Origin of the sequence: Stappia sp. P2PMeth1, from assembly GCF_900185735.1 — a bacterium.
GTDB lineage: Bacteria > Pseudomonadota > Alphaproteobacteria > Rhizobiales > Stappiaceae > Stappia.
Map to the genome: position 1 here is coordinate 56400 of NZ_FYAW01000022.1, position 55741 is coordinate 112140.

The 55741-nt window shown below is 68.4% G+C and carries 55 protein-coding genes (2 of these 55 only partly in view); 30 read left to right on the forward strand and 25 right to left on the reverse strand.

The genetic code is table 11. The features are described 5' to 3' along the window. The 7 genes from rph to P2PM1_RS15895 form a co-directional block, all read left to right on the forward strand. On the forward strand, positions 1–318 hold the final stretch of the coding sequence (gene rph / locus P2PM1_RS15865; protein WP_186387888.1) for a ribonuclease PH. It extends 396 nt beyond the left edge of the window; the window shows 318 of its 714 coding nt (coding positions 397–714); its start codon lies off the left edge, out of view; the stop codon is at positions 316–318. A gap of 7 nt (positions 319–325) precedes the next feature. Further along, the gene (gene rdgB, locus P2PM1_RS15870) at positions 326–976 is read left to right on the forward strand and encodes an RdgB/HAM1 family non-canonical purine NTP pyrophosphatase (RefSeq protein ID WP_186399727.1); all 651 of its coding nucleotides are present in this window, start codon (positions 326–328) and stop codon (positions 974–976) included. Beyond that, positions 973–2130: a radical SAM family heme chaperone HemW gene (hemW, locus tag P2PM1_RS15875; RefSeq protein WP_208985305.1), complete on the forward strand. Its 1158-nt coding sequence runs from the start codon at positions 973–975 to the stop codon at positions 2128–2130. Before rdgB ends, hemW begins: the two co-directional genes overlap by 4 nt. Before the next feature lie 277 nt (positions 2131–2407). After that, positions 2408–3952: a polyhydroxyalkanoate depolymerase gene (gene phaZ / locus P2PM1_RS15880; RefSeq protein WP_208985306.1), complete on the forward strand. Its 1545-nt coding sequence runs from the start codon at positions 2408–2410 to the stop codon at positions 3950–3952. A gap of 21 nt (positions 3953–3973) precedes the next feature. Then, on the forward strand, positions 3974–4843 hold the full coding sequence (locus P2PM1_RS15885) for a BadF/BadG/BcrA/BcrD ATPase family protein (RefSeq protein WP_186399730.1): 870 nt from the start codon (positions 3974–3976) through the stop codon (positions 4841–4843). Positions 4844–5078: 235 nt separating this feature from the next. Beyond that, complete coding sequence (locus tag P2PM1_RS15890) at positions 5079–5660, forward strand: TRAP transporter small permease (RefSeq protein WP_186399731.1); 582 nt, start codon at positions 5079–5081, stop codon at positions 5658–5660. A 6-nt stretch (positions 5661–5666) separates the two neighbouring features. After that, positions 5667–6989: a TRAP transporter large permease gene (locus tag P2PM1_RS15895; protein ID WP_186399732.1), complete on the forward strand. Its 1323-nt coding sequence runs from the start codon at positions 5667–5669 to the stop codon at positions 6987–6989. A gap of 24 nt (positions 6990–7013) precedes the next feature. Here the strand turns inward: P2PM1_RS15895 and P2PM1_RS15900 are convergent, their stop codons facing one another. The 5 genes from P2PM1_RS15900 to pobA all read right to left on the reverse strand — a co-directional run bounded on the left by P2PM1_RS15900 (position 7014) and on the right by pobA (position 13656). Beyond that, complete coding sequence (locus tag P2PM1_RS15900) at positions 7014–8003, reverse strand: lysophospholipid acyltransferase family protein (protein ID WP_186399733.1); 990 nt, start codon at positions 8001–8003, stop codon at positions 7014–7016. A gap of 13 nt (positions 8004–8016) precedes the next feature. Further along, entirely contained in the window at positions 8017–9537 is a 1521-nt protein-coding gene (locus tag P2PM1_RS15905; protein ID WP_208985307.1) for a cytochrome P450, read from the reverse strand. 211 nt (positions 9538–9748) lie between these two features. Beyond that, positions 9749–11038, reverse strand: a complete 1290-nt coding sequence (locus P2PM1_RS15910; protein WP_186399734.1) for an amidohydrolase family protein — start codon at positions 11036–11038, stop codon at positions 9749–9751. 101 nt (positions 11039–11139) lie between these two features. Continuing rightward, complete coding sequence (ppk2, locus tag P2PM1_RS15915; RefSeq protein ID WP_244293074.1) at positions 11140–12144, reverse strand: polyphosphate kinase 2; 1005 nt, start codon at positions 12142–12144, stop codon at positions 11140–11142. A gap of 297 nt (positions 12145–12441) precedes the next feature. Continuing rightward, positions 12442–13656 carry a 4-hydroxybenzoate 3-monooxygenase gene (gene pobA / locus P2PM1_RS15920; protein ID WP_186399736.1) on the reverse strand — a complete coding sequence of 405 codons (1215 nt, stop codon included), beginning with the start codon at positions 13654–13656 and terminating at the stop codon, positions 12442–12444. A gap of 178 nt (positions 13657–13834) precedes the next feature. Here pobA and P2PM1_RS15925 point away from each other — a divergent pair, with 178 nt between their 5' ends. Then, on the forward strand, positions 13835–14641 hold the full coding sequence (locus P2PM1_RS15925; protein ID WP_186399737.1) for an AraC family transcriptional regulator: 807 nt from the start codon (positions 13835–13837) through the stop codon (positions 14639–14641). A gap of 12 nt (positions 14642–14653) precedes the next feature. On the opposite strand, the gene pap is transcribed toward P2PM1_RS15925, so the two are convergent. After that, entirely contained in the window at positions 14654–16120 is a 1467-nt protein-coding gene (gene pap, locus P2PM1_RS15930; protein WP_186387876.1) for a polyphosphate:AMP phosphotransferase, read from the reverse strand. A gap of 253 nt (positions 16121–16373) precedes the next feature. Here pap and P2PM1_RS15935 point away from each other — a divergent pair, with 253 nt between their 5' ends. Next, positions 16374–18467 (forward strand): bifunctional DedA family/phosphatase PAP2 family protein, encoded by a 2094-nt coding sequence (locus tag P2PM1_RS15935; protein WP_186399738.1) that lies wholly within the window; start codon positions 16374–16376, stop codon positions 18465–18467. Here the strand turns inward: P2PM1_RS15935 and P2PM1_RS15940 are convergent. Beyond that, positions 18422–18733, reverse strand: a complete 312-nt coding sequence (locus P2PM1_RS15940) for a helix-turn-helix transcriptional regulator (RefSeq protein WP_244293066.1) — start codon at positions 18731–18733, stop codon at positions 18422–18424. The genes P2PM1_RS15935 and P2PM1_RS15940 overlap by 46 nt on opposite strands. Before the next feature lie 163 nt (positions 18734–18896). On the opposite strand from P2PM1_RS15940, the gene P2PM1_RS15950 reads away from it, so the two are divergent. The 6 genes from P2PM1_RS15950 to P2PM1_RS15975 all read left to right on the forward strand — a co-directional run bounded on the left by P2PM1_RS15950 (position 18897) and on the right by P2PM1_RS15975 (position 24185). Beyond that, positions 18897–19340 (forward strand): YeeE/YedE family protein, encoded by a 444-nt coding sequence (locus P2PM1_RS15950; protein WP_186387872.1) that lies wholly within the window; start codon positions 18897–18899, stop codon positions 19338–19340. A gap of 3 nt (positions 19341–19343) precedes the next feature. Further along, on the forward strand, positions 19344–19781 hold the full coding sequence (locus P2PM1_RS15955; RefSeq protein WP_186395892.1) for a DUF6691 family protein: 438 nt from the start codon (positions 19344–19346) through the stop codon (positions 19779–19781). A gap of 56 nt (positions 19782–19837) precedes the next feature. Then, on the forward strand, positions 19838–20731 hold the full coding sequence (locus tag P2PM1_RS15960; protein WP_186387870.1) for an MBL fold metallo-hydrolase: 894 nt from the start codon (positions 19838–19840) through the stop codon (positions 20729–20731). Positions 20732–20742: 11 nt separating this feature from the next. Next, positions 20743–21183, forward strand: a complete 441-nt coding sequence (locus P2PM1_RS15965; protein WP_186387869.1) for a TIGR01244 family sulfur transferase — start codon at positions 20743–20745, stop codon at positions 21181–21183. A 131-nt stretch (positions 21184–21314) separates the two neighbouring features. Next, positions 21315–23099, forward strand: coding sequence for a SulP family inorganic anion transporter (locus P2PM1_RS15970; protein WP_186399739.1), 1785 nt, complete (start codon positions 21315–21317; stop codon positions 23097–23099). 9 nt (positions 23100–23108) lie between these two features. Continuing rightward, on the forward strand, positions 23109–24185 hold the full coding sequence (locus P2PM1_RS15975) for a hypothetical protein (RefSeq protein WP_186399740.1): 1077 nt from the start codon (positions 23109–23111) through the stop codon (positions 24183–24185). 46 nt (positions 24186–24231) lie between these two features. On the opposite strand, the gene P2PM1_RS15980 is transcribed toward P2PM1_RS15975, so the two are convergent. Further along, a complete protein-coding gene (locus P2PM1_RS15980) occupies positions 24232–26301 on the reverse strand; it encodes a GGDEF and EAL domain-containing protein (RefSeq protein WP_186399741.1) in 2070 nt (689 codons plus the stop codon). 177 nt (positions 26302–26478) lie between these two features. Between P2PM1_RS15980 and P2PM1_RS15985 the strand changes: the two genes are divergently transcribed. Continuing rightward, a complete protein-coding gene (locus tag P2PM1_RS15985; protein ID WP_186387865.1) occupies positions 26479–26850 on the forward strand; it encodes a septal ring lytic transglycosylase RlpA family protein in 372 nt (123 codons plus the stop codon). Between the two features lie 232 nt (positions 26851–27082). On the opposite strand, the gene P2PM1_RS15990 is transcribed toward P2PM1_RS15985, so the two are convergent. Further along, positions 27083–28003 (reverse strand): LysR substrate-binding domain-containing protein, encoded by a 921-nt coding sequence (locus tag P2PM1_RS15990; RefSeq protein ID WP_186399742.1) that lies wholly within the window; start codon positions 28001–28003, stop codon positions 27083–27085. 187 nt (positions 28004–28190) lie between these two features. On the opposite strand from P2PM1_RS15990, the gene P2PM1_RS15995 reads away from it, so the two are divergent. Both P2PM1_RS15995 and P2PM1_RS16000 read left to right on the forward strand, forming a co-directional pair. Further along, a complete protein-coding gene (locus tag P2PM1_RS15995) occupies positions 28191–29411 on the forward strand; it encodes an acyl-CoA dehydrogenase (protein ID WP_186387863.1) in 1221 nt (406 codons plus the stop codon). A gap of 257 nt (positions 29412–29668) precedes the next feature. Then, positions 29669–30859: an alanine--glyoxylate aminotransferase family protein gene (locus P2PM1_RS16000; protein ID WP_186399743.1), complete on the forward strand. Its 1191-nt coding sequence runs from the start codon at positions 29669–29671 to the stop codon at positions 30857–30859. Positions 30860–30877: 18 nt separating this feature from the next. Here the strand turns inward: P2PM1_RS16000 and pyrF are convergent, their stop codons facing one another. Then, positions 30878–31627, reverse strand: a complete 750-nt coding sequence (gene pyrF, locus P2PM1_RS16005; RefSeq protein WP_186399744.1) for an orotidine-5'-phosphate decarboxylase — start codon at positions 31625–31627, stop codon at positions 30878–30880. A gap of 166 nt (positions 31628–31793) precedes the next feature. Here pyrF and hisB point away from each other — a divergent pair, with 166 nt between their 5' ends. The 7 genes from hisB (at position 31794) to coaA (ending at position 36737) form a co-directional block, all read left to right on the forward strand. Continuing rightward, positions 31794–32387, forward strand: coding sequence for an imidazoleglycerol-phosphate dehydratase HisB (gene hisB, locus P2PM1_RS16010; RefSeq protein ID WP_186387860.1), 594 nt, complete (start codon positions 31794–31796; stop codon positions 32385–32387). A 21-nt stretch (positions 32388–32408) separates the two neighbouring features. Beyond that, on the forward strand, positions 32409–32924 hold the full coding sequence (locus tag P2PM1_RS16015; protein WP_186387859.1) for a DUF2628 domain-containing protein: 516 nt from the start codon (positions 32409–32411) through the stop codon (positions 32922–32924). Between the two features lie 57 nt (positions 32925–32981). Continuing rightward, positions 32982–33632, forward strand: coding sequence for an imidazole glycerol phosphate synthase subunit HisH (hisH, locus tag P2PM1_RS16020; RefSeq protein WP_186399745.1), 651 nt, complete (start codon positions 32982–32984; stop codon positions 33630–33632). Positions 33633–33663: 31 nt separating this feature from the next. After that, positions 33664–34395 (forward strand): 1-(5-phosphoribosyl)-5-[(5-phosphoribosylamino)methylideneamino]imidazole-4-carboxamide isomerase, encoded by a 732-nt coding sequence (gene hisA, locus P2PM1_RS16025; protein ID WP_186399746.1) that lies wholly within the window; start codon positions 33664–33666, stop codon positions 34393–34395. A 99-nt stretch (positions 34396–34494) separates the two neighbouring features. Further along, complete coding sequence (gene hisF / locus P2PM1_RS16030; protein WP_186399747.1) at positions 34495–35274, forward strand: imidazole glycerol phosphate synthase subunit HisF; 780 nt, start codon at positions 34495–34497, stop codon at positions 35272–35274. 68 nt (positions 35275–35342) lie between these two features. Continuing rightward, the gene (locus tag P2PM1_RS16035) at positions 35343–35666 is read left to right on the forward strand and encodes a phosphoribosyl-ATP diphosphatase (protein ID WP_186387855.1); all 324 of its coding nucleotides are present in this window, start codon (positions 35343–35345) and stop codon (positions 35664–35666) included. 96 nt (positions 35667–35762) lie between these two features. Then, positions 35763–36737: a type I pantothenate kinase gene (gene coaA, locus P2PM1_RS16040; protein WP_244293065.1), complete on the forward strand. Its 975-nt coding sequence runs from the start codon at positions 35763–35765 to the stop codon at positions 36735–36737. Between the two features lie 10 nt (positions 36738–36747). Here the strand turns inward: coaA and P2PM1_RS16045 are convergent, their stop codons facing one another. The 12 genes from P2PM1_RS16045 to P2PM1_RS16100 form a co-directional block, all read right to left on the reverse strand. Continuing rightward, entirely contained in the window at positions 36748–38058 is a 1311-nt protein-coding gene (locus tag P2PM1_RS16045) for a folylpolyglutamate synthase/dihydrofolate synthase family protein (RefSeq protein ID WP_186399748.1), read from the reverse strand. Positions 38059–38180: 122 nt separating this feature from the next. After that, on the reverse strand, positions 38181–39179 hold the full coding sequence (gene accD, locus P2PM1_RS16050) for an acetyl-CoA carboxylase, carboxyltransferase subunit beta (protein WP_186387853.1): 999 nt from the start codon (positions 39177–39179) through the stop codon (positions 38181–38183). A 72-nt stretch (positions 39180–39251) separates the two neighbouring features. After that, on the reverse strand, positions 39252–40082 hold the full coding sequence (gene trpA / locus P2PM1_RS16055) for a tryptophan synthase subunit alpha (RefSeq protein WP_186399749.1): 831 nt from the start codon (positions 40080–40082) through the stop codon (positions 39252–39254). A 171-nt stretch (positions 40083–40253) separates the two neighbouring features. Next, positions 40254–41417 (reverse strand): iron-containing alcohol dehydrogenase, encoded by a 1164-nt coding sequence (locus tag P2PM1_RS16060; RefSeq protein WP_186399750.1) that lies wholly within the window; start codon positions 41415–41417, stop codon positions 40254–40256. Positions 41418–41467: 50 nt separating this feature from the next. After that, positions 41468–42856, reverse strand: a complete 1389-nt coding sequence (locus P2PM1_RS16065; RefSeq protein WP_186387850.1) for an aldehyde dehydrogenase family protein — start codon at positions 42854–42856, stop codon at positions 41468–41470. Between the two features lie 15 nt (positions 42857–42871). Then, positions 42872–43276, reverse strand: a complete 405-nt coding sequence (locus P2PM1_RS16070) for a type II toxin-antitoxin system VapC family toxin (RefSeq protein WP_186395909.1) — start codon at positions 43274–43276, stop codon at positions 42872–42874. Further along, positions 43269–43658, reverse strand: coding sequence for a hypothetical protein (locus tag P2PM1_RS16075; RefSeq protein ID WP_186387848.1), 390 nt, complete (start codon positions 43656–43658; stop codon positions 43269–43271). The genes P2PM1_RS16070 and P2PM1_RS16075 overlap by 8 nt, the downstream gene beginning before the upstream one ends. Positions 43659–43748: 90 nt before the next feature. After that, positions 43749–45113 (reverse strand): glutamine synthetase family protein, encoded by a 1365-nt coding sequence (locus tag P2PM1_RS16080; RefSeq protein WP_186387847.1) that lies wholly within the window; start codon positions 45111–45113, stop codon positions 43749–43751. Between the two features lie 90 nt (positions 45114–45203). Beyond that, positions 45204–46253, reverse strand: coding sequence for a TRAP transporter substrate-binding protein (locus tag P2PM1_RS16085; protein WP_186387846.1), 1050 nt, complete (start codon positions 46251–46253; stop codon positions 45204–45206). A 135-nt stretch (positions 46254–46388) separates the two neighbouring features. Then, on the reverse strand, positions 46389–47711 hold the full coding sequence (locus P2PM1_RS16090; RefSeq protein ID WP_186387845.1) for a TRAP transporter large permease subunit: 1323 nt from the start codon (positions 47709–47711) through the stop codon (positions 46389–46391). Beyond that, positions 47711–48307 (reverse strand): TRAP transporter small permease subunit, encoded by a 597-nt coding sequence (locus P2PM1_RS16095; RefSeq protein ID WP_186387921.1) that lies wholly within the window; start codon positions 48305–48307, stop codon positions 47711–47713. Before P2PM1_RS16095 ends, P2PM1_RS16090 begins: the two co-directional genes overlap by 1 nt. A gap of 2 nt (positions 48308–48309) precedes the next feature. Then, positions 48310–49119: an N-formylglutamate amidohydrolase gene (locus P2PM1_RS16100; protein WP_186387844.1), complete on the reverse strand. Its 810-nt coding sequence runs from the start codon at positions 49117–49119 to the stop codon at positions 48310–48312. A gap of 182 nt (positions 49120–49301) precedes the next feature. On the opposite strand from P2PM1_RS16100, the gene P2PM1_RS16105 reads away from it, so the two are divergent. Then, on the forward strand, positions 49302–50189 hold the full coding sequence (locus P2PM1_RS16105) for a MurR/RpiR family transcriptional regulator (RefSeq protein WP_186395913.1): 888 nt from the start codon (positions 49302–49304) through the stop codon (positions 50187–50189). Positions 50190–50207: 18 nt separating this feature from the next. Here the strand turns inward: P2PM1_RS16105 and pcaQ are convergent, their stop codons facing one another. Continuing rightward, positions 50208–51125, reverse strand: coding sequence for a pca operon transcription factor PcaQ (gene pcaQ, locus P2PM1_RS16110; protein WP_186399751.1), 918 nt, complete (start codon positions 51123–51125; stop codon positions 50208–50210). 98 nt (positions 51126–51223) lie between these two features. Here pcaQ and pcaC point away from each other — a divergent pair, with 98 nt between their 5' ends. Genes pcaC through P2PM1_RS16130 form a run of 4 tightly spaced genes read left to right on the forward strand, consistent with a single transcriptional unit; the run spans position 51224 to position 54294 of the window. Continuing rightward, a complete protein-coding gene (gene pcaC / locus P2PM1_RS16115) occupies positions 51224–51634 on the forward strand; it encodes a 4-carboxymuconolactone decarboxylase (RefSeq protein WP_186395914.1) in 411 nt (136 codons plus the stop codon). Further along, on the forward strand, positions 51631–52353 hold the full coding sequence (gene pcaH, locus P2PM1_RS16120; protein WP_186399752.1) for a protocatechuate 3,4-dioxygenase subunit beta: 723 nt from the start codon (positions 51631–51633) through the stop codon (positions 52351–52353). Before pcaC ends, pcaH begins: the two co-directional genes overlap by 4 nt. Beyond that, positions 52353–52919: a protocatechuate 3,4-dioxygenase subunit alpha gene (gene pcaG / locus P2PM1_RS16125; RefSeq protein ID WP_186387839.1), complete on the forward strand. Its 567-nt coding sequence runs from the start codon at positions 52353–52355 to the stop codon at positions 52917–52919. The genes pcaH and pcaG overlap by 1 nt, the downstream gene beginning before the upstream one ends. A gap of 31 nt (positions 52920–52950) precedes the next feature. Beyond that, on the forward strand, positions 52951–54294 hold the full coding sequence (locus P2PM1_RS16130) for a lyase family protein (protein WP_186399753.1): 1344 nt from the start codon (positions 52951–52953) through the stop codon (positions 54292–54294). A gap of 8 nt (positions 54295–54302) precedes the next feature. Here P2PM1_RS16130 and P2PM1_RS16135 read toward each other — a convergent pair whose 3' ends face one another. Both P2PM1_RS16135 and P2PM1_RS16140 read right to left on the reverse strand, forming a co-directional pair. Next, a complete protein-coding gene (locus P2PM1_RS16135) occupies positions 54303–55247 on the reverse strand; it encodes an ABC transporter permease (protein WP_208985308.1) in 945 nt (314 codons plus the stop codon). Continuing rightward, positions 55244–55741 carry the end of an ABC transporter permease gene (locus tag P2PM1_RS16140; RefSeq protein WP_186387837.1) on the reverse strand. 597 nt of this gene lie beyond the right edge of the window, so 498 of the gene's 1095 nt are visible here — the last part of the coding sequence; its start codon lies beyond the right edge, outside the window — the gene reads right to left on this strand; it ends in the stop codon at positions 55244–55246. The genes P2PM1_RS16135 and P2PM1_RS16140 overlap by 4 nt, the downstream gene beginning before the upstream one ends.

The window sequence follows — 55741 nt, forward strand, 5'->3', positions numbered from 1 at the left end:
GCCTGGGTCGCCCTGCATGACTGCATCGAGTGGATGCGCGCCCGCGACATGCTCGCCGGCAAGGTGCTGAAGGACCATGTGGCGGCGATTTCCTGCGGCATCCATGGCGGCCAGGCGGTGCTCGACCTCGACTATCTCGAGGACTCCGACGCCGATACCGACGCCAATTTCGTCATGACCGGCGCCGGCGGCATCGTCGAGATCCAGGGCACGGCGGAGGGCGCGCCCTTCACCGAGGCGCAGTTCGCCGAGCTGATGGAGCTCGCCAAGTCCGGCATCGCCCGGCTGGTCGACCTGCAGAAGATGGCGATCTCGTGAGGCGCGCATGACCGACACCGCATCCACGCCCATCCGCCGGCTCGAGCCCGGCCGGATCGTGCTGGCGAGCCACAATCCGGGCAAGCTGCGCGAATTCGCCGAGCTGATGGCACCTTACGGCTACGAGGTCGTCTCGGCCGGCGCGCTCGGCCTGCCCGAGCCGGAAGAGACCGGCACCACCTTCGAGGCCAATGCGGAGCTGAAGGCGCGCGCCGCCGCCGAGGCCTCCGGCCTGCCGGCGCTCGCCGACGACAGCGGCTTCTGCGTCGTCGCGCTGGACGGGGCGCCGGGGGTCTATTCGGCCCGCTGGGCAGGTCCCGAGAAGGACTTCGCGATGGCGATGCGCACCATCGAGGAAAAGCTGCAGGCCGCCGGCGCGCTCGATCCGGCGGACCGCCGCGCGTCCTTCGTCGCCGTGCTCTGCCTTGCCTTTCCGGACGGCGAGGTCGCCCTGTTCCGCGGCGAGGTCGAGGGCACCGCCGTGTGGCCGCCGCGCGGCAGCGGCGGCTTCGGCTATGATCCGATGTTCCAGCCGGACGGCCACGCCCGCACCTTCGGCGAGATGTCGGCGGAGGAAAAGCACGGGCAGGCCGGCGCCGCGCTGTCGCACCGCGCCCGCGCCTTCGCGGAGTTCTCCGCGCGCTGCCTGGAGGCATGATGGCAGAGGCGGACGGCGGTTTCGGCATCTATGTGCATTGGCCCTTCTGCGAGGCCAAATGCCCGTATTGCGACTTCAACAGCCATGTCCGCCATGCCGGCATCGACCAGCCGCGCTTTGCCGCCGCCTTCGAGCGGGAGCTTGCCTATTTCGCCGCACGCACGCGCGGGCGGCGGGTCGAGTCGATCTTTCTCGGCGGCGGCACCCCGTCCTTGATGCTCCCTGCGACCGTCGGCCGCGTGCTCGACGCCATCGCCGGACTGTGGGAGATCTCGCCGACCGTCGAGGTGTCGATGGAGGCCAACCCCTCCTCGGTGGAGGCGGAGCGGTTTCGCGGCTATCGCGCCGCCGGCGTCAACCGGCTGTCGCTCGGCGTGCAGTCCTTGCGGGACGCGGACCTGAGGCGCCTCGGCCGGCTGCATGACGCGGATCAGGCGCGCGCGGCGATCGGCATCGCCCGCTCGACCTTCGAGCGCATCTCCTTCGACCTGATCTACGCCCGGCCCGACCAGGATGCCGCCGCCTGGCGCGCCGAGCTGGAGGAGGCGATCGGCCTTGCCGCCGACCACCTGTCGCTCTACCAGCTCACCATCGAGCAGGGCACGCCCTATTTCGAGCTGCACCGCGCCGGCAAGCTGGTGGTGCCCGATCCCGACACCGCCGCCGATCTCTACGACCTGACGCAGGAGATCTGCGCCCGCCACGGCATGCCGGCCTACGAGGTCTCCAACCATGCGGTGCCCGGCGCCGAGTGCCGGCACAATCTCGTCTATTGGCGCTATGGCGACTATGTCGGCGTCGGCCCCGGCGCCCATGGCCGGCTGACCGGCGGCAACGGCAAGTTCGCCACCGCCACCGAGCGCCATCCGGAGACCTGGCTCGCCGCCGTCGAGGCGCGCGGCGAGGGGTTGATGGAGGACGTGTCGCTGACCCGGGAGGAGCAGGGCGACGAGTTCCTCCTGATGGGCCTGCGGCTGGTGGAGGGCGTCGACCTTGCCCGCTTCGAGGCGATTTCCGACCGCCGGACCGATCCGCGCCGCGTCGCCGACCTCGTCGAACACGGCATGGTGGAACGACTCGGCGGCACGCGGATGCGGGTCACGCCGGCCGGTTTGCTCGTATTGGATGCGGTCGTCGCAGATCTTGCATCGTAATTTTTTACGATATCTCCTGAAAATTGACGGCTCCGGCAACTTTTTTCCACCGCGTTGCCGATTTGCGCAAGATCCTGTCTTGGCTTGCGTTTTCAGGGACATCCGGAGGAGATTCCGGCGGCAAGGGCCGCACTTCCGGTATTCCGTCACCGCATGACCGGCCGGAGACCGTCCTGCCTGTTGAAGCGGCCTTCATCTTTGTCATATTATTTTTGCAATGCGACAAAAGGCAGCCGTCCATGCTGCGCTGCCTCACGGAGATTGCGAGGTCGGTCACGTGTTCTACCAGGTCTATGAATTCAATCATGCGGCGATGAGTCCGCTGCGGGCGAGCGCCGACATGGCGCGCCTGTATTTCCAGAACCCGCTCAACCCGCTCTCGCACACCCCGATCGGGCGCTCGGTCGCCGCCGGCTGCGAGTTGATCGAGCGGATGACCCGGCGCTACGGCAAGCCGGAATTCGGCCTCACCCAGACCACCGTCAGCGGCGTCAAGGTGCCGGTGCGCGAGGAGATCGTCTGGAAGAAGCCGTTCTGCAACCTCTTGCATTTCGACCGCAAGCTCGGCGAGCGCAAGCACAAGGGCCCGCGCATCCTGATGGTGGCGCCGATGTCGGGCCACTATGCGACGCTGCTGCGCGGCACGGTCGAGACGATGCTGCCGAGCGCCGACATCTACATCACCGACTGGATCGACGCGCGCATGGTGCCGCTCACCGAAGGGCGCTTCGATCTCGACGACTATATCGACTATGTCATCGAGATGCTGCACTTCCTGGGGCCGGACACCCATGTCATGGGCGTGTGCCAGCCGTCGGTGCCGGTGCTCGCCGCAACGGCGGTGATGGAGGCGCATGGCGACCCTTGCGCCCCGGCCAGCGTCACCCTGATGGGCGGGCCGATCGACACGCGGATCAACCCGACCGCCGTCAACGATCTCGCCGAGAGCAAGAGCATCGAGTGGTTCGAGCGCAACGTCATCATGAAGGTGCCGTTCCCGCAGCCGGGCTTCATGCGCGACGTCTATCCGGGCTTCCTGCAGCTTTCCGGCTTCATGAGCATGAACCTCGACCGCCACGTCAACGCCCATCACGAGTTCTTCCAGCATCTCGTCTCCGGCGACGGCGACAATGCCGAGAAGCATCGCGACTTCTATGACGAATATCTGGCGGTGATGGACCTCACGGCGGAGTTCTACCTGCAGACGGTGGAGACCGTGTTCATCCGCCACGCGCTTGCCAAGGGCGAGCTGCGCCATCGCGGCGAGCTGGTCGACTGCAGCGCCATCCGCCGCTCGGCCCTGCTCACCGTCGAGGGCGAGAAGGACGACATCACCGGCCGCGGCCAGACGATGGCGGCGCACAACCTGTGCGTCAACCTCGCCCCCGACATGCGCGCCCATTACATGCAGCCCGATGTCGGCCATTACGGCGTGTTCAACGGCTCGCGCTTCCGCTCCGAGATCGCCCCGCGCATTCTCGACTTCATGCGCAGCCATGCCCAGCTTCCGGCGGCCCCGCCGAAGGCCGACGTCAGGGCAAAGCCGGCCAGGGCGTCGGGCAAGGTCTCCGATCCGCTGGCCGAGGTGCTGCTGGCGACGCCGCGCGGCGTTGCCGACGACCTCACCGCCATCGGCGGCATCGGCCCGAAGCTGCAGACCGCGCTGAACGGCGCCGGCATCTTCCACTACTGGCAGATCGCCGCGCTCACCGACGAGCAGATCGCCGCGCTCGACAGCCGCCTCGACTTCCGCGGCCGCATCGACCGCGACGGCTGGATCGAGCAGGCCCGCAAGCTCGCCGAGCAGCCCGCCACCCACTGAGCGAGACATGAGCGTCCTCGCATGAGCTCCTGGCTCATCGCCGTCGACGGCGGCGGCAGCACCTGCCGCGCCGCCCTTGCCGGCCGTGACGGCGAGATCGTCGCGCGCGGCCTCGCCGGCCCCGCCAATGTCGCGACCGACCCGGGGCAGGCCGCCGCCAATATCCTTGCGGCGGCGGGCGCCGCCCTAGCCGAGGCCGGCCTGCCGGCGGAGGCGCTCGCGGATTGCCCGGCGCTGCTCGGTCTTGCCGGCGCCCGCCAGCTCGGCCGCGACGGCCGCGCGCTTCTCTCCCTTCCCTTTTCGCAGGTGGAGCTCGTCGGCGACGGCGAGATCGCGCTGGAAGGCGCGCTCGGGCCCGATGACGGGATCATGGCGATCCTCGGCACCGGGTCGGCCTTTCTCGCCCGCCATGGCGGCGAGATCCGCAGCGTCGGCGGCTGGGGCGTGCATCTCGCCGACCAGGGGGGCGGCGCCCGGCTCGGCCGCGAGGCGCTGAAATCGGCGCTGCTGTCGCGCGACGGGGTGCGCCCGCGCGGAAGGCTCGCCGAGACGCTGCTTGCCGCCTTCGGCGACGATCCGGCGCGCATGGTCGCCTTCGCCGCCACCGCCCGCCAGGCGGATTTCGCCCGCCATGCCCCAGCGGTCTTCACGGCGGCAAAGGCCGGCGACGGCGAGGCCGAGGCGCTGCTGGCCGCCTTCACGGCCGAGGTCGAGGAAATGCTCGGCGCGCTGGTCTTTCCCGCCTGCCGGCGCATCGTGCTGATGGGCGGGCTTGCCCCCTTCTATGCGGCGCGCCTCGCGCCGCGCTTTGCCGCGCATCTCGCCGCGCCGCTCGGCGATGCGCTGGACGGCGCCGTGCGGATGGCGCGGCGGGCGTTCTTCGCCGCCTGAGGCCCGCCGGCAACGGGCCCTGCGGTTATGCAAATGCCCTGAAATCTCATTTTACATCACCTTTTGCGTGGCCCACCCTGTCGGTCATGCCAAGCCGGCCTGCGCTCCGGACGGTACGCGCGCCGTCCGAAAACCGATTCAGGTTTTCGGGCCGATGCTGTAAGAGCAGGGGCAGAGCAGAGCCAGGTGGGCCGGCGTGGAGGCGGCGGCCCGCGGTTGGGAGGAACGAGATCGGATGGGCCAGTCTTCGGGGCGCCACTCTTCGGGGGACCAGTCTTCGGGGCGCCAGTCTTCGGGACGCCTGGCCGTCGAACGGCTGCTGGAGCGGCTGTCCGCCTGGCTGGCGATCGCCGGCGGCGCCGCGCTGGTGGCGCTGACCGTGATCACCGTCGTGTCGATCGCCGGCCGGGCGCTGATCTTCGCCGGCCTCGGGCCGATCCCCGGCGACTACGAGCTGGTCGAGGCCGGCACCGCCTTCGCCATCTTCGCCTTCCTGCCCTGGTGCCAGTTGAAGCGCGGCCATGTCACCGTCGACCTGTTCCTCGCCCGCTTCGGCGCGCGCCTCAATGCCGGCGTCGACCTTGTCGCCAACATCCTGATGACGCTGGCCAGCGGCCTGATCGCCTGGCGCCTGTGGCTCGGCATGCTCGACAAGAAGGCTTATGGCGAGACCACCTTCATCCTGCAGTTTCCGCTGTGGTGGCCCTATGCCGCCGCGCTGGCCGGGGCGGGCTTCGCCGTCGTGGTCTGCGCCTATACGGTCTGGCGCAGCCTGGACGAGACCCTCGCGCGGCCCGTTGCCGCCGGCCGGGAGTAAGACGACGTGTCATCCCTCGAATACGGCCTGTGGTCGATCCCGGTCCTCCTGCTGCTGATCTTCCTGCGCCTGCCGATCGGCCTCGTCATGCTGATGGTCGGCATCGCCGGCACGACGCTGGTCACCGGGAGCACGGTGCCGATCCTCGCCCAGCTCAAGTCGCTGGTCTACAGCACCTTTTCCAACTACTCGCTGTCGATCGTGCCGCTGTTCCTGTTGATGGGCCAGTTCGCCACGCGCGGCGGCATGTCGCGCGCCCTGTTCCGCGCCGCCGAGACCATGGTCGGCCACCGGCGCGGCGGCGTCGCCATGGCGGCGGTCGCGGCCTGCGGCGGCTTCGGCGCGATCTGCGGCTCCTCGCTCGCCACCGCCGCGACCATGGGCCAGGTCGCCCTGCCCGAGATGCGGCGCTGCGGCTATTCCGGCGCCCTGTCGACCGCCTGCCTTGCCGCCGGCGGCACGCTCGGCATCCTCATTCCGCCCTCGGTGGTGCTGGTGATCTACGCCATCCTGACCGAGCAGAACATCGCCAAGCTGTTCGTCGCCGCCTTCATTCCGGGCATCCTCGCCGCCCTCGGCTACATGCTCACCGTCTCGCTCTATGTGCGCTTGCGCCCGGACAGCGCCGGCAGCCGCGACAAGGCGAGCCGCGCGGAGCGGATCGCCGCGCTGATCGCCGTCTGGCCGGTCATGGTGATCTTCGTTGCGGTGATCGGCGGCATCTATTCCGGCGTCTTCACGCCGACGGAAGGGGCGGCGGTCGGCGCCGCCGGCACCGGCATCGTCGCCCTCATCAATGGCGGGCTCGACCGCAAGGGGCTGGTGGAGTCCTTCCTGTCGACCGCCAGCGCCACCGGCATGATCTTCTTCATCGTGCTCGGCGCCACGGTCTACAACGGCTTTCTCGCCTTCTCGCAACTGCCGCAGCAATCGGCGGCCTATGTCGCCGGGCTCGGGCTCAACCCGTGGACCGTGCTCGTCGTCATCCTGATCTGCTACCTGATCTTCGGCTGCATCATGGATTCGCTGTCGATGATCCTGCTGACGATCCCGATCTTCTTTCCGATCGTCGCGGCGCTCGACTTCGGCCTGCCGCCGGAAGAGTTCGCCCTGTGGTTCGGCATCATCGTGCTGATCGTCGTGGAGGTCGGGCTGATAACGCCGCCCGTCGGCATGAACCTCTTCGTCATCAACTCGATGGCGCCGAACGTGCCGCTGTCGCAGACCTTCCGCGGCGTCGTGCCCTTCATCGCCAGCGACATCGTGCGGGTGGCGATCCTGGTGCTGTTTCCGGGCCTGACGCTCGTCCTGGTGCGGCTGCTCTACTGACGGGGCCGCACGGCCCCCTCAAGCTCACACCTTCGCCGGGTCGAAGTCCGGCAGACGCAGTTCCTTCAGCATGTACCACTGGTCGAGATTGTGCCGGACGACAGGCTCGAAATGCCGGTCGAGCGCGGCAATCCCGGCCATCGTGGCGCTCTCGGGCACGCCCTCCCGCCGGAAGTCGAGCGGCGCGCCGACATACAGCCGGTAGCGCGCCACGCCTGAGCGCAGCACATGGATCGGCACCACCGGCGCCCCGGTCTTCAAGGCCAGCTTGATCGCAACGGAGGCGTTGCCTCGCTCCGGCAGCGGCCGGCCGAAGGCCGGCAGGTGGACCTGCCGCTCGCGCACCTCGTCGACGAAGAGGATCGCGTCGAAGCCGTCTCCCACCACCAGCCGGTGCAGGTGCCGGGCCGAGCGCTGGCCGGGCGGAAACACATAGAGCCCGTAGCGGGCGCGCATCTCGTGCAGGATGCGATTGGCGGCGGGCGAGGGCTCCGGCTGCCAGGTGCCGACCGCCTCGCGGCCGAACGTGTTGAGCACGGTCTCGAAGCACAGTTCGAACGGCCCCAGATGGACGCAGGCGAAGATGACGGGCGCATCCGCCGGCAGGCCGGCCAGCGTGCCGTGCGGGTCGTCGACCTCCAGCCGCCCCGCCGCGCGCAGCCGCTCGACCGTCGCATATTCGGCCATAACCGCGCCCGCTTGCCGCCACCAGCGCCGCACCGCCGCTGCCAGCTCGGCCGCCGCAAGCGGCGCGTCCGGGTGCAGCCGGGCAAGCGTCCAGACAAGCCGGCGGGCATAGATCCGCCGCCGCTGCAGATGCTGGACGAGCGGCGCCAGCGCGCGGGCAAGGCGCGGGGCAAAGCCCACCGGCAGGCGGCGCAGCGCCGCGTGGACGGCGCGCTTGACCGGCCCGAGCACCGGTTCGCGGCGCCAGGGCTCGCCCGGCACCTCGCGCGCATGGGTTTCCTCGAAGGCGACCGGGGGGGTGCGCCGGCAGCCGCGCATGGCGGTCATGGCCGGGACGGATTCATGCGCGCGGCGTGCCGGGGATGCGCGGCTGAAGCCGCATCGGCAGCGTTTCGCCCGGGCGCAGGGTCAGCCGGCAGACCGGCTGCACGTCGGTGCCCGGCTCCAGCCGCGCCTCGAAGCCCTGGGCGAGGATCGCCAGCGACAGGATCGATTCCGTCAGGCCGAAGGCGAGCCCGGCGCAGATGCGCGGTCCGATGGCGAAGGGCACGTAGCCGAATTTCGACTGGCCGCCGCGCGTCGCCCCCAGGAACCGTTCCGGCTCGAAATGATCGGCGCGCGGCCAAAGCTCCGGATTGCGATGCAGCAGCCAGGGCACGACCATCACCAGCGAGCCCTTCGGCGTCGCCACGCCGCCGACCGTCTCGTCGGCCAGCGCCTCGCGGGCGAGGATCGGCACGGGGGGATAGAGCCGCAGCGTCTCCTCGATCACCGCGCGGGTATAGGGCAGGCGCGCGACATCGTCATAGGTCGGCATGCGGCCGGCCAGCACCGTGTCGAGCTCGTCCTTCAGCGCCGCGCGCGCCCAGGGCGCCTGCGACAGCAGGAACCAGGTCCAGGCCAGCGTGTTGGCCGTCGTCTCGTGACCGGCCATGAAGATCACCGCCGCCTCGTTGCGGATCGCCTCGCGCGACAACGGCTTGCCGTCCTCGTCGCGGGCGTCGAGCAGCCCGCCGATCACCGAGGTCTCGCCGTCACGGCGGCGCGCCTCGTAGCTGGTGATGATCTCGTCGAGCACCCTGTCGATGCGCGCCACCGCCTGGCGGATGGCGCGGCCGCGCCGGCGCGGCAGCCAGTCGGGCAGGCCGAGCAGCGAGATCAGGTCGATCTGGTCGATATGGCGCTGGTAGTCGGTGAAGCTGTTGACCACCTCGGCGGCATAGTCGCGCCCGAGCTGGCGGCCGAAGATGGTCCGGCAGATGATCTCCGCCGTCAGATGCGCCATCTCCTGCAGCATGTCGACCGGCGCGTCGGCACCGGCCGCCTCCCAGGCGGCGCGCCGCTCGGCGATCGTCTCGGCCATCACGGGGAAAAAGTCGCGGACCTTCGAGGCATGGATGATCGGGCCGACGATCTGGCGGCGCCGGCGCCAGGTCTCGCCGTCGGAGATGAACAGGCCGTCGCCGAGCAGCGGTTCCAGCGCGTGGCGCATCTGCGCGCTCTTGCGCTCGAACGTGTCGTGCTTGCGCACGAAAGCCTCCTGCACCAGGTCCGGGCTGTTGCAGACGAAGATCTGCTTGCGCAGCACGGCGACCCGCAGCCACGGCTTGGCGAAGGCCGAAGACGGCCAGACCGAGAGGAAGTTGCGGCGGGCAAGGCCGATCAGCTTCCAGACCGGCGGCGGCGCCGTCGGCCGCATCGGGCAGGGCGGCACATAGGTGCCGGGCGTCTTTGCCCCGACGTCCGGCGCCGGAGCCTCGGCGGTCGCGGACGCGGCTCCACCATGGCCGGCGACCGGGCAGCCGGCGGCCGGGTTATCCCCGGTCCTCTCCCCGTCGATGGTTCCTGTCGGTCGCTGCATGGGTCCTGTCCGGGGTCTTGTCGGGGTCTTGTCGGGGCGCCTGTCCGACCGGGGGGCGTTTCGTCCCTCCCTTATGGCAAACCTGGCGACCGGCTCCAAGTCCGGCCTTTGGGCAATTTCGAGACGCGATTCTCGAAATTTCGCGAAATTGAGAGCGAATTTCGCAAAATCCGTCTCAAAATTCCCAAACGCCGAAAATCGGCGAAAAGCCTTACTTTCCAGGCGCGTAAGCCGCCGGATCGAGTGTTTCCGGCCGGCCGTCGAGCGACAGGCGGGTGATCGCCGGATCGCTCTGCGCGATCACCTTGCCGCGCCGCACGACGGCCAGGCGGCGCGCCCGCAGGCGGATCGCCTCGATCGTGTCGGCCGCCTGCAGCAGCACGAAATCGGCGTTGCAGCCGGGCGCGAGGCCGTAGCCGTCGAGCCCCATCGCCCGCGCCGGGTGGGTCGTAACGCATTCAAAAGCATAGCGGATCTCGTCCCGGCTCATCATCTGCGCGACGTGCAGCCCCATCGAGGCGACCTCCAGCATGTCGCCCGATCCCATCGAATACCAGGGGTCCATGACGCAGTCGTGGCCGAAGGCGACATTGATGCCGTGCTTGCGCATTTCCGGCACGCGGGTCTGGCCCCGGCGCTTCGGATAGGTGTCGTGCCGGCCCTGAAGTGTTATGTTTATCAATGGGTTGGCGATGGCGTGCACCTGCGCCTCGGCGATCAGCGGCAGGAGTTTCGAGACGTAATAATTGTCCATCGAATGCATCGAGGTGAGGTGCGACCCGGCGACCCGGCCATGGAGGCCGAGGCGCTGCGTCTCGCAGGCCAGCGTCTCGATATGGCGCGACAGCGGGTCGTCGCTCTCGTCGCAATGCATGTCGACCATCAGGCCGCGCCTGGCTGCGATCTCGCACAGCGCCCGCACCGAGCGCGCGCCGTCGTCCATCGTCCGCTCGAAATGCGGGATGCCGCCGACCACGTCGACGCCCATGTCGAGGGCGCGGATAAGATTGCGCTCCGCCGTCGGCGAGCGGTAGAGCCCGTCCTGCGGGAAGGCGACGAGCTGCAGGTCGATATAGGGCGCGACCTTCTCGCGCACCTCGAGCAGCGCCTTAACGCCGGTCAGCCGGTCGTCGCACACGTCGACATGCGTGCGGATCGCCAAAAGCCCTTGCGAAACAGCAAGATCGCAGTAGCGCAGCGCCCGCTCAACCACCGCCTCGACGGTGAGCAGCGGCTTCAACTCGCCCCACAGGGCGATGCCTTCCAGCAAGGTGCCGCTCTCGTTCATGCGCGGCAGGCCGAGCGACAGGGTCGCGTCCATGTGGAAATGGCTGTCGACGAAGGGCGGGGATACCAGCCGGCCGCCGGCCTCGATCACGCGCCCCGCCTCGCCCGAAATGCCGGGCTCGACGGCGGTGATGCGGCCGTCCCGGCAGGCGATGTCGATGCGCTCGCGCCCGTCGGGCAGGGTCGCGTTCTTGACGAGAAGATCGAAGGACATGGGCGGCGTTTTCCGGAATCGGCGCAAGGCTCGGGGCAGGTTCGCCGCAGTTTCGGCCGCAACCGCGCCGGTTTCAAGCGCGGTCGCGACCCTGCCGCACTTTACAGCGACCGGGCGATGGCGTCCGGGGCTTCCCAGCCGCGACGCTGGTCGTATTCGCCGCGCTCATGGATGACGTTGGCGCGCCCGACCAACAGATCGTCGACGCGTCCGATCCGCTCGCCGTCCTTGTCCTTGTAGGGCATGGCGTGCAGCACGTAACGCATGGCGTTGAGCCGCGCCCGCTTCTTGTCGTCGGACTTGATCACCGTCCAGGGCGAATCGGCCGTATCGGTGTGGAAGAACATGGCTTCCTTGGCCTGGGTGTAGTCGTCCCACTTGTCGAGCGAGGCAAGGTCGACCGGGGACAGTTTCCATTGCTTGAGCGGGTGGACGTTGCGCTCGCGGAAGCGGCGGTTCTGCTCCTCGCGGCTGACCGAGAACCAGAACTTGATCAGATGGGTGCCGCTGCGCACGAGGTTGCGCTCGAACTCCGGCACCTGGCGCAGGAACTCGCGATACTCCTCTTCGTTGCAAAACCCCATGACCCGTTCGACGCCGGCGCGGTTATACCAGCTCCGGTCGAACAGAACGATCTCGCCGACGGTCGGCAAGTGCCTGACATATCTCTGGAAATACCACTGGCCGCGTTCGACCTCATTGGGCTTTTCCAGCGCCACGACCCGCGCGCCGCGGGGATTGAGATGCTCCATGAAGCGCTTGATCGCGCCGCCCTTGCCGGCGGCGTCGCGGCCCTCGAACAGGATCACCACCCGCTGGCGGGCATCCTTGACCCAGGACTGCAGCTTGAGCAGTTCCGTCTGCAGAGTGAACTTCTGCCGCTCGTAGTCGCGCCGCAGCATCTTGAAGCGATAGGGATAAGCGCCCTCGCGCCAGTCGGCGGACAGCTCGTCGCTGGTCCGTCGCGGCGTGCCGGCGGCCTTGGGCAGGCCGAGCGCCCGCCGCATCACGCCGGCATCGTCGGGCGAGGCGCCCTCGAGGATCGCGTCAAGCCCCTCGTCGCTCGTGCCGATGTCCTGCGAGGCGATCCGCTCGACCGCGGTCACTTCGCTTTCCTGTGCGGCAACGACCCGCTGCTCCGAAAGGCCGGAGAGATCGACCCGCCGCCCGCGCCGGCCGGAGGCGGCGGGAGGGCTGGTGTCCGGTTCGGCGAGCGGGTCCGCTGCTGCCTGCCTGCCACGTGTGTCGGATACCTGCCGGTCGCTGTCTGTCACGCGCGCCTCCTCCTGCCGCAAAACCGATGCGCTCCGCCGGCCGCAAGGCGGTCCGGCGGAGGTCGCGGGGTCAGCCTGCACACTTTTGCAGGATTCGCCTTGACCGGCATCAAGCGTGAAACGCGACCCTCAATAGGGCAGGCCGACATAGTTCTCGGCGAGCGCCTGGCGGGCGGCGCGGGAGGAGGCGAGATAGTCGAACTCCGCCTCCTGCATGCGGGCGGCAAAGGCGCCGCGATCGGGAAAGGCGTGCAGCGTCGTCGTCATCCACCAGGAAAAACGCTCGGCTTTCCAGACCCTTGCCAGCGCGCGCTCGGAATAGGCGACAAGGCCGCTGTCGTCGCCGCACGCGTAATGAGCGATCAACGCCTCGGAGAGGTAGTGAATGTCGGAGGCCGCGAGATTGAGGCCCTTGGCGCCGGTCGGCGGCACGATATGGGCGGCGTCTCCGGCAAGGAACAGCCGGCCGAAGCGCATCGGCTCGGCGACGAAGGAGCGCAAGGGCGCGATGCTCTTCTCGATCGACGGACCGGTGACCAGGCGGCCGGCGATGTCGGCGGGCAGGCGGGAGACCAGTTCCGTCCAGAAGCGATCGTCGGACCAGTCTTCGACCTTCTCGTCGAGCGGGCACTGGACATAGTAGCGGCTGCGCGTGCGCGAGCGCATCGAGCACAGCGCGAAACCGCGCTCGTGGCCGGCATAGACCAGTTCGTCATGCACCGGCGGCACGTCGGCGAGCAGCCCGAGCCAGCCGAACGGATAGACCATCTCGAACAGCCGCAGCCGGTCGGCGGGGATAGACCGGCGCGAGACCCCGTGAAACCCGTCGCAGCCGGCGACGAAATCGCATTCGATGCGGTGATATCTTTCGCCGAGGCGGAAGGTGACGAAGGGCCGCCCGCCCTCCAGATCGTGCAGTTGAACGTGCTCCGCCTCGTGCAGCACCGTGCCGCCCATGGCATCCCGTGCTTCGTAAAGGTCTGCCGTCACCTCGGTCTGGCCATAGACCATGACGGTCTTGCCCTCAGTGAGATCGGCAAGGTCGATACGCAGGCGCCGGTCATGGAACGAGATCTCGACGCCGTCATGGACAAGCCCCTCGCGGTCCATGCGGGCGCCGACGCCGGCCCGGCGCAGCAGGTCGACCGCCCCCTGTTCCAGCACGCCGGCGCGGATCCGCGACAGAACATAGGCGCGGGAGCGGCGCTCCAGCACCACATTGGCGATGCCGGCAAGATGCAGAAGCTGGGACAGCAGCAGGCCGGAGGGACCGCCGCCGACAATGACGACCCCGGTGCGGGCGGGAACGTCGGCGGGGCTGCAGCCGGAAAGATCGGGGGTCATGCGCACGGATCCTTGACGCGATCGGCCCGCGAGCGGGCCTGCCAGTGTGCCGAGAATGGGCGCGAAGCACTGGACAAGGGAATGCAGAATTCGGTCAAATATAGGGATGAATCGAACATTCCAGGCTGCGCCGGATTACGGACTCTATGGGGAACCGGTGGGGTCCGGCTTTCCCGACATGCTCCATATCGAACATCTCTCGGTTCGCAGCGGACCCCGCCGCTGGCGCATCGCCCGGCACCGGCACCCGTCGCTGCACCAGCTCTTCTGGATCGAGCGCGGCGGCGGCGTGCTGCTCGGTGAGGGGGGCGAGAGCGCGCTGGCCGGCGGCGACGTCCTGAACATGCCGGCAGGCGTTGCCCATGGCTTCCGCTTCCTGCCGGGCAGTGCCGGCATGGTGCTGACCCTGCCGGTGGCGGTGTTCGAGCCGATCCGCGCCCGCATCGATCCGCAGGGGCGGCTGCTTGCCCCGTGCAGGGGCCGGGCGCGCACCGCGCCGCCGGAGATGGAAGCGGTCCAGGCGGAGTTGCTGGGGCGGCGGGCGGGGCGGGACGAGGCGCTGGCGGCGCTGGCGGCGCTGACCTTCATTTGGGTGCTGAGGCGGCTCGACGCGGGTCCGGACACGGCAAGCCCGGCGGCCAGCGGCCAGGCGGCGGCGCGGCTGGCGGGGCGTTTCCAGGCGCTGGTCGACGCCCATTACCGGCACTGGCACGGGCTCGGCCCCTATGCCGCGGCGCTGGCGGTGACGGTGCCGCACCTGACGCGGGCCTGCCGACAGGTGCTCGGCCAGCCCGCCTCCGCCGTGCTGCGGGGTCGGCAGATGCTGGAGGCGCGGCGGCTGCTCGCCTACACTCAGACAAGCGTCGCCGACATCGCCTACAGGCTCGGCTTTGCCGATCCGGGGCATTTTTCCCGTGTCTTCTCGGCCGCCACCGGCCTGTCGCCGAGCGCCTTCCGCGCCGGCTTCACCTCCGGCGCGGACTGAGGCGCCACGCCCTCACAAGGCCTGTTCGAGCCGTCCGACGAGTTGGCGCAGCATCTCGACGCGGGCGAATCGCTTGTCCTCGGCGGCGACCAGATGCCAGGGCGCGAGGCGGGTCGAGGTGCGGTCGACCATGTCGCCGGCGGCCTCGGCATAGTGATCCCATTTCAGCCGGTTGCGCCAATCGTCATCGGTGAGCTTGAACTGCTTGTAGGGGACCTCCTCGCGCTCCTTGAAGCGGGCAAGCTGTTCCTGCCGGCTGATCGCCAGCCAGAACTTGACGACGATGGCTCCGGCATCCGCGAGTTCGGCCTCGAACTCGTTGATTTCGTTGTAGGCGCGCGACCAGGCCGCCTCGCTGCAAAAGCCCTCGACCCGCTCCACCAGCACCCGCCCGTACCAGGATCGGTCGAAGACCGCCGCATGGCCACGGCGCGGCAACCGGTTCCAGAACCGCCAGAGCCAGGGATGGGCGTGCTCCTCCTGGCTGGGGGCGGCGATGCGGTGGACCCGATAGCGGCGCGGATCGAGCGGGCGAATCAGGCGGCGGATGGCACCGCCCTTGCCGGCCGCGTCGTTGCCCTCGAAGGCGACGACCAGGGAACGGTCGCGAAAGGCCTTGCGGTCGACAAGCCGGGCGAGCTCGTCCTGCAGGCGGTCAAGTTCGGTGCGGTAGCGGTGGTTGGACAGGCGGGCGCCGAGGTCGACCGCTTCCACCGCGCTGCGTCGCTCGACGCGGGCAACCACGGCCGGCAGCGCCAACGGATCGGCGGGGGCGGCCTCCAGCCGGCGGCGGATCGCCATTTCGACGCAGCGGCCCAGCGCCAGGTCGCGGGCCCGCGGCTCATCGCTGGGGATGACGATCCAGGGGGCGATCGGCGTGGAGGTGGCGAGCGCCGCCTGCTCGAAGGCCGCCTGGGCGCCGGAGGCATGGGCGATGTCGGTCCATTCGGCAAGGATGCGGCGGGCGCGGCCCTTTCTGCCGAGCCCCTTGAGCCGGCGCTTCTGCATCGCCGGCGTCAGCGAGAACCAGAATTTCAGCACCAGCACGTTCTCGCGGGCGAGCAGCCCCTCGAACCGGTTGATGCGGGCGAGGCGGCGCTCGAACTCGGCCTCGCCGATCTCGCCCTGGACGAAGCAGCGCAGCGGCTCGTTGTACCAGGACGAGACGACGATCGAGGTCTCGCCCAGCGCCGGCAGGTCGCGCCAATAGCGCCACAGGTCCGGACGGCCGCGCTCCTCGTCGGTCGCCTCGTCATAGGCGTTGCAGGTGACATAGCGCACGTCCAGCCATTCGTGCAGGCGGGCGATGGCGTCGTTCTTGCCGGCGCCGTCGACGCCGGCGATGACGATCAGCACGGAGAAGGGCTTCTTTTCGATCACCTCGAGCTGGGCGGCGAGCAGCTCGGTGCGCAGCTTCGGCTCGAGCGCATCGAAATCGGTGCGCGACAGGTCGACGGGAAGGGAAGCCGACTGGAACACGGGCACACGTCTCCTGCTGTCTTGTTTTCAAGCACCGTTTGATCGAGCACAAGGTGCCGTGCCCGGCGCCGCGATGCAATGGCGCCGCCGTCCGCACCGATCATGACCGCCGGGCCAGCCTTCGGAGCGCACAGGGAAAAATGCGTCTTGCGAGGATTGGCGAAGCAGGCCGCAGGACGTACATGTAGCGGGCCGCGACCGGGGAAATCCACCCCTCGCCAGCCAGGAACCAGTTCATGCCGGGCCGCGTCTCGTGACGGACCTTCTCAACCAGCTTGTCGCCTTCATCGGCGAGAACCCGACCCTCGCCAATGCGGTCGTGTTCCTGATCGCGATGGGCGAGGCGCTGTTCATCGTCGGCATGTTCGTGCCCTCCACGGTGGTGCTGGTCGGCGCGGGAACGCTGGTCGGCCTCGGCAAGCTCGATCCCTGGCCGATCCTGCTGTGGACGACGCTCGGCGCCATCGCCGGCGACGCGATCTCCTACTGGGTCGGGCATGTCTACAAGGACCGAATCAAGTCGGTCTGGCCGTTCAACCGCTACCGGACGCTGGTCGAGCGGGGCGAGGCCTATTTCCGGCAGCATGGCGGCAAGAGCGTTTTCATCGGCCGCTTCGTGCCGGGGGTGAAGGCGATCGTGCCGGGCATCGCCGGCATGGTCGGCATGCCGGTCGGCCGCTTCACCTTCATCAACGTCACCTCGGCGATCGCCTGGGCCATCGTCCATCTCGGCCCCGGCGTCATCGCCGGCACCGCCTTCAGCGCTCTCGGCGCGATCAGCGGCCGGCTGGCGACGGTGCTCGGCGTGCTCTTGGTGCTGCTGTTCGTCGCGGTGATGATCGCCCGCTGGCTGATCCTGATCGTGCTGCCGCTCTATGCCGGCAGCCGGCTGAGGACCGTCGAATGGCTGGGCCGGCACGAGAACCGCGTCAGCCGGTGGTTCGCCCGCATGCTCGACCCGGCGCATCCGCGCTCGGCCGGCATGATCGTGTCGGCGCTGCTGCTGATCGTCACGGTGCCGCTGTTCGTGGCGCTGGCCGCGGCGATCTCGCCCGACAATGGGCTGAGCCGCGCCGACACGGCGATCCGCAACCTGTTCCAGGACCTGCGCACCCCGGTCGGCGACGACATCATGACCTTCATCACCATGCTCGGCGACGGGGTGGTGATCGCCGCCGTGGCGGCGGTGGTGATCGCCTATCTGTTCGCCCGCAAGGCCTGGCGCCGGGCAACCGGGCTGATGATCGCGATCGCCGGCGCGGCGGTGTTCGTGCCGCTGTTCAAGATGCTGTTCCAGCGCGAGCGGCCGATCGACATCTACACCGGCGCCGACGCGCTGTCCTTTCCCTCCGGCCATGCGACGCTGACCGTGGTGCTGTTCGGCATCGTCGCGGTGCTGGTCGCGCACGACCGCTCTCCGCTGACCAAGGCCGGGATCTTCTCGCTGGCCGTGCCGCTGATCGGCGCCGTCGCCTTCTCCCGCATCTATCTCGGCGCGCACTGGATGAGCGACGTGGTCGGCGGCATCACCTTCGGCACGGCGATGGTCGCCGCCTTCGCCTTCGTCTTCGGCTCGGTGCACAACGAGAAGATCGGCCGCTGGTCGCTGGCGGCCTTGACGGCAGCGACGCTGTCGGTGGTCGGCGGCATTCACATGGCGCGCAATTTCGACCAGGCGCGGGAGATGTACCGCCCGAGCATGCCGGTGGAGATCCTGAGCGCGGACGAATGGCTGTCCGGCGGCTGGCAAAAGCTGCCGACGCACCGGATCGAACTCAGCGGCGAGCAGGAGGAACCGCTGATCCTGCAATGGAGCGGCGACCCGCAGGCGCTGGCCGAAGCCCTCGCGCAGGACGGCTACCGTCCGGCGCCCGGCTGGTCGCTCGTCACCTTCACCGGCTTCCTGACCGGACAGACGGCGGCCGAAGACCTGCCGGCGCTGCCGCGCATCCAGAACGGACGCGGCGCCGATCTGGTGCTGGTGCGCCGCGACGGCGACGACACCGACGGCACGCAAGGCGGGCGCTGGGTGCTGCGGCTCTGGCCGACGCGGTTCGAGGTGATGACGCAGACCGGCGAACGGCTGCCGCTCAGGGTCGGCTCGCTGATTCACGAGCGCATCCTGCGGCCGCTCAACGAGTTGTCGGCCCCGCGCGCCGACCGCGACCTGCCGCAGGCGGACGAGAACCCGCTGAACGACCTGCCGGGGATCGTGCTGAGGATGCGGCGGGACGGCTCGACCGTGGCGCTGGGAGGACCGGCGGCGATGCGCCCGGCAAGCCCGGCGGATCCGCTGCCGGATCAGGCTCCCGCTTCGACGCCCGGCGCGGAAGGGGCGGCGCAATAGATGCCGTAAAGCGCCTCGAGAACGGCAAGAACCTCGTCGCCGGCCAGCCGATAATAGACGGTCTGGCCGTCGCGGCGGGCCTCCACCAGGCCCTGGGCGCGCATCCTGGCGAGATGCTGGGACAAGGCAGACTGGCTGAGGCCGACCCGCTCGGCCAGCGCGCCGACGCAATGCTCCCCGCGCACCAGATGGCACAGCACCAGCAGGCGGCGGCTGTTGGCCATCGCGGCGAGGAGAGCGGCGGCCTCGTCGGCCTTATTTTCCATGTCTTGAATATTCATGCTTGCTAATTTATTGCCCCTTTATATATTTGCAATCCGAGGAAGCCCTGATGGGTCAGCAAGTCGCAACCACACAAGGTGCCATTGACACCGCAGGCTCTTCGTTCTCCCGAGATCTCCGCCACCCCCCGTTCCGCGAGACATCGACATGAGCGAGTTCACACCCTTTTCTTCCGCCGCCGGCGGCGCGCTGATCGGCCTCTCCGCCGTCATGCTGATGGCGCTGCTTGGCCGTATCGCCGGCATCAGCGGCATCATCGGCGGCCTGCTGCCCCCCTATGCAACCGGGTCCGTCGCGGCCGCAGAGAGGGGCTGGCGCCTGGCCTTCCTTGTCGGCATGATCGCCTCGCCGCTGGTGCTGCTGGCGGCAACCGGCAGCCTGCCCCAGATCGAGGTGCCCGTGTCGCTGCCGATGCTGGTGGCTGGCGGCCTGATCGCCGGTGTTGGCGTGTCCTATGCGAGCGGCTGCCCCTCCGGGCACGGCGTGTGCGGCATGGCGCGCTTCTCGAAGCGCTCGATCACCGCCACCTTGACCTTCATGGCGACCACGGCCGCCACCGTCTTCATCGTCCGCCACATCGCCGGAGCCTGACCGATGACCCGAATCCTTCCCGCCTTCCTCATCGGCCTTCTGTTCGGCACCGGCATCCTGCTGTCGGGCATGGCCAATCCGGCCAAGGTGCTGAACTTTTTCGACATCGCCGGAACCTTCGACCCCTCCCTCGCCTTCGTCATGGGCGCAGCGCTGATCGTCACGGTGATCGGCTACCGGCTGGTGATGGCCCGCCCGGCGCCGGTGCTTGCCGCCGGCTTCTCGCTGCCGGGCACCACCCGCCTCGACATGCGCCTGATCGGCGGCTCGGCGCTGTTCGGCATCGGCTGGGGCCTTGCCGGCTTCTGCCCGGGCGGCGTGGTGCCGGCACTCGGCCTCGGCCGCAGCGAGCCGTTCGTCTTCGCCGGCGCGATGGTGGCGGCGATCGCCGCGATCCGCCTCGTCGAAGCCTGGCGGGTACGGCAGCCGCAGACCGCCTGAGCCCGCCGGACACGGCCTTTCACGAAACGACATCGACACCGATGGAGCACGACACGATGACCGAGACGACCTATCCCATTGATCCGACGACCCGGCCGGAGGTCACCGCCTTCTTCGACCCGCAGACCAACACCATCTCCTATGTGGTCAAGGATCCGGCCTCCACGGCCTGCGCCGTCGTCGACAGCGTGATGGATATCGACTACGCCGCCGGCCGCATCTCCTTCGAATCCGCCGACCGGATCATCGACTTCGTCCGCGAGAATGGGCTGACGGTCGAGTGGCTGATCGAGACCCATGTCCATGCCGACCACCTGTCCGGCGCTCCCTATATCCAGGGCAAGCTCGGCGGGCGCATCGGCATCGGCGAGAACATCAGGATCGTCCAGGACACGTTCGGCAAGGTGTTCAACGAGGGCACCGAGTTCCAGCGCGACGGCTCGCAGTTCGACCACCTGTTCCGCGACGGCGACACCTACACCGTCGGCGGCATGACCTGCTTCGCCATGCACACGCCCGGCCACACGCCAGCCTGCATGACCCATGTGATGGGCAATGCCGCCTTTGTCGGCGACACGCTGTTCATGCCCGATGGCGGTACGGCGCGGGCCGACTTCCCCGGCGGCGATGCGCATGAGCTTTTCCGGTCGATCCACAAGGTGCTGGCACTGCCCGACGAGACCCGGCTGTTCATGTGCCACGACTACGGCCCGAACGGCCGCGAGATCCGCTGGGAAACCACGGTCGGCGAGGAGCGCAAGCACAATATCCATGTGCGCGACGGTGTGACGGAAGAGGAATTCGTCGCCATGCGGCAGGCGCGCGATGCGACCCTGGACATGCCGAAATTGATCATTCCCTCGATACAGGTCAACATGCGCGCCGGCAAGCTGCCCCCCAAGGACGAAAGCGGCCGGACCTTCCTGAAGGTGCCGGTCAACGGATTGTAAGGACAGGAAGAATGCAGAGCGCACGGGTCGACGACACCCTCACCGTATCGTTCCAGATCCAGCCGGAGGATGTCGCCGCGATCCGCGATGCGGGCTTCGTCGCCATCATCAACAACCGGCCGGACGGCGAGGTCGCGGACCAGCCGGCGGGCGAAGAAATCGCCCGCGCCGCCGCCGAGGCGGGCCTCGCCTATGCGGCGCTTCCGGTCTCGGGCCGCGAGGGCATCACGCCCGACACGATCCGCGGCTTTCAGGAGGTGCTGGAGGCCGCCGGCGGTCCCGTCTTCGCCTTTTGCCGGACCGGCACGCGCTCGATCAACCTCTGGGCCCTGTCCCAGGCTGCCGATCGCGACCCGGCCGAACTGCTGCAACTGGCGGCGGAGGCCGGCTACGACCTGTCCGCCCTTGCCCCGGCCCTGCGCCAGATCGCCAGCCACGGCCTGCCCGGCTAAGGCCCACCGGCGCTGACGCCGGAGCCAGAGCCGCACGGCAGGTGGGTCTCCCCTTGCGAGGGGACCGTCTCGACGCGCCGCGCGCTTGCGCGCGGCGTCCCTTTTCCTGCGACCTCTATTCCGGCCCGGACATGACCCGCCTTGCCTCCTATCTCCCGATCCTCGACTGGGGACGCAGCTACACCCGGCACACGGCGACCGACGATCTGATCGCCGCGCTGATCGTCACGATCATGCTGATCCCGCAGTCGCTCGCCTATGCGCTGCTGGCCGGCCTGCCGCCGGAAGTCGGTCTCTACGCCTCGATCCTGCCGCTGGTGGCCTATGCGCTGTTCGGCACCAGCCGGGCGCTCGCCGTCGGGCCGGTGGCGGTGGTGTCGCTGATGACCGCCTCGGCGGTGGGAGAACTCGCCGCCCAGGGCACGCCCGAATATCTCGGTGCGGCCATCGTGCTGGCTCTGCTGTCGGGCGCGATGCTGATCGCGATGGGGCTGTTCCGCCTCGGCTTTCTCGCCAACCTCTTGAGCCATCCGGTGATTTCCGGCTTCATCACGGCGAGCGGACTGATCATCGCCGCCGGGCAGCTCAAGCATATTCTCGGGCTTGGCGGCTCCGGCAACACCTTGGTGGAGATCCTCGCCGGGCTCGCTTCCGAACTCGGCAATGTCAATCCCTACGCTCTCGCCATCGGCGTGCCGGTCACCGCCTTCCTGTTCTGGGTGCGCAGCGGGCTGAAACCGGCGCTGATCCGCGCCGGGCTGCGGCCACGGCTTGCCGACATCGTTGCCAAATCGGGCCCGGTCGCAGCCGTGGCGGCGACGACATTGGCGGCCCATGTCTTCTCCCTCGGCGACAAGGGGGTGAAGCTGGTCGGCCACATTCCCGCCGGGCTGCCGACCCCGGCGCTTCCCTCGCTCGACCCGCACCTATGGAGCCAGCTTCTGGTGCCGGCGCTGCTGATCTCGGTGATCGGCTTCGTCGAGTCCGTTTCCGTCGCCCAGACGCTGGCGGCCAAGAAGCGCCAGCGCATCGTCCCCGACCAGGAACTGATCGGCCTCGGCGCGGCCAACATCGCCTCCGGCCTGTCCGGCGGCTATCCGGTGACCGGCGGCTTCGCCCGCTCGGTAGTGAATTTCGACGCAGGCGCGGCAACCCCGGCCGCCGGCGCCTTCACCGCGGTCGGCATCGCGCTGGCCACCCTGTTCCTGACGCCGCTGATCGCCGACCTGCCGCAGGCGACGCTGGCGGCGACGATCATCGTGGCAGTGCTGTCGCTGGTCGACCTGAAGGCGCTCAGGCGGGTCTGGGCCTATTCGCGCAGCGACTTCGCGGCGATGGCGACCACCATTGCGGCAACGCTCGTCCTTGGCGTCGAAACCGGCGTCACCGTCGGTGTCGGCGTGTCGCTGGCGCTGCACCTTTATCGCAGCGCCCGGCCGCACATGGCGATCGTCGGCATCGTCCCGGGCACGGAGCATTTCCGAAACGTCAACCGGCACAAGGTGATCACCGGCGACACCGTGCTCACCTTGCGGGTCGACGAGAGCCTGTTCTTCGCCAACAGCCGCTTCCTGGAGGACCGGCTGACGGAGCTGGTGGCAGAACGGCCGAAGCTGCGCCATGTGGTGCTGATGTGCACGGCGGTGAACGAGATCGACGCCTCGGCGCTGGAGAGCCTGGAGGAGATCAGCCGGCGGCTGGAGGCCGCGGGGGTCGGCTTCCACCTGTCGGAGGTCAAGGGCCCGGTGATGGACCGGCTGCAGCGGACCGATTTCCTGACCCATCTCAACGGCAAGGTGTTCCTCACCCAATACGAGGCGCTCGCCGCGCTCGACCCGCGCACGACCCATATCGCGGAGGCACGCCAGCCGCGCAAGGCAACCAGAGCGGACTTCTGGATCGGCCCGGAAATCTGAGGCGGGAGGATGGGTGGCGGGACGATGGACGGCGACGCGCCGACAGGCGAGGGACACGATCCGGCAAGCGGGCTTGCCTGGCGTTTTCGCCCCGCGCCCGCCGGAGGCAGCGACTTGCTTGCCGTGGTCTTCTCGCAGGTGCGCGTGCCCCCCGGCCGCTTCGGGCTGGAGCGGTTCTTCTCCAACACCCGCCACGCCTGCCTGTTTCTCAACTGTCCGGACCCCACATGGTATCTCGGCTGCGAGACAGCGATCGACCGGGCGATCGATGCGGCGCTTGCGGCCTCCGGCGCGGCGCGGATCGTCCATTACGGGGCCTCGAAGGGCGCTTATGGCGCGCTCGTCACCGCGCTGCGGCGCGGCGACGGGCAGGTCTTCGCCTTCGGCCCGGAACTGCTACTCGGCCGGCCCGGCAGCCAGAGCGGCGCGGTGGTCCGGCCGGCGATGGCCACCGCCCCGGACCTGGCGCCACGGCTGGCACGGTGCGGCGAAGGACCGGAGCTGACGCTGGTCTTCGGCATTTTCGACGCGACGGACGCGGCCGGCGCCGTGGCCCTTGCCGGGCAGGATCTGCCGGCGCGGGTCAAGGTGCTGCGGCTCCTCTCCTCCCATGCCAGCCACGACCATCTCTACACGCTCAACATCGCCCGCAAGCTGATCGCCGGCTTCTCCCGCGATCTCGGGACCCTGTGCGCCGAACGCGGGCTGATCGCCGAGGACGGCACCGCCGAGCTCGCCCGCTTTGCCGCCTTCGCCGGTCGCATGGCGGCGGAGGAGCACGATAGCCAGGACGCGGTGGGGGAGGCGCTTGCCGACCCTTACGCACGCGTCAATCCGGGCTATGGGCTGGCGGTGGGCCAGGCGCTCATCCGCCTCGGTGAGCGCGAGCAGGCGGCACATTGGCTTGCCGGGGTGCAGGAGAGGGTGGACGCGATGCCGGGAGCCGGCGCGCTGCCCAAGCGCTGGCGCAAGATGGTGTGGCAGGCGCGGCTGGCGGCGGCCGACGCGACGACCCGCACGACCCTGGCGGCGCAGGCGCGCGAGCGGTTTCCCGGCGAGGACTGGCCGGAGGCGGCTCCCTGGTGAGCCGGCGGCGGCCGCAACCCGTCAATGCCGGGCTGGGGTGCCAGGTTCAGTGCCAGGTTTCGGGCGGCGACACGGCCTGCCCCTGGGCGAAGCAAACGCCGAGTTCCCTCAGGATGTCGAGATGCCGGGCTTCCGTCACATATTCGGCGACGGTCGGCAGGCCGAGCGCCTCTGCAAGGCCGACGACCCCCGAAACCGCGGCCCGCTTGACCGGATCGCCGGCAAGGCCCGCCGTCAGCAGCCGGTCGATCTTGATGAAATCGAACGCATTGGCGCGCAACTGGGTGAAGGCGGCGAACCCACGGCCGAACTTGTCCAGCGCGATGCGGCAGCCGAGCGCGCGCAGGTCCGCCATCAGGTTCCACGCCTCCGGCTTCAGCCGCGACAGCGCCGTCTCCGGCACCTCGAAGACGAGCCGCTCCGAAAGACCCGGCGAGCGCCCCAACCGATCGAACAATTGGCGGGCGAAGACCGGACTGTGCAGGGTTTCCTCCGACAGGTCGATCGCGATCGGTAACCGGTGGCTCGTTCCCGCCTCGAGACGGGACAGCACGGCATTGACCACCAGCCGGTCGACCGCCCGCATCAGGCCGTGCCGTTCGGCAATGGCGCGGATCATCGAGGGTCCGTGCAACTCGCCGTCCTCGGTGGCAAGACGCGGCAGCACCTCCTGCATTGCCGGCAAGCCGCTGGCGAGATCGACGATGGCCATGACATTCAGCACGAAGCCGTTGCCGGCGATTGCCCGTTCGACCGCGAGCAGGTGACGGATCTCCACCTTCCTGTCGTCGCCGGGCTTCCTCATGCCGTCATGCACGACGATGCGATGGCCTCCGGCCGCCTTGGCCTGCATGCAGGCGAAGTCGGCCCATTGCAGCACCCGGCCGACGGTGACGGCCTGCCGCGCGCCCTCCTCGTCGCCAGCCGCGGGCACCGCCACGGTGGCGATGCCGATGCTGGCGCTGCTGCGGAAGCTCATGCCTTCCCAGTTCAGGCGATATCCCTCGAACGTGGCCAGCAACCGGTTGCAGATCGCCTGAGCGGCAAGGGGCAGCATGCTGTCGATGATCAGGCCGAACTCGTCGCCGCCGATGCGCGCCACCTCGACGTCCTCGCCGGCCGATTGCTGCAGCAGCCGCGCGATATCCTGAAGAAAACGGTCGCCAGCGCCGTGTCCGGCCGTGTCGTTGACCAGCTTGAAGCCGTCGAGATCGATGAAGACGACGCTGAAGCCTTCGCTCCGGCGCGCCCGGAAGGCGGCAACGCGCCGTTCCAGCCCGGTCTCGAAGGCGCGGCGGTTGGCGATGCCGGTGAGATCGTCCTGCAGCGCCAGCCGCTCCAGCCGCTCCGACAGGCGACGGGTCTCGGTGACGTCGCGCAGGGTAACGACGACCGCGTCGATCTCGCCATCGCTGTTTCGGAAGGGTTCGAGGCGGGCGTCCATCACCACCGGAGAGCCGTCCGGCGCCGTCTCGTGGAAATCGTATTCCACCGCCTCGCCGGCAAGGCATCGGTCGAGCCAGGGGCGGACCTCGGCAGCGAACCGCGCCTCGCCGACAATCTCGATCAGCGACTCTCCGCGAAAGCTCTCGGCGGTACGGCCATGCCAGCGGGCATTGCTCTCGTTGGTGAGGATGTAGCGGTAATCGCGATCGACGATCGACAGGCGGTCCGACATCTGGGTGACGGCGCTCTCATAGAGCCGCAGCACCTCCTCCGCCGCCTTCAGATCGGTGATGTCGCGCCCATAGGCGGCAACCCCGAGCAAGTGACCCGCGGCATCATGCACCGGCTGGTAGCGCACGTGAAAGAAGCGGCGGCCCTGGCCGGGCACGTTGATCCAGTCCTGCAGCACCGTGGCGCAACCGGACAGGGCTTTTTCCAGGAACGGCGCACGGCGCGGGAAGGCCGTGGCGCCGGCGATCTCCTGCACCGTGCGACCGATCGTCTGCTCGCGGCTGAGGCCGGCGATCATCACGTAAGGTTCGTTGGCCTCGCGGATGACATAGTCCGGCGTGCAGAAATAGATGGGATCCTGAGACGCAGCGATGATCGCGGCATGCAGCCCCTCAGCGGGCCATGCCAGGTCCGGCCTTGCCGCGTCATCCGATGTCATTCGGTCCGCCCCCGCAACATCGTTCCACTTTCGCAGAAGCCGTAGCGGCATGAAGCGGGATTTGCCACAACAAAGTCATGAAAAACGGCCATTCCCGGAGGAGATGATCAATACCGTGTCGGAGCCGCGTGGCGCGATCCGCAAGATAGTTAGGATTGACAATATGGATTGCCGAAAATGATTCGCAAGCCCCGGGCCCGCCTGTTGGCGTTGTCGCTCTGCGCCGGACTGACCGCCAAGCCTGCCCTGGCGGAATGCGGCAGCGCCTCCTGGTACGAACTGACCGGGCGCACCGCAAGCGGCACCCCCAACAATCCGGAAGCCCTGACTGCGGCACATCGCACCCTGCCCTTCGGCACGCGGGTGAAGGTCGAGAACCTCGCCAATGGCGAGACCGTGACCCTGACCATCGTCGACCGGGGACCCTTCGCGCGGGGCCGGGTGCTCGACGTCTCGCGGCGGGCAGCACGCGAGCTGAAATTCCTGCGTCGGGGAGTGACCAAGGTGCGGGTGACGGTGACCGGCAAGGCGACGCCCTCCTGCGGCTGAGACCGCACGCCGAAGGCTGCGGCCGGACGCCTGTCGGCCGGGAGGCCGAAGCGGACGGGAAACTGGTCCTGACCGTGAGGAGGGAGGGGGAAACCCCACGGCCAGGACCGCCGCATCTCCTTGACGAAGACAGATCGATAGCAACAGGATTCGCCGCGGCTGCAAACCCGGAATCTTGCGTATTGCCGCTGTGCCCGTCGTGGCTGGCGAAGCGGTGGCCGCCGGTGGCGCCTCAGCCCGGCAGCGCAGGCCGGTCGCCGCCGCCGGCCGCCACCTCCCCCATCAGCCAGTCGCGGAACCGGGCAGCGACGGGGCGCAGCGAGCGGTCCTCCGGAAAGACGAGGTGATAGGCGGAGGGCAGCCGCAGCACCGTGTCGAAGAGCTGCACCAGCCGTCCGGAGGCCAGTTCCTCGGAAACGAAGAAGCGCGGCACCAGGGCCGCGCCGAGGTCGTTGGCGGCGGCTTCGGCCATCATCACGAACTGTTCGAAGCGCGGCCCCTGGAAGGCGAGTTCCGTCTCGACCCCGGCGCATTCGAACCACTGGCGCCAGGCGAGCGGCCGCGTCGACTGATGCAGCCGGGTGAGCGGCGCAAGATCCTGCGGCCGGCGGATCCGGTGGCGGGCGCGGAAGGCCGGCGAGGCGACCGCGATCACCTCCTCGCGGAACAGCGGCTCGGCAACGGCGCCCGCCCAGACCGGATCGCCGTAGTGGATCGCCACGTCGAACGGCTCCTTGGCAAAATCGAAAGGCCGCAGGCGCACCGTCACATTGAGGCTGGCGGTCGGATGGACGGCGATGAAGCCCGAGAGGCGCGGAGCCAGCCAGCGGGTGCCGAAGGAGGGCAGGGTGGCCAGGTTGAGCACGTCCTCGTTGCCCGCGAAGGACATGACCTGGCGGGTGGCGGCGGTCAGGCTTTCCAGCGCGCCGCGCACATCGTGCAGATAGAGCCTCCCGGCATCGGTGAGCACGATGCGCTGACGCACCCGCTTGAACAGTTCGACGCCGAGCCGGACCTCGAGATGGCGCACCTGCTTGGAGACGGCACCTTGAGTGAGATGCAACTCCTCCGCCGCGCGGGTGAAGCTGCCGTGCCGTGCCGCGCACTCGAAGGCGATCAGGCTGTCGACATGGGGAACGAAGCCGCGTTTCAAACCCTATTCCATCCGCTCATGAACTTGGGACAACATATCACTTTTCGCCGGGGGCGACAGACCGGACACTCGCGCCCGGACATTCACCCCTTTCGCGGGTCCGGCCGCCCAGAGCGGCGCGGGCCCTGATAACGAACGCACTCCGCCAGCAGCAGCGCCCGCAGGCGGATCGGAGGAGACCACAGCCATGACCGCACACGCATCCGTTCACAAGTCCGACCCGACCGGCGGCGGCCGCTTTTCCTGGGAAGACCCGTTCCTGCTGCGCGACCAGTTGAACGAGGACGAGATCCTGATCATGGAAACGGCCCGCGCCTATGCCCAGGACAAGCTGCAGCCGCGCGTGCTGGAGGCCTATGCGCAGGAGAAGACCGACCGCGAGATCTTCAACGAGATGGGCGAACTCGGCCTGCTCGGCATCACGCTGCCGGAAGACTATGGCTGCGCCAACGCCTCCTATGTCGCCTATGGCCTCGTCGCCCGCGAGATCGAGCGGGTCGATTCCGGCTACCGTTCGATGAACTCGGTGCAGTCGTCGCTGGTGATGTATCCGATCTATGCCTATGGCAGCGAGGAGCAGCGCAGGAAGTACCTGCCGAAGCTCGCCAGCGGCGAATTCGTCGGCTGCTTCGGCCTGACCGAGCCCGATGCCGGCTCCGACCCGGCCGGCATGCGCACCCGCGCCGAGAAGATCGACGGCGGCTACCGGCTGAAGGGCTCCAAGATGTGGATCTCCAACGCGCCGATCGCCGATGTCTTCGTCGTCTGGGCCAAGTCCGACGCCCATGACGGGGCGATCCGCGGCTTCGTGCTTGACAAGGGGATGAAAGGCCTTTCCGCGCCGAAGATCGGCGGCAAGCTCAGCTTGCGCGCCTCGATCACCGGCGAGATCGTCATGGACAATGTCGAAGTCGGCGAGGACGCGCTGCTGCCGAATGTTTCCGGCCTGAAGGGCCCGTTCGGCTGCCTCAACCGCGCCCGCTACGGGATTTCCTGGGGCGCGCTGGGTGCGGCCGAGGATTGCTGGCACCGGGCCCGCAACTACGGCCTGGAGCGCAAGCAGTTCAACAAGCCGCTGGCCCAGACCCAGCTCTTCCAGAAGAAGCTCGCCGACATGCAGACCGAGATCGCGCTCGGCCTGCAGGCCTCGTTGCGCGTCGGCCGCCTGTTCGACGAAGGCCGCGTGGCGCCGGAGATGATCTCCATCGTCAAGCGCAACAATTGCGGCAAGGCGCTGGACATCGCCCGCCAGGCCCGCGACATGCATGGCGGCAACGGCATCCAGGAGGAGTACCACGTGATGCGGCACGCCCAGAACCTGGAGACGGTGAACACCTACGAGGGCACGCATGACGTCCATGCGCTGATCCTCGGCCGCGCCCAGACCGGCCTGCAGGCCTTCTTCTGAGCAAGTGATGGAGGGCGGGGGCCCGCGGCCCCTGCCCCATTCCTCGTCACCGGCCTGCCGCGGCACAGGCTCGATCTCGGCGCGCCGTCGCACGAACGGATTGCACAACGACGCGTGGTGGTGGAAAACACCATGGTCTGATCCTGCAGGGTTCGCCTCACGCGCAGCTTGCACGGCCATTCTCTCCCCCGCCCGCGCGGCGGGCCCGCCACGACATGCGGGCCGCCTTTTGCCGCGCAGCCTTTCCGGAGCCTGCCATGACGCTCGCCAGCGGCCGCGAATTCCTGATGATCCCTGGGCCGACCACGGTGCCGGACGAAGTGCTCAGGGCCATGCACCGCCCGGCGATCGACATCTATACCGGCTCGCTCGTCGGGCTGACCGACAGCCTGCTCGCCGACCTGCCGAAGGTGTTCGGCACCACAGGCAAGGCCTTCCTTTATGCCGCCAACGGCCACGGCGCCTGGGAAGCGGCGCTGACCAACACGCTGTCGCGCGGCGACCGGGTGCTGGTGCTGGACTCGGGCCGCTTCGCCCGCGGCTGGGGCGAGATGGCGAAAATGTCCGGCCTCGAGATCGAGGTGCTGCCGGGCGACTGGCGCCGGGCCGTCGATCCGCTGGCGGTGACCGCGCGCCTTGCCGCGGATACCGCGCATGAAATCAAGGCGGTGCTGGTGGTGCAGGTGGACACGGCCTCGGGCGTGCTCAACGACATCGCCGCCCTGCGCAAGGCGATCGATGCGGCCGGCCATCCGGCGCTGTTCATGGTCGACACCATCGCCTCGCTCGGCTGCGTGCCCTACAAGATGGACGCGTGGGGCGTCGATGTGACCGTCACCGGCGCGCAGAAAGGGCTGATGACGCCGCCGGGCCTTGCCTTTGTCGGCGCCAATGCCAAGGCGCTCGCCGCGCATGAGACGGCAACCCTGAAGACCTTCTACTGGGACTGGACGTTCCGACAGGGCAGCGAGCACTACCAGAAATATTGCGGCACGCCGCCGGAGCACCTGCTCTTCGCCTTCCGCCAGGCGCTCGACCTGCTGCTGGACGAGGGGCTGGACGCCGCCCATCGCCGCCATGCGCTGCTGGCCGCCGCCGTGCGCGCCTGCGTCGCCAAATGGGCCGAAGGCGGGGCGATGGAGCTGAACATCCTGGAGGAGGCCCAGCGCTCCAACTCGGTCACCGTGGTGCTGACACCGGGCTTCGATCCGGCCGTGCTGCGCCGCTGGTGCCAGCAGACCTGCAACGTCACCATCGGCGGCACGATCGGGGAGATCGCCGGCAAGGGCATCCGCATCGGTCATATGGGCCATGTCAACGCGCCGATGGTGCTGGGCACGCTCGGGACGCTGGAATTGGGGCTCAAGATGCTCGGCGTTCCGCACGGCGCGGGTGGCGTGCAGGCGGCACTGGAGCGCCTGGCAGCGGGGCTCGCCGAGCCCCGCTGAACCGGGTCCTGGGTTCGCTTAGAGCGCGCGGCCGATCTCCTCGACGATGGCCGCCGCCGCCGCCCGGCGGTTGGCGGCCATGATCACGGGCCGCGCGACCACCAGATAGTCGGCACCGGCGGCGATCGCATCGGCCGGTGTCATGATGCGCTTCTGGTCGCCGGCCTCAGACCCTGCCGGACGGATGCCAGGCGTCACGGTGACGAGGCGCGGGCCGACCACCGGGCGCAGCGAGGCGACCTCCAGCGGCGAGCAGACGATGCCGCCCATATTGGCCGCGCGGGCATCGGCAGCGCGCGCAATCACCAGATCCTCGACGCCGCCGGCATAACCGGCATCGTGCAGGTCGTCCTCGTCCATCGAGGTCAGTACGGTGACGCCGAGCAGGCAGACATCGCCGCCGGCCGCGGCAAGGCCGGCAACGGCCGCGCGCATCGCCTTGGGATAGGCGTGGATGGTGACGAAGCGCACGCCCATGCGGGCGATGTTCTCGACCGCCTTCATCACCGTGTTGTCGATGTCGAGAAGCTTCACGTCGAGAAAGATGCTGTGGCCCTCGCGGGCAAGCTCGGCGGCCAGTTCCAGGCCGCCGGCGAACTGAAGCTGCATGCCGATCTTGTAGGTGCCGACGGCACCCGCGGTCTCGCGCACGATGGCGCGGGCCTCCTCCACCGTCGGCACATCAAGGCCGACAATCAGGCGGTCGCGGGCGCTCGCCGGCGCGAAAGGGGACGGGTCCTCGTCCAGCGGAAGGGCAGCGCTTTGCATCGGCAGGTCTCCGGAACGTTGCAAGTGTCGAAAATCCGTCTTACCCGTGCAGGGCGATCTTGGCCAGATCGCGGCGCGGCGCGCGCAGGTATTTCATTGCGGCAAGCCTCCTGTTACAAGGCTTCGCTGCCGGCAGCAGGCCGGCGACAGAAGGACAGGGTCGCCCATGCGCACCGCGAAGATCTCGCGCAAGACGAAGGAAACCGACATTGCCGTCGAGATCGTCCTCGACGGGACCGGCGCCTATTCGGTGCAGACCGGGGTCGGCTTTCTCGACCACATGCTGGAGCAACTGTCCCGGCATTCGCTGATCGACATGACGATCCGCGCCAGCGGCGACACCCATATCGACTTTCATCACACGGCCGAGGATGTCGGCATCGCCCTCGGCCAGGCGCTGCGCCAGGCGCTCGGCGACATGACCGGCATCACCCGCTATGCCGACTGCCATCTGGCCATGGACGAGGCGCTGACGCGCTGCGCCCTCGACGTGTCGGGCCGGCCGTTCCTGGTGTGGGACGTCACCTTCCCACGCGACAAGGTCGGCGACTTCGACACCGAGCTGTTCGAGGAGTTCTTCCGCGCCTTCGCGATGAATGCCGGCATCACGCTGCATATCGCCAACCTGACGGGCAGCAACTGCCACCACATCGCCGAGACCTGCTTCAAGGCGGTGGCGCGGTCGCTGCGCAAGGCGATCGAGCCGGACCCGCGACAGGCCGGCCGCGTGCCCTCGACCAAGGGCCAGCTCGGCGGCTGAGACCGCCGGACGGAGGGACAGATGACGATCCATATGGTGCTGATCCCGCCCGGTACCTCGCCCGAGACGATCGGCGAGGGTGCGGCCGAGCGCACCGTCTTCATCCCCGACCGCTTCAACTGGGCGGCGCTGGTCTTCACCCTGCCCTGGCTGCTGGTGAAGCGGCTGTGGCTGGTGCTGCTCGCCTATCTGCTGGTCGGCCTTGCCGCCGAACTCGCCTCGCGGTTTGTCGGCGGGCCGATGCCCGGCATTGCCACGGCGGCGCTGTCGATCCTCTTCGCCTTCGAGGCGAACGGGTTGTGGCGCTGGACGCTGGAGCGGCGCGGCTGGCAGTTCGTCGCGGTGATCGAGGCGCAGAACCGCGAGGAGGCGGAACGGCGTTTCTTCGCAAGGCTTGCCGCCCACCAGGCGCAGGCGGACGCCGCCGGCACCACGCCGAAGCCCGAGACCCCACCGCCGCATCGCCCCGGCTACCCGGTGCCGCGCATCGGCGCGGAGCGGGTCGTCGGCCTGAGCCTTGCCCCGCATCAAGGCTGACTCCGGCACACCGCGCCGCCCCTGCCACCTTCCCGCATCGCCTGACGGATTGAACCCATGCTGATCGCCATCATCGACTACGGCTCCGGCAACCTGCGCTCGGCCGAAAAGGCCTTCGAGCGGGCCGCGCATGCCCATGGCCATGGCGCCAGCGTGCGGGTGACGGCCGACCCGGACGTGGTGGCGCGGGCCGACCGGATCGTGCTGCCGGGCGTCGGCGCCTTTGCCGACTGCCGGCGCGGCATCCGCGCGGTCGACGGCATGGAGGCCGCCCTCGTCGAGGCGGTCGAGGCGAAGGGGCGCCCCTTTCTCGGCATCTGCGTCGGCATGCAATTGATGGCGAGCCGCGGCCTGGAGTTCGAGAAAAGCGAAGGCTTCGGCTGGATTCCCGGCGACGTCACCGCGATCACGCCGGACGATCCGGCACTGAAGATCCCGCATATGGGCTGGAACACGATCCGCCAGCTCGCCGACCACCCGCTGCTTGCCGGCATCGAGACCGGCGAGACGGGCCTGCATGCCTATTTCGTCCACTCCTTCCACCTGAAGGCGGCGGACCCGGCGCATGTCATCGCCACCGCCGACTATGGCGGACCGATCACCGCGATCGTCGGACGCGACACGATGGTGGGCACCCAGTTCCACCCGGAAAAGAGCCAGCGGCTCGGCCTTGCGCTGATCGCCAATTTCATCGAGTGGGCGCCGTAAGCGGCACCTGCGACGAGACGGAACACCCATCATGCCCATCCTGTTTCCCGCCATCGACCTGAAGGGCGGCCAATGCGTCCGCCTGAAACTCGGCGACATGGCGCAGGCCACCGTCTTCAACGACGATCCGGCCGCCCAGGCCCTCAGCTTCCAGACGCAGGGCTTCCGCTACCTGCATGTGGTCGACCTCGACGGCGCCTTCGCCGGCGAGAGCCGCAATGGCGCGGCGGTCGACGCCATCCTGCAAGCAACGACCAATCCGGTGCAGCTTGGCGGCGGCATCCGCAGCCTTGCGCATGTGGAAGCCTGGCTCGCCAAGGGCATCGCCCGGGTGATCCTCGGCACGGTGGCGGTGCGCGATCCCGATCTGGTCAAGACCGCCTGCAAGGCCTTTCCCGGCCGGGTCGCTGTCGGCATCGACGCGCGCGGCGGCAAGGTGGCGGTCGAGGGCTGGGCGGAGACCTCGGAACTCTCGGCCATCGATCTCGCCCGCCGCTTCGAGGACGCCGGCGTTGCCGCGATCATCTACACCGACATCGACCGCGACGGCGTGCTTGCCGGCATCAACTGGGACGGCACGCTGGATCTGGCCGGCGCCACCTCGATCCCGGTGATCGCCTCGGGCGGTCTTGCCTCCATCGAGGACGTCAAGCGCCTCGCCGCCCCCGACTGCGCCGTGCTGGAAGGCGCGATCTCGGGCCGGGCGCTCTATGACGGGCGGCTCGACCCGGCCGAAGCCTTGAAGATCCTTGCCGCAGGGTAAGATGCTAGTCGTCGCCGCCCTTGCGCTCTTTCCCGGCTTTGCAGCACGGGTCAGGACCTGTATGCTGCGACCGCGAAATACGTCGGGTAATCGCCTAACATGCTGAAAGCACGTGTCATTCCCTGTCTGGACGTCAAGGACGGCCGCGTCGTCAAGGGCGTGAACTTCGTCAATCTGGTCGATGCCGGCGATCCGGTGGAGGCCGCGAAGGCCTATGATGCGGCCGGCGCGGACGAACTCTGCTTCCTCGACATCACTGCAAGCCACGAGAACCGCGACACGATCTTCGACGTGGTCCGGCGGACGGCGGAGGCCTGTTTCATGCCGCTGACCGTCGGCGGCGGCGTGCGCCGGGTCGAGGACATCCGCAAGCTGCTGGTGGCCGGCGCCGACAAGGTGTCGATCAACACGGCGGCGGTGAAGAACCCCGATTTCATCCGCGAGGCGGCGGAAAAGTTCGGCGCCCAGTGCATTGTCGTGTCCATCGACGCCAAGCAGGTCAACGCGCCCGGCGAAGCGGAACGCTTCGAGATCTTCACCCATGGCGGGCGCGAGGCGACCGGCATCGACGCCGTCGACTTCGCCCGCAAGGCGGTGGAGCTGGGCGCCGGCGAGTTGCTGGTCACCTCGATGGACCGCGACGGCACCCGCACGGGCTTCAATCTGGCGCTGACCCGCGCCATCGCCGATGCGGTGCCGGTGCCGGTGATCGCCTCCGGCGGCGTCGGCACGCTCGACCACCTGGTCGAGGGCGTGCGCGACGGCCACGCGACGGCGGTGCTCGCCGCCTCGATCTTCCATTTCGGAACCCACACCATCCGCGAAGCCAAGGAACACATGGCCCGGGCCGGCATTCCCATGCGGCTCGACGCGGCCTGACACCAGGGCCCGCCCCGGCCGCAGAAAACTACCGGCAGGGGCGCGAAGCCGCAGGAGATGTCCGACCAATGACCGGCTTCACACTGACCGACCTTGACCGCATCATCGCGGCGCGGGCGCAAAGCGACGACGAGAGCTCCTACACCCGCAAGCTGATCGGCAAGGGGCCGGCGAAGATCGCCCAGAAAGTGGGCGAGGAGGCAGTGGAGACGGCGATCGCGGCGGTGGCCGGCGATGCGCGGGAGCTGACCGGCGAGGCCGCCGATCTGCTCTACCACCTGCTCGTCCTGCTCAAGGTGCGCGACGTGCCGCTTGCGGACGTGATGGCGGAGCTGGAACGCCGCACGGCACAGACGGGTCTTGAGGAGAAGGCATCGCGGCGGCCCGGCTGACAACCGGCCTTGCGACGGACTGCCCGGCACGGTCCACGCGACCGTTTCCGGGTCTTGCGAGCGAACGGCCGGGCATCCGGCAGGAGCGAGGATTGCATGGTCGCCATGGAGCACAGCCTCAACAGGTTCACCGAGGACGATCTGTCGCCGTACCGGGTCTTTACCGAGGCGGAGTGGGCGAAACTCAGGGCCGACACGCCGATGACGCTGACGGCGGCGGAGGTGCGCCGGCTGCAGTCGCTCAACGATCCGGTGTCCATCGCCCAGGTGGAATCGATCCTGCTGCCGCTGTCGCGGCTGCTCGCCTATTATGTCGAGGCGACACAGCAACTGCACCGCGCAACCACGCGCTTTCTCGGCAGCAACGACGTCAAGAACCCCTTCGTCATCGGCATCGCCGGCTCGGTGGCGGTCGGCAAGTCGACGACGGCGCGCCTGCTGCAGGCGCTGCTGGCGCGCTGGCCGGCGAGCCCGAAGGTCGACCTCGTCACCACCGACGGCTTCCTCTATCCCAACGCGGTGCTGGAGGCGGAGGGCCTGATGCGGCGCAAGGGCTTTCCCGAAAGCTACGACCGGGCAACGCTGCTGAAATTCCTGTCGGACCTCAAGGCCGGGCGGCGGCATGTGCGCGCGCCGGTCTATTCCCACTTCTATTACGACGTGATGCCGGGGCAGTTCGTCACGGTCGACCGGCCGGACATCCTGATCCTCGAAGGGCTCAACGTGCTGCAGACGACCAACCTGCCGCGCGACGGCAAGGAGGTGCCCTTCGTCTCGGATTTCTTCGACTTCTCGATCTATATCGACGCCGACGAAGACGTGCTGCACGACTGGTACGTGTCGCGTTTCATGCGGCTGCGCGAGACCGCCTTCCGCGATCCCGGCTCCTATTTCAACAAGTATTCAAAGGTCGGCGACGCCGAGGCGCTGGCGATCGCCGAAGGGCTGTGGAACGAGATCAACCTGGTCAACCTGCAGGAAAACATCCTGCCGACCCGGCCGCGCGCCGACCTGATCTTGCGCAAGGCCGAGACCCACGCGATCAACGAGGTGCGGCTGCGCAAGCTGTGAGCGGGTTTCCTCAGACCGGCTTCATGCCGTTGCGGGCAAGCACTTCGCCGGCGAGATAGAGCGAGCCGCAGATCAGGATGCGCGGCGGCACAGTGTCACCGGCGGCGCGCTCCCGCACATGGGCGAGTGCTGCGACAAGCGAGGCATGGGCATCGGCCGCAAGGCCCGCCTCCCGCGCCGATCCGGCAAGGCAGGCGGGATCGCGGCCGGCATCGGTGGTGGTCAGCGGGACGCAGGCGACCTCGCGCACAAGACCGGCAAAGGGGCGGAAGAAGCCGACCGGATCCTTGGTCTTCAACATGCCGGAGACGAGATAGAGCGGCCTTGGGCTGCGCTCCTCCTGCTCCGCCATCACCTCGGCAATGGTGATGCCGGCGCCGGGATTGTGGCCGCCGTCGAGCCAGAGTTCGCTGCCGGGCGGGCAGAGATCCAGTAGCGGACCCTCCGTCAGCGGCTGCATGCGGCCCGGCCAGTCGACCGACAGGAGCCCGGCCTCGATGGCCTCGTCCGCCGGCAGACGGCCGGCCGCACGCAGCGAGGCGATGGCCATGGCCGCGTTGACGATCTGGTGGCGGCCGAACAAGCGCGGCAAGGGCAGGTCCATCAGCCCCTCCTCGTCCTGATAGACGAGGCGGCCGTTTTCCTCGAAGGCGGTGAAATCCTGCCCGAACACCTGGAGCGGCGCGCCAAGACGGGCAGCGACCCGCTCGATCACCGCCATCGCCTCGTCCGGCTGCGGCGCGATCACCGCCGGGCAGCCGCGCTTGAGAATCCCGGCCTTTTCCGCCGCAATGTCGGTCAGCCGCTCGCCCAGATAGCGCTCATGGTCCATCGACAGCGGCGTGATGGTGGCGGCGAGCGGCGCGTCGACCACATTGGTCGCGTCGAGCCGGCCGCCGAGACCGACCTCCAGCAGCAGCACATCCGCCGGCTCCTCGGCAAAGAGCAGCAGGGCGGCGGCGGTGGTGACCTCGAAGAAGGTGATCTCCGCGCCGGCGTTGGCCTGCTCACAGACGTCGAGCGCCTCGATCAGCCGCGCATCGGTGACGAGACGTCCGGCAAGGCGGATGCGCTCGTTAAAGGCGACGAGATGCGGCGAGGTGTAGACATGCACCTTGAGCCCGGCCGCCTCCAGGATCGCCCGCATGAAGGCTATGGTGGAGCCCTTGCCGTTGGTGCCGGCAATGTGGACGAGCGGCGGTAGCCGGTCCTGCGGCCGGCCAAGCGCGCCCAGCAGGCGCTCCATGCGGCCGAGCGACAGGTCGATCTCGCGCGGGTGCAGCGCAAGCAATCGGTCGAGGATCGCGGTTACCTGGTCCATTGTCCGCCCGTCCCGCCGCGCTGGAAGCGCGCCTGCAGCAGCCTTCATGGTTAGGGGAACTTCCGGGGACGCGGCAAGCCTGGCAGCGTCCGCCGGTGTCGTGCCTGCGACAGCGCGGCCGGCTAGTGGCTTTCGCCGCCGCCGTCGCTGCCGCCACCGCCGCTGTCGCCGCCCGAGGAACTGTCGCCGCCATGGGCGAATTCCGGCGAAACCTCGGCTGTGCCGTTCGAACCCGGCAGCGACTTCAGTTCCTCCTCGTCCGGCAGGCTGACCTCGGCCTTCATCAGGATCGAACAGACCCGGGCGATCGTCTCGGGCAGCTTGTGGCGATGCACAACCATGTCGACCATGCCGTGATCGAGAAGGTATTCGGAGCGCTGGAACCCGTCGGGCAGCTTCTCGCGGATGGTCTGCTCGATGACGCGCGGCCCGGCGAAGCCGATCAGCGCCCCCGGCTCGGCCATGTGGACGTCGCCAAGCATCGCGTAGGAGGCGGTGACGCCGCCTGTCGTCGGATTGGTGAACACCACCACATAGGGCAGGCCCGCCTCGCGCAGCATCTGCACGCCGACGGTGGTGCGCGGCATCTGCATCAGGGAGAGGATGCCTTCCTGCATCCGCGCGCCGCCCGAGGCGACGAAGAGCACGAAGGGCGTCTTGCGCGCGACAGCCGTCTGCATGCCGGTCAGCACCGCCTCGCCGGCGGCCATGCCGAGCGAGCCGCCCATGAAGGCGAAGTCCTGCACGGCGGCGGTCATGTCCATGCCGCGCAGCTTGCCGGTCGCCACCGTCACGGCATCGTCCAGACCGGTCTTGGCGCGGGCATCGCGCAGGCGGTCGGTGTAGCGCTTCTCGTCGCGGAACTTCAACGGATCGGCGGCGACCTCCGGCGTCGCCACCTTCTCGAAGGTGCCGCCGTCGAAGAACAGTTCGAGCCGGCGACTGCCGGAAATCCGCATGTGGTGACCGGAATTGGGCACCACCCATTGATTGGCCTCAAGATCGCGGTGGAAGACCATCTCGCCGGTCTCCGGGCACTTGATCCAGAGGTTCTCCGGCACGTCCCGCTTCTGCAGCAGGCCGCGAATCTTCGGGCGAACGACGTTGTTGATCCAGTTCAAGGCAGATACCGTCCGTTGTCTTGCATGTTCCCGGCCGTCATTGGCTTTCCGGCCGTCCTTGGCCGCTGCGGCTCAGCCGCGGGCCCGGGCGACGCCGCCGGCAAGCGCCCGCACCACCTTCGCCACCGCCTCGACGGTCGCCGGCGTTGCCCGGCCCTCGCCATCAAGGCTGTTGCGCACCGCTTCCACCAGCACCGAACCGACGACGACGCCGTCGGCGTCGCGGCCGATCACCTCGGCATCCTCCGCCGTCTTGACGCCGAAGCCGACCGCCACGGGCAGCGCGGTGTGGCGCTTGATGCGGCGGACCGCTTCGGTGACCCGGTCGCGGTTGGCGATGGTGGCGCCGGTGATGCCGGTCACCGATACGTAATAGACGAAACCGGACGTGTTGGCGAGAACGGCGGGAAGCCGCTTGTCGTCGGTCGTCGGCGTCGTCAGGCGGATGAAGTTGAGCCCGGCGGCCATCGCCGGCAGGCAGAGCTCGTCGTCGGCCTCCGGCGGGATATCGACGATGATCAACCCGTCGACGCCGGCCTCGACCGCCGTCTTCACGAAAACCGCGGGATCGCGCACGTAGATCGGGTTGTAATATCCCATCAGCACGATGGGTGTGTCCTGGTCGTGGCGGCGGAAGGTGCGCACCATGTCCAGCGTCTTGTCCATGGTCTGGCCGGCGGCGAGCGCGCGCTGGTTGGCGAGCTGCACCGGGATGCCTTCGGCCATCGGATCGGAGAAGGGCATGCCGAGCTCGATGACGTCGGCGCCTGCGGCCGGCAGCGCATCGAGGATCGCCTGCGAGGTGGCAAGGTCCGGATCGCCGGCGGTGACGAAGGTCACCAGCGCCGGGCGGTTCGCCGCCTGCAATGCCGCAAAGCGGCGGTCGATCCGCGTGTCACTCATCTGCCCGGTCCCACCCTGTCATTGTCCTGCCGGTGTCGTCCGGCCCCCAGGGCCGGCCGGTCGCGGCTGTCGCGGGCCATTCCTGCCCGCGAAAGCCAGTGGGGATGTAGGGGGCAGACAGGCCCCCTGTCAATCGGCGAAGCGGCCCCTGAGGCCGCCGCGCCGCCGACATCAGAGCCGGCCGGTCAGCGCCGCGTCGAAGATCGAGGCGGCACCCTCGAGCGTCAACTCGATCGGGTTGCCGCCGGCGGTCGGATCGACAATGGCCATCTCGGCGATCTTCGCGGCCTTGGCGCCGTCGACCTTCAGCCCTTCCAGCGTATGCGGCACGTCGAGCGCGGCGCGCAGGTCGAGCACCGCCTGCAGGAACCCGTCGAAACCGCCGGACATACCGAGATAGCCGGCGAGCCGGTCGATCTTGGTCTCGATGGCCGCACGGTTGAACACCAGCACATAGGGCATGAAGACGGCATTGGTCATGCCGTGATGGGTGTCGTAGAGCGCGCCGACCGGGTGGGAGAGCGCGTGGATGGCGCCAAGGCCCTTCTGGAAGGCGACCGCGCCCATGGCGGCGGCCGACATCATGTGACCGCGGGCGACGAGATCGTCCGGCACCTCGGCGACGCGCTTCAGGTTCTCGAAAACGAGGCGCATGCCCTCGACCGCGATGCCGTCGCCCATCGGATGGTAGAAGGTGGAGGAATAGGCCTCCAGGCAGTGGGCGAGGGCGTCCATGCCGGTGCCGACGGTGAAATAGCGCGGCATGCCGACGGTCAGCTCCGGATCGCAGATGACGATGCCGGGCAGCATCTTCGGGTGGAAGATGACCTTCTTGGTGTGGGTTTCCTCGTTGGTGATGACGCCGGCGCGGCCGACCTCCGAGCCGGTTCCGGCCGTGGTCGGCACGGCGAGGATCGGCGCGATGCCGTCCGGATCGGCGCGGGTCCACCAGTCGCCGATGTCCTCGAAGTCCCACATCGGCCGGGTCTGGCCGGCCATGAAGGCGATGACCTTGCCGGCATCAAGACCGGAGCCGCCGCCGAAAGCGATGACGCCGTCATGGCCGCCGGCGCGATAGGCGGCAACGCCCGCCTCGACGTTCGATGCGGTCGGGTTCGGCTTGATGTCGCTGAAGATGTCCGGCTCCAGGCCGGCCTGGCGCAGCAGCTCCAGCGCGTTGGCGGTCATCGGCAGGCGGGCAAGGCCCGGATCGGTGACCAGCAGCGGGCGCTTCATGCCGAGCAGGGCGGCGCATTGGCCGAGCTCGCTGATGCGGCCGGCGCCAAAACGGACGGAGGTCGGATAGTTCCAGTTGACGGACGGGGTGGTGGTCATGCCTTGGATCCTGAGAGGAAGAAGCGCGAAACGGAGATGTCTGCGCGCCCTTACGAGCGGGCGCGCAGGTGGAAGGACTTCGGCCGGGTCAGCGACAGGTAGCCGATCTCCGACAGGGCGGCGCCCTTGCCGGTATCCTTGACGCCGGTCCACACCAGCGCCGGGTCGAGATAGTCGCAGCGGTTCATGAAGACCGTGCCGGTCTCCACCCGGTCGCCGATGGCGATGGCGGCCTCCTCGTCGGCGGTCCAGATCGAAGCGGTCAGGCCGTAGGGGCTGTCGTTCATCAGGGCGATCGCCTCCTCGTCGGAGCGCACCTTCATCACGCCGACCACCGGGCCGAAGCTCTCCTCGCGCATCACCGACATCTGGTGATCGACATCGACCAGCACCTGCGGCATCAGGTAGGGCGTGCCCTCCTTGTCCTGCGGGAAGCTTGCCCGGTCGACCAAGGCCTTCGCGCCCTTGCGCAGGGCCTCGGCGGTCTGCTCGCGCACATGGGCGGCAAAGCGCGCCTGCGCCATCGGCCCGAGCGTCGTCGCCGCATCGAGCGGATTGCCAAGCGTGTAGGCGGAGGCGGCCGCCGCCAGACCCTCGACCACCGCGTCATAGTGCGTCTCATGCACATAGACGCGCTCGATGCCGCAGCAGCACTGGCCGGAATTGTAGAAGGCGCCATCGGCCAGATTCTCGACCGCGAAGGCGACATCGGCGTCCGCGCGGACATAGGCCGGGTCCTTGCCGCCGAGCTCGAGGCCGAGCGTGGCGAAGGTGCCGGCCGCCGCCTTCTCGATGGCGCGCCCGCCGGCGACCGAACCGGTGAAGTTGATATGGTCGATGCGGCCCGACCCGAGCAGCGCCTCGGTCTGACCGTGGTTCAGCACGATGTTGCGGAAGACGCCCTTGGGCAGACCAGCCGCCTTGAATGCCTTGTCGAGCCGCTCGCCGACCAGCAGCGTCTGCGCCGCGTGCTTGAGGATCACCACATTGCCGGCGATCAGCGCCGGGACGATGGTGTTGATCGCCGTCATGAACGGATAGTTCCACGGCGCGATGACCATGACGATGCCGAGCGGTTCGGGCCGCACATAGCGGGTGAAGCCCGGTCGGTCGGTATGGTGGCGGGGCCGCAGCGCCTCCTCGGCGATCTTGACCATATAGTCGGTCCGCTCGCGCGTACCGCCCTTCTCGCCGCCATAGCGTACCGGCCGGCCCATCTGCCAGGCGAGTTCCGGCACGATCTCGTCGTTCATCGCCTCAAGCGCGGCGACGGCGGCAAGCACTGCGGCGCAGCGCTCGGAAATCGGGGTGGCGGCCCAGCCAGCCTGCGCGGCGCGGGCCTCGGCCACCGCCTTGTCGATCTCGGCGGCACTGGCTACGGGGCGCTCCGCATAGACGGACCCGTCGACAGGGGAAATCAGCTTCACTGTTTCAGACATGACCTCGGCTTTCATTTAGCACGCTAGAGTCTTTACGTGTCCCGCCTCGCCATAGGCGAGGATGGCCCGGTCGCGAGTGACGATGGTTAGGTCGTATTCGCGCGCCGTGGCAATGAGGATCCGGTCCATGGGATCGTTGTGAACCGGTGTTGGCAGAAAGGAAGAGGCGACCAGGATGTCGGGGGTCACCGCCTCCACCTCAAGATCGGCCGCCTCCACGAAGTCGTTGAACCACCGCAATGGCGGCTTGACGGACGCCAGCCGCCCCTTGGCGACGAGCACACCGAGTTCCCAGGCCGACATCGCGGACAGACTGACCGGCGAGCCGGTATCCAGCATCGCCAGAGCGTCCTCCGCGATCGGATCTCCCTGAGAGATCCAGATCATTGCGCAGGTGTCGAGCAGGAACCGCTCAGCCATCGGCATAAACCCCCGCCCAGTCCGGATCGGCCGGCATGGTGAGGTCGGCCCCCTCGGCAACGGTCAGCGTTCCCTTCATGCAACCATAGAGCCGTCCCGCGCGGCGCGGCGACGCAGCCGGCGCCGACGACACAGGCGGCCGCCCCCGGCGAAACGTGAGGCGCTCCCTCGCCAGATCGACATTCGCAGTGACATAGCCTGCGTCCAACCACACTTTTGTGATAACACTGTTACTCGGATTGTTGCTCCACCAAGCGCGATGCCGCCGAGCGGAGGCGGGCAACCGGTCATCGATGAGCTTCTCGATCTCCGCAAATGTCATAGGAACCTGCTCAATATTTCTGGTCTTCAGATAGGCTCCAAGAGGATCGTACTTGCGCATTGCAACCTCCGTGATCGTTGCCGGACTGCCCGGACGGCTTCACGCTACCTCCAATCCAAAAGTGTTGCAACAGTACCTTTTGTTACTTTCCTAAGCGCGCTCGAAACCGCGGGCGAGTTCGTAGTCGGTCACCACGCGGTCGAATTCCTCCTGCTCCCATTCCGCCGCGCGGACGTAATGGTCGATCACCGCATCGCCGAAAGCCTCGCGCAGCATCTTGGACTTGCGCAGGGTCTCCGTCGCCGCCCTCAGCGTGCGCGGCACCTCCTTCAGCCGGCGCGACTGGTAGAGGTCGCCGGTCACCGGCGCCTCGAGCTCCAGTTTCTCCTCGATGCCCCGGATACCCGCCGCAAGCTGCGCGGCCAGAGCCAGATAGGGGTTGAGGTCCGAGCCGCCGATGCGGCACTCGACGCGCACGCCCCTGGTGCCCTCGCCGCAGAGCCGGAAGCCAGCGGTGCGGTTGTCGATGGACCAGGCGGTCTTGGTCGGCGCGAAGGTGCCCTTCTGGAAGCGCTTGTAGCTGTTCACATAGGGCGCCAGGAACCAGGTGTAGTCCGGTGCATAGCGGATCAGGCCGGCCATGTAGTGACGCATCAGTTGCGACATGCCATGCGGCGCGTCCGCATCGAAGAAGGCGCTGGTGCCGTCCGTCTTCCACAGCGACTGATGGACATGAGCGGAAGAGCCGACGCGGGCATGATGCCATTTCGGCATGAAGGTGACCGCGCGGCCATGCTGCCAGGCGATTTCCTTGGTGGCGTGCTTGGCAATGGTATGGTGGTCGGCGCAGGCGAGCGGATCCGCGTAGCGAATGTTCAGCTCCTCCTGCCCGGCCTCGGCCTCGCCCTTGGAGTTCTCCACCGGGATGCCCGCGGCATAGAGATGATTGCGGATCGGCCGCATCACCTCCTCTTCCTTGGTGGTCTGGAGGATGTGGTAGTCCTCGTTATAGGCGGAGATCGGCTGCAGATCGCGGAAGCCCGAGCGGCGGATGTCGTCGAAGCTCTTCTCGAACAGGAAGAACTCCAGCTCGGTCGCCATCTTGGCCTCGAAGCCCAAGGCCTCGAGACGGGCGATCTGCCCCTTGAGCAGCGCCCGCGGCGAGTGCGGCACCGCCTCGTGATGATGGTCGAGCAGGTCGCACAGCACCATCGCCGTGCCGTCCAGCCAGGGCACGGGGCGCAGGGTCGAAAGGTCGGGCTTCATGACATAGTCGCCATAGCCGCCGGCCCAGCTCGTCGCGGCATAGCCCTCGACCGTGTACATCTCGAGATCCGTCGCCAGCAGGTAATTGCAGCAATGGGTCTCCTCGAAGGAGTGGTCGATGAAGTTGCGCGCATGGAAGCGCTTGCCCATCAGACGGCCCTGCATGTCAACGGCGCAGACCAGCACGGTGTCGATGGTGCCGTCGGCGACGGCAGCCTTGAGAGCGTCAAAAGTGAGATTGCCAGCCATTGGAACCATCATTGTCGGTTAAGCGGGGCGAAAGCGCGTGTGAAACGAAAACGCGACCGGGGCGGCAGCCGCCGCCCCGGCCGGCCGGCATCAGGTGTAGCGGTAAGGCCGCCCGGCCTTCTGCATGTCGGCATTGTACTTCTTGAAGATCTCGACGACCTTGGCCTTGGTCGCGGACTCGGCCGCGATCTCGTCCCAGAACTTGACGGCGGCGTCCTCGACCGTCGCCCATTCGGCGTCCGGGATCGAGGTGAGTTCCATCTTGGTTCCGTGAACGCGAAGGCTTGCCTCACCGCCCCAGTACCACCACTGGCGATAGTAGTGGGACGCATCCATGGCCAGTTGCAACATGGTCTTGAGATGGTCGGGCAGTTCGTTCCAGCGGTCCATGTTGGCGAAGAACGACCCGGCCCAGGCGCCGGAGATGTTGTTGGTGAGGAAATAGTTGGTCACGTCGGCCCAGCCGACCGTGTAGTCTTCGGTGATGCCCGACCAGGCGACGCCGTCGAGCTCGCCGGTCTGCATCGCGACCTCGATGTCCTCCCAGGGCAGGGTCACCGGCACGACGCCAAACTGGGCGAGGAAGCGGCCGGCGGTCGGGAAGGTGAAGACGCGCTTGCCCCTCAGGTCCGCAAGGCTGCGGATCGGGTCCTTGGTGGCGAAGTGGCACGGATCCCAGGCGCCGGCGGAGATGTGCTTGACGCCGACCTTGGCGTATTCCTCCTCCCAGATCTCCTTCAGGCCGTACTGGTTGAACAGCACCGGCACGTCCAGCGAGTAGCGGCTGGCGAAGGGGAAATAGCCGCCGAATACGGTCACTTCCGTCGGCGAGGCCATGGAATCGTCATCCGACTGCACCGCGTCGATGGTGCCGCGCTGCATGGCACGGAACAGCTCTCCGGTCGGCACGAGCTGGTCGGCGAAGAACAGCTCGATCTCCATCTGGCCGTTGGCCGCCTGGTTGAAGGCGTCGATATGCGGCTTGATGACATGCTCGGCGAGCGCCGCGCCGGCATAGGTCTGCAGGCGCCACTTGATCGGTGCCTGACCGAGAACGGCGGGGGCGGCCAGCGTCGAGGCGCCGGCTGCGGCGACGGTGCCGAGGCCCGCCTTCTTCAGAAAGTCGCGTCTGTTGGTCATGTCTCATTCCCCTTGGTTTCGTTGACGAGATGCAAGGCGCGCCCGTTCTGATTGTTGTGGTGGCGCGGCGGTCCGTATGCGGGTCGGCGGTTCTCCTTCTGCTGCGAACGAACGGATCGGTTCGGCCCTCCGGTCTCAGCGGCCATAGACATAGTCGGGCAGCCACAGGGCGATCTGCGGGAACATCATTATCAATGCCAGGGCCAGGATCATGACCAGCACGAAGGGCGTGATCGAGCCGTAAATGTCGCGCATGGAGATTTGCGGCGGCGCCATCGCCCGCATCAGGAACAGGTTATAGCCGAAGGGCGGGGTCATGTAGGCGATCTGGGTGGTGACCGTGTAGAGCACGCCGTACCAGACGAGATCGAAGCCGAGCGCCGCGACCAAGGGCACGTAGAGCGGCGCGACAATGACCAGCATCGCCGTATCGTCCAGGAAGGTGCCCATCACCAGGAACGACACCTGCATCAGGATCAGGATCATCCAGGGCGACAGGCCGAGCCTTTCGGTAAAGAGGGTCTCGATCGCCTTGACCGCGCCGAGCCCGTCGAACACGGCGCCGAAGCCAAGGGCCGCAAGGATGATCCACATGAACATGCAGGAGATCGCCAGGGTCTGGCGCAGGCAGGTCTCGAAGACGGTCCAGGTCATCCGCCGCTTGAGGACAGCGGCCAGGAAAGCGGTCATGGCGCCGATGGCGGAACTCTCGACCAGCGAGGTCCAGCCATTGACGAAGGGCACCATCATCGCCGCGAAGATCGCCAGCGGCAGGACGCCGGCGCCGAGCAGGCGCAGCTTCTCGGCGCGCGGCACCGAGCGCTCGTCCACCGGCAGGACCGGACCGAGCGACGGGGTGATGCGGCAACGGACATAGATATAGACGATGAACATCGTCGCCATCATCAGACCGGGCACCACGCCGGCGAGCCAGAGCTGGCCGACCGGCTGGCGGGCGATCATCGCATAGAGCACCAGCACCACCGAAGGCGGTACCAGGATGCCGAGCGAGGACCCGGCCTGGATGACGCCGGTGACCATACGCTTGTCGTAGCCGCGACGCAGCAGTTCGGGCAGGGCTATGGTGGCGCCGATCGCCATGCCGGCGACGGACAGGCCATTCATCGCCGAGACCAGCACCATCAGGCCGATCGTGCCGATGGCAAGCCCGCCGGAGACCGGCCCCATCCACACGTGGAACATCTTGTAGAGATCGTCGGCGATCTTCGATTCCGACAGGACATAGCCCATGAAGATGAACATCGGCAGGGTGAGAAGCGGATACCACTTCATCAGCTTCATGGCCGAGGCGAAGGGAATGTCCGAGCCGCCGGTGCCCCACAGCGCCAGCGCCGCAACGGCCGCCACGCCACCGATGGCACCGAAGACGCGCTGCCCGGTCAGCAGCATCAGCATCATCGACGAGAACATCAGCAGCGCGATCATCTCATAGGACATCAGATCTCCTCTCCGCGGATGCGCGCGATGTCCTTGATCAGTTCGGAAACGGCCTGCAGCAGCATGAGCAGGAAGCCGAGGCACATGATCGTCTTGATCGGCCACAGGATCGGCCGCCAGGCGGTCGGGCTGCGTTCGATATGGCCGATGACCTTGCCGGCCGCCTCGGGACCGCCGGTCACGAAGGCAACGACGAGGTTCTTCAGGAAGGTGAAAGGCTCGGTGCCGAAATGGCCGAGCGAGTAGGCGGTCGAGCCAATGCCGCCATAGAGCAGCACGCCGAGATAGAAGATCAGCACCAGCACCGTGAAGGCGTCGAACCAAGCCTTCTTCTTCACTGTCCAGCCCGCATAGAAAAGGTCCATGCGCACATTCGAACCAAGCTGGATCGAATAGGGCCCGCCGAGGATGTAATAGGCGACCATGGCGAACTGGGCGACCTCCAGCGTCCACAGGGACGGCAGGAAGAAGGTCTTGGAAATCGACGACCAGAGCAGCACCGCGACCATGACGAAGAGGCCATACATGATGACCCGGCCGAGGCGATAGTTGATCGCATCGACCACCTTCACATAGCTGCGCAGCAGGCGCGGCATGGTCACGCCCCCCCGCTTCGCGCCAGATCCGCCAGCGCGGCGCGCAGCGCGCGGGCAAGCCGCGCCGCCCACAGGCTTTCGCCGGCAGCGTCCGCGATCTCGTCGTTGCGCACCTCGATCATCACGCAAGGCAGCCCGCGTGCCTCGCCGTGACGGCCCACCGTGTAATAGACCCCGTCGCCCGGCGCATAGGGCTCGTTGTCGCCGAGATCGGCAATGTTCTGCGCCGCAAGGTCGGCGAGCATCGCCTCGGCGACCCGCCGGTCGCGATTGGACAGGATGCCGACCGGCCAGGGACGGTTGAACCCCTTGTAGAGCGGCGTGAAGCTGTGGACCGAGACGACGACGCTGTCGAGACCGGCGGCCGCGCGCGCGTCGAGCAGCGCCTCGATGCGGGAATGGAAGGGCGTATGGGCGAGCGCGATGCGGCGGGCCCGCTCGGCCGGGTCGAGATTGCGATTGCCGGGGATCTCGGTCGTCTCGCTGACCACCGGAATGAGGTCATGGGCGGCGGTGTCGCGGTTGCAGTCCAGCACCAGGCGCGACAGGTCGGGATAGACGAGCGGCGCGTCGAACAGGCGCGACAGATGGCGCGAGACGCCGAGCGCACCCGGGTCCCAGGCGATATGGGCGCGCCGCGCCGCCTCGTCGAGGCCGAGATCGCCATAGTCCGGCGGCAGGCGGCGCGAGGCATGGTCGCACAGCAGAACCAGGGGGCCGCGGCCGCCCGGGTTCTCCGCGACGACGACCGTCTCCGCCTGCGCCGTGTCGCCGGGCAGGAGTTCGCCTTCGCGTGCCGCTGTCGATCCCATCCCTGTCCCCCGGCCGGATCCCCTCGCGAAAGAAACGCAACTGCTGTTATATTTGTTACAAAATTGCGTTTGCACTCGCTTCCTGTATGATTTGATACATTGCCGGGACCGATGTCAATCGGGTTTCGGCTGGGAACCTGGACAAGGGTCCGGCATCCGGCCGGGGAGGCGGCCTCACCACCATGACATCGCTTGCCGAAGAGATCCGCGAGAGGCTGGGCGAATGCACCGCCACGGAGCGGCGCGCCGCGCTCGCCCTGCTCGCCAACTATCCGGTGCTGGGGCTCGGCACCGTCGCCCAGTTCGCCAGCGCCGCCGGCGTGAGTTCGCCGACCATCCTGCGCTTTGCCGCGCGCATGGGCTGCGGCACCTATGCGGCGCTGCAGACCCGGCTGCGCACGGAGCTGGAGGACCAGCTCAAGTCGCCGCTGGCCAAGGCCAAGGACGGGGCACAGGCAGGCGGTACGGGAACCGGCATCGGCGCCGTCGCGGAGGCGGCCCGCGCCAATATCGGCGAGACCTTCCGCCACCTGCCGGCGGCGGAGCTGGAAGCCGTGGTGTCGCTGCTGTCCGACGAGCGGCGCACGCTCTATCTGCTCGGCGGCCGCTTCACCGACGCGCTGGCGCGCTACATGGCGGCCCATCTGCGTATCCTGCGCTCCGGCGTCATGCATATGGCCGGGCAGGAAGGCAATTGGCGCGACGCGCTGCTGGATGTCGGCCGGCGCGATGTGCTCGTCGTCTTCGATATCCGCCGCTATCAGGCGGATCTCGGCCGGATGGCCACGGCCGCCGCGAAACGCGGGGCCACGGTGGTGCTGATCACCGACAGTTGGCTGTCGCCGATCGCCAGCGTTGCAACGCATGTGCTGCCCGCGCGCATCTCCGTGCCCTCGCCCTGGGATTCCTCGGCGGCCCTGATGGTGATCGCCGAGACGCTGGTAGCCGGGGTCACCGCGCGCGATCCCGAGCGCAGCGAGCGGCGCATGTCGGCCCTCGAAGCCTATCGCGACGAGGAGGATCCCAAGCGTCCGTCGCCGAGACCGGGCGAGGCTCCACCGACCGGCTGAGACAGCCTCGTCTCAACCCTAGAGCCCTCGCTGGGCGACCGCCTCGCGCATCACCGCCATGAACAGCAGCAGATCGGGCGTGTGCGCCTCGGATGCCCGGGTCGAGATGCCGACCGGCCCCAGCGTGATGCGGGTGTCGACGGCGAGCGCCGCAAGCTGGCCTTCAGCGAGATCATTGGCGACGACGCCGTTGGAAATGATCCACACCGCATCGGTGGAGCGGGTGAAGGCGCGGCCGAAGGCATTCGACACCGTCTCGATCCGTCGCGGCAGCCGGCCGATGCCGTTGGCCACCATCAGCCGCTCGACCAGCGGCCGGATCGCCGCACTGCGATTAGGAAAGAGCACGGGAAAGTCCGGCAGGCGGACAAGGTCCGGGTCGGCGATCAGCGGGTGAGCGGGACGGACGGCCAGCACCACCTGCTCGCTGTAGAGCTGCTGGAAGGCAAGCCCCTGCATCGCGTCCGGCTGGCCGAGCCGCCCGATCACCACGTCCAGCGCCCCCGTCTTCAGCTCGCCGAGGAGATGGCCGTTCGGGCCGGTGACGATGTCGAGCGTGGCGCCGCGTCCGCGGTCCAGATATCGACCGGCGGCGAGCGGGACAATGCTGGCCGCAACGCTCGGCAGGGCGCCGACGCGCAGCAGCCGCTCCGAACCCATGCGCACCTGGTCGATACCGTCGAGCCCTTCGGCGAGCGCTGCTACCGACAGGCCGGCATACTGGCGGAAGATCTCGCCCTCCGCCGTCAGCGACACGCCGGAGCGCCCGCGCTCCATCAGGCCGACGCCGAGCAGGGCCTCCAACTCCTTCAGCGTCTTGGAGACGGCCGGCTGGGTGACGTTGAGGGCGCTTGCCGCCTCCGTCAGGCTGCGTAGCCGCGCCACTTCCAGGAAGGCCTGCAGATGGCGCAGCTTGATCCCTGCTCCGACGGGCATTTGTCTCTCCGGTTATACAAAATAGCGAAATACTCATTTTACATTACCAATTGCCGCATCCATCCTGAAGCTCCACCATGGGCGGGGAGTGTGGCAGGATGAACGGGCAGGACCCCTTCGAGGCGGGCATGGCGACCCGCAAGGCCGTCTTGGGCGAGGCGCATGTGGCGCGTGCCGAGGCGGCGCGCGACGACTTCGACGGCCCGTTCCAGGACCTGATCACCCGGGGTGCCTGGGGCGGGGTCTGGGCGCGCGACACGATCAGCCGGCGGGAGCGGTCGATGATCACCATCGCCCTGCTCGCCGCGCTCGGCCATGACGAGGAGTTGGCGATGCATTGCCGCGCCACGGCGCGCACCGGCGCCAGCCGCGAGGATGTCTGCGAGGCCCTGCTGCATGTGGCGATCTATGCCGGTGTGCCGGCCGCCAACCGGGCGATCCGCATCGCCCGCGCCGCCTTCGTGGAGATGGAGGAGACCCGCAGCGGATCGGGAGGAGACAAGACGTGACGACAACCGCCTTCTACCGGCGCGACCGCACGCAGCAGCCGCTGCCGCTGTCGCCCGGCTACAAGAGCACCGTGCTGCGCGCGCCGGTCCGGCCGCTGCATGCGCTGGAGCAGACCGCCCTGGAGCAGAGCGGGCCGGCGCTCGGCCACACCCCGCTCGGGCCGCTCGATCACGACCTGATCCGCAATGCGGCAACCACGGGCGATGCGCTTGGCGAGCGCATCTACGTCTTCGGACGGGTGCTCGACGAGAACGCCCGGCCGGTGCCGAACGCGCTGATCGAGGTCTGGCAGGCCAATGCCGCCGGCCGCTACGCCCATGCGCGCGACGGTTATCTCGCCCCGCTGGACCCGAACTTCACCGGCTGCGGGCGCTGCGTCAGCGATGCGGACGGGCGCTACCTGTTCCGCACGATCAAACCGGGCCCCTATCCCTGGCCGAACAACGGCTCCGACTGGCGGCCGGCGCATATCCACCTGTCGGTCTTCGGCGAGGCCTTCGCCCAGCGGCTGATCACCCAGCTCTATTTCGAAGGCGACCCGTTGATCCCGCTCTGCCCGATCGTCAACACGATCCCCGACAAGACCGTGATCGACCGGCTGGTGGCGCGGCTCGACATGCGCAACCAGGAGCCGTTCGACTGCCTCGCCTACCGGTTCGACATCGTGCTGCGCGGCCGGCGGCAGACCCATTTCGAGAACCGGACGGAGGGCCTGTGATGAACGACCGGCTGAAGGAAACCCCCTCCCAGACCGCGGGACCTTACGTCCATATCGGCACCGCGCCGCAGACGATCGGCCGGCCGGCGCTGCCGAACCAGCCGGGTCCGGTGATCGAGAGCAACACCGGCGAGGTGATCGTCATCGAGGGCCGTGTGATCGACGGCGCCGGCGCGCCGGTGCGCGACGCGATGCTGGAGATCTGGCAGGCGGACGGCATGGGCCGGGTCGGCGACTATGGCCTCTTCGCCCGCGCGACCGCCGATTTCGACACCGGCACCTTCCGCTTCCAGACCGTGCGGCCAGGCCCGCACGCGGCAGGCCATGCCCCGCATGTGGCGGTGCTGATCTTCGCCCGCGGCATCAACATCCACCTTCACACGCGCATGTATTTCCCGGAAGATCGCGAGGCGCTGGCGAAGGACCCCGACATGCGCCGGCTCGAGCCGGAGGCGGTGGCGACGCTGGTCGCAACGGAAGCGGGGCAGACCGAGAACGGGGTGCCGCTCTACCGTTTCGACATCCGCCTGCAGGGCAAGAACGAGACGGTGTTCTTCGACATCTGAACGTCGCGGATCCCTCCAAAAGGCAGAGGCCATGGCCGACATCCCTCTCGTTTCGCCGCTTCATGCCGGCCTGTTCGGCGACGACGAGACGGCGGCCCTCTTCTCTGCCGAGGCGGAGATCGCCGCGATGGTGGAGGTGGAGCGGGCGCTTGCCCGGCTGCAGGGCGCTGGCGGGCTGATCCCGGCGGGTGCCGCGGCGGCCCTCGACCGGGAGCTTTCCGGTATCGCGCCGACGCCTGCGGAGCTTGCCGCCGGAACGGCCGCGGCCGGCGTCCCCGTCCCCGCGCTGGTGGCGGCACTGCGGCAGAAGCTGTCGCGGCCGGCAGCCGACTACCTGCATTTCGGCGCCACCTCGCAGGACATCGCCGACACCGGCCTGATGCTGCGCCTCGCTCGCACGCTGGCGCTGTTCGAGGCGCGGCTAGTGGACATCGTGGCGCAGCTTTCCGCGCTCGCCGCCCGGCACCGGGCAACGCCGATGGCCGGCCGCACGCGCGGCCAGATCGCAACGCCGATCAGCTTCGGCCTGCGCGTCGCGACGTGGACCTTGCCGCTCGCCCGCGCGAGACAGCGCCTTGCCCGGCTGCGGCGCGAGGCGCTGGTGGTGCAACTTGGCGGTGCCTCCGGCGATCTTGCCGCGATGAACGTGCCGGGGCGCGCGGCGGAACTGGCCGGCGCCCTCGCCAAGGAGCTTGGCCTTGCGCCATCGCTCCCCTGGATGACCGACCGGGAGCCGCTGCGCCGGATCGCCCGTGAGGCAAGCGAGATCGCGCTGACGCTCGGCAAGATCGGCGAGGACGTGATCCTGCTCGCCCGTTCGGAAGTCGGCGAGATCCGGCTTGCCGAGGCGGGCGGCTCCTCGACCATGCCGCAGAAGCAGAACCCGGTGCGGGCCGAGACGCTGGTGGCGCTCGCCCGTTTTGCCGCCGCACAGACGGCGGCGCTGTCCGCCGATGCCCTGCACCGCGAGGAGCGGGACGGCGCCGCCTGGATGGGCGAATGGCTGGTGCTGCCGCAACTGATGCTGGCGACCGGCGCGGCCTTGCGCCATGCGCAGGCGCTTGCCCCCGGCATGGAGGCCGATGCGACAAGGATGGCGGCGACCGCCACCGGCAGCGGCGGGCTGTCGCTCGCCGAGCGGTTTTCCTTCGCCCTGCTGCCGCATGTCGGCCGCGCTGCTGCGCAAGATCTGGTGAAGACGGCCGCGGGTCTGGTGCGCACTGAGGGCGGCACGCTGGCCGAGGCGCTGTCGCGGCTGACCGACGCGCCGCTCGACTGGCGGGCGCTGGCAGATCCCTCGTCGGTGGCCGCACCGGCGGCGGCGATGACCGACGAGATGCTGGCCGAAATCGCCGCACTCATGCGCGGCGACTGACTTTTCGCCTATCGCTGGCCCTTGAAATAGGGCTTCAGCATCGCGCGCGGATAGTCCGCCTTGCGGGCGACCATGACCAGCGCCAGGATCGACAGCAGATAGGGCAGCATCAGGAACACTTGGCCGGGCACCAAGGCGCCGACCTCGGTCTGCAGCCGCACCTGGAAGGCGTCGAAGGCGCCGAACAGCAGCGCACCGATCAGCGCCTTGCCGGGACGCCAGGAGGCGAAGACGGTGAGCGCGATGCAGATCCAGCCGCGGCCGTTGACCATGCCGAAGAAGAAGGCGTCGAAGGCGGACATGGTCAGGAAGGCGCCGCCCAGCGCCATCAGTGCGGAGCCGGCAACGACCGTGCCCATGCGCAGCGCCATGACCGAGAGGCCCTGCGCCTCGACCGCCGCCGGATTGTCGCCGACGGCGCGGATCGCCAGCCCGAGCGGAGTGCGGTAGAGCACGAAGCCGACCACCACCACCATCGCCAGCGCCAACATGGTCAGCGCCGTCTGCTGGAACAGCACGGTGCCGAGGAAGGGCAGGTCCGAGAGGACCGGTATGTCGAGCGGCTGGAAGGCGGTGATGCGCGGCGGCGAGGTGACGTCGGGCAGGGCCGTGCGATAGGCGTAATAGCTGAGGCTGGTGGCGAACAGCGTCACGCCGATGCCCGAGACATGCTGGGAGAGGCCCAGCGGCACGGTCAGCACCGCATGCAGCAGGCCGAAGGTCGCCCCGGCGAGCGCCGCGACCAGCACGCCGCCCCACAGGCCGGCGCCAAGCCATGCGGCCATCCAGCCGGCCATGGCGCCGGCAGTGAAGATGCCTTCGATGCCGAGGTTGAGGACACCGGCACGCTCGCACAGCAGCGCGCCGAGCACGCCGAAGATCAGCGGCGTGGCGATCCGCAGCGCCGCCGCCCAGAAATTCGGCGAGACAAGGATGTCGAGGATTTCCATCATGCCCCGGTGTCCTTGCCGGCGGATGCCCTGCGCCCCGGTCCGACCAGCCGTATGCGGAAGCGCACGAAGAGGCCGGAGACGAGGACGGCGATCAGCGAGGTGGCGACGACGAGGTCGGCCAGATAGTTGGAAACGCCGATGGCCCGGCTCATGCTGTCGGCACCGACGAAGACGCCGGCGATGAACAGGGCCGCGACCACGACGCCGAGCGGCGACAGGCCGGCCAGCATGGCGACGACGATGCCGGCATAGCCGAAACCGGGCGACAGGTCGGCGGTGAGATAGCCTTTGAGGCCGGCCACCTCGCCGACGCCGGCGAGCCCCGCCAGCGCGCCGCTGAACAATGCGACGCGAACGAAGGTCGCGGTCACCGGGATGCCGGCATGGCGGGCCGCGTCCTGGTTCTCGCCGACGGCGCGGATTTCGAAGCCCCAGACCGTGCGCGCCAGCAGGATATGGGCGAGCAGCGCGGCGATGAGCGCGACGATCAGCCC

What these genes read in the sequence shown, in the direction of transcription:
- P2PM1_RS15995 (WP_186387863.1), top strand. Translation starts at nt 28,191, where the DNA reads ATGACCGCACACGCATCCGTTCACAAGTCCGACCCGACCGGCGGCGGC.
- P2PM1_RS15965 (WP_186387869.1), top strand. Translation starts at nt 20,743, where the DNA reads ATGCAGAGCGCACGGGTCGACGACACCCTCACCGTATCGTTCCAGATC.
- P2PM1_RS15900 (WP_186399733.1), bottom strand. Translation starts at nt 8,003, where the DNA reads ATGACCGCCATGCGCGGCTGCCGGCGCACCCCCCCGGTCGCCTTCGAG.
- P2PM1_RS16095 (WP_186387921.1), bottom strand. Translation starts at nt 48,307, where the DNA reads ATGCCGCGCCTGCTGCGCAGCTATGTGAAGGTGGTCGATGCGATCAAC.
- P2PM1_RS15910 (WP_186399734.1), bottom strand. Translation starts at nt 11,038, where the DNA reads ATGTCCTTCGATCTTCTCGTCAAGAACGCGACCCTGCCCGACGGGCGC.
- P2PM1_RS16065 (WP_186387850.1), bottom strand. Translation starts at nt 42,856, where the DNA reads ATGTCTGAAACAGTGAAGCTGATTTCCCCTGTCGACGGGTCCGTCTAT.
- pcaC (WP_186395914.1), top strand. Translation starts at nt 51,224, where the DNA reads ATGAACGGGCAGGACCCCTTCGAGGCGGGCATGGCGACCCGCAAGGCC.
- P2PM1_RS16135 (WP_208985308.1), bottom strand. Translation starts at nt 55,247, where the DNA reads ATGATGGAAATCCTCGACATCCTTGTCTCGCCGAATTTCTGGGCGGCG.
- hisF (WP_186399747.1), top strand. Translation starts at nt 34,495, where the DNA reads ATGCTGAAAGCACGTGTCATTCCCTGTCTGGACGTCAAGGACGGCCGC.
- P2PM1_RS15890 (WP_186399731.1), top strand. Translation starts at nt 5,079, where the DNA reads ATGGGCCAGTCTTCGGGGCGCCACTCTTCGGGGGACCAGTCTTCGGGG.
- P2PM1_RS15940 (WP_244293066.1), bottom strand. Translation starts at nt 18,733, where the DNA reads ATGGAAAATAAGGCCGACGAGGCCGCCGCTCTCCTCGCCGCGATGGCC.
- P2PM1_RS16045 (WP_186399748.1), bottom strand. Translation starts at nt 38,058, where the DNA reads ATGGACCAGGTAACCGCGATCCTCGACCGATTGCTTGCGCTGCACCCG.
- P2PM1_RS15985 (WP_186387865.1), top strand. Translation starts at nt 26,479, where the DNA reads ATGATTCGCAAGCCCCGGGCCCGCCTGTTGGCGTTGTCGCTCTGCGCC.
- pobA (WP_186399736.1), bottom strand. Translation starts at nt 13,656, where the DNA reads ATGACCCCCGATCTTTCCGGCTGCAGCCCCGCCGACGTTCCCGCCCGC.
- P2PM1_RS16000 (WP_186399743.1), top strand. Translation starts at nt 29,669, where the DNA reads ATGACGCTCGCCAGCGGCCGCGAATTCCTGATGATCCCTGGGCCGACC.
- P2PM1_RS16085 (WP_186387846.1), bottom strand. Translation starts at nt 46,253, where the DNA reads ATGACCAACAGACGCGACTTTCTGAAGAAGGCGGGCCTCGGCACCGTC.
- hisB (WP_186387860.1), top strand. Translation starts at nt 31,794, where the DNA reads ATGCGCACCGCGAAGATCTCGCGCAAGACGAAGGAAACCGACATTGCC.
- P2PM1_RS15950 (WP_186387872.1), top strand. Translation starts at nt 18,897, where the DNA reads ATGAGCGAGTTCACACCCTTTTCTTCCGCCGCCGGCGGCGCGCTGATC.
- P2PM1_RS16070 (WP_186395909.1), bottom strand. Translation starts at nt 43,276, where the DNA reads ATGGCTGAGCGGTTCCTGCTCGACACCTGCGCAATGATCTGGATCTCT.
- P2PM1_RS16060 (WP_186399750.1), bottom strand. Translation starts at nt 41,417, where the DNA reads ATGACCACCACCCCGTCCGTCAACTGGAACTATCCGACCTCCGTCCGT.
- P2PM1_RS15925 (WP_186399737.1), top strand. Translation starts at nt 13,835, where the DNA reads ATGCTCCATATCGAACATCTCTCGGTTCGCAGCGGACCCCGCCGCTGG.
- P2PM1_RS15980 (WP_186399741.1), bottom strand. Translation starts at nt 26,301, where the DNA reads ATGACATCGGATGACGCGGCAAGGCCGGACCTGGCATGGCCCGCTGAG.
- P2PM1_RS15975 (WP_186399740.1), top strand. Translation starts at nt 23,109, where the DNA reads ATGGGTGGCGGGACGATGGACGGCGACGCGCCGACAGGCGAGGGACAC.
- pcaG (WP_186387839.1), top strand. Translation starts at nt 52,353, where the DNA reads ATGAACGACCGGCTGAAGGAAACCCCCTCCCAGACCGCGGGACCTTAC.
- P2PM1_RS15970 (WP_186399739.1), top strand. Translation starts at nt 21,315, where the DNA reads ATGACCCGCCTTGCCTCCTATCTCCCGATCCTCGACTGGGGACGCAGC.
- P2PM1_RS15905 (WP_208985307.1), bottom strand. Translation starts at nt 9,537, where the DNA reads ATGCAGCGACCGACAGGAACCATCGACGGGGAGAGGACCGGGGATAAC.
- P2PM1_RS16105 (WP_186395913.1), top strand. Translation starts at nt 49,302, where the DNA reads ATGACATCGCTTGCCGAAGAGATCCGCGAGAGGCTGGGCGAATGCACC.
- P2PM1_RS15885 (WP_186399730.1), top strand. Translation starts at nt 3,974, where the DNA reads ATGAGCTCCTGGCTCATCGCCGTCGACGGCGGCGGCAGCACCTGCCGC.
- trpA (WP_186399749.1), bottom strand. Translation starts at nt 40,082, where the DNA reads ATGAGTGACACGCGGATCGACCGCCGCTTTGCGGCATTGCAGGCGGCG.
- P2PM1_RS16075 (WP_186387848.1), bottom strand. Translation starts at nt 43,658, where the DNA reads ATGCGCAAGTACGATCCTCTTGGAGCCTATCTGAAGACCAGAAATATT.
- coaA (WP_244293065.1), top strand. Translation starts at nt 35,763, where the DNA reads ATGGTCGCCATGGAGCACAGCCTCAACAGGTTCACCGAGGACGATCTG.
- pyrF (WP_186399744.1), bottom strand. Translation starts at nt 31,627, where the DNA reads ATGCAAAGCGCTGCCCTTCCGCTGGACGAGGACCCGTCCCCTTTCGCG.
- P2PM1_RS16100 (WP_186387844.1), bottom strand. Translation starts at nt 49,119, where the DNA reads ATGGGATCGACAGCGGCACGCGAAGGCGAACTCCTGCCCGGCGACACG.
- hisA (WP_186399746.1), top strand. Translation starts at nt 33,664, where the DNA reads ATGCCCATCCTGTTTCCCGCCATCGACCTGAAGGGCGGCCAATGCGTC.
- hemW (WP_208985305.1), top strand. Translation starts at nt 973, where the DNA reads ATGATGGCAGAGGCGGACGGCGGTTTCGGCATCTATGTGCATTGGCCC.
- hisH (WP_186399745.1), top strand. Translation starts at nt 32,982, where the DNA reads ATGCTGATCGCCATCATCGACTACGGCTCCGGCAACCTGCGCTCGGCC.
- pcaQ (WP_186399751.1), bottom strand. Translation starts at nt 51,125, where the DNA reads ATGCCCGTCGGAGCAGGGATCAAGCTGCGCCATCTGCAGGCCTTCCTG.
- P2PM1_RS15955 (WP_186395892.1), top strand. Translation starts at nt 19,344, where the DNA reads ATGACCCGAATCCTTCCCGCCTTCCTCATCGGCCTTCTGTTCGGCACC.
- P2PM1_RS16015 (WP_186387859.1), top strand. Translation starts at nt 32,409, where the DNA reads ATGACGATCCATATGGTGCTGATCCCGCCCGGTACCTCGCCCGAGACG.
- P2PM1_RS16080 (WP_186387847.1), bottom strand. Translation starts at nt 45,113, where the DNA reads ATGGCTGGCAATCTCACTTTTGACGCTCTCAAGGCTGCCGTCGCCGAC.
- rdgB (WP_186399727.1), top strand. Translation starts at nt 326, where the DNA reads ATGACCGACACCGCATCCACGCCCATCCGCCGGCTCGAGCCCGGCCGG.
- P2PM1_RS15960 (WP_186387870.1), top strand. Translation starts at nt 19,838, where the DNA reads ATGACCGAGACGACCTATCCCATTGATCCGACGACCCGGCCGGAGGTC.
- P2PM1_RS16130 (WP_186399753.1), top strand. Translation starts at nt 52,951, where the DNA reads ATGGCCGACATCCCTCTCGTTTCGCCGCTTCATGCCGGCCTGTTCGGC.
- P2PM1_RS16035 (WP_186387855.1), top strand. Translation starts at nt 35,343, where the DNA reads ATGACCGGCTTCACACTGACCGACCTTGACCGCATCATCGCGGCGCGG.
- P2PM1_RS16090 (WP_186387845.1), bottom strand. Translation starts at nt 47,711, where the DNA reads ATGTCCTATGAGATGATCGCGCTGCTGATGTTCTCGTCGATGATGCTG.